At 48.0% G+C, this 57,329-nt stretch carries 58 protein-coding genes and 1 tRNA gene (1 of these 59 running past the window's edge); 45 read left to right on the top strand and 14 right to left on the bottom strand.

The window, feature by feature from the left end:
• Positions 1 to 844, bottom strand: the 5' portion of a protein-coding gene (locus tag SD53_RS05170; RefSeq protein WP_046519155.1) for a LysR family transcriptional regulator. It extends 92 nt beyond the left edge of the window; the window shows 844 of its 936 coding nt (coding positions 1–844); its start codon is at positions 842 to 844; its stop codon lies beyond the left edge, outside the window.
• A gap of 107 nt (positions 845 to 951) precedes the next feature.
• Between SD53_RS05170 and SD53_RS05165 the strand changes: the two genes are divergently transcribed.
• From SD53_RS05165 to SD53_RS05150, 4 genes are all read left to right on the top strand, one after another.
• The gene (locus SD53_RS05165) at positions 952 to 1,707 is read left to right on the top strand and encodes a type 1 glutamine amidotransferase domain-containing protein (protein ID WP_046519154.1); all 756 of its coding nucleotides are present in this window, start codon (positions 952 to 954) and stop codon (positions 1,705 to 1,707) included.
• A gap of 467 nt (positions 1,708 to 2,174) precedes the next feature.
• Complete coding sequence (locus tag SD53_RS05160; RefSeq protein ID WP_046519187.1) at positions 2,175 to 2,585, top strand: substrate-binding domain-containing protein; 411 nt, start codon at positions 2,175 to 2,177, stop codon at positions 2,583 to 2,585.
• Positions 2,545 to 3,759, top strand: coding sequence for a hypothetical protein (locus SD53_RS05155; protein ID WP_046519153.1), 1,215 nt, complete (start codon positions 2,545 to 2,547; stop codon positions 3,757 to 3,759). The genes SD53_RS05160 and SD53_RS05155 overlap by 41 nt, the downstream gene beginning before the upstream one ends.
• A gap of 5 nt (positions 3,760 to 3,764) precedes the next feature.
• On the top strand, positions 3,765 to 6,221 hold the full coding sequence (locus SD53_RS05150; RefSeq protein WP_046519186.1) for a bifunctional diguanylate cyclase/phosphodiesterase: 2,457 nt from the start codon (positions 3,765 to 3,767) through the stop codon (positions 6,219 to 6,221).
• Between the two features lie 89 nt (positions 6,222 to 6,310).
• Here the strand turns inward: SD53_RS05150 and SD53_RS05145 are convergent, their stop codons facing one another.
• The 4 genes from SD53_RS05145 to SD53_RS05130 form a co-directional block, all read right to left on the bottom strand.
• Positions 6,311 to 9,373, bottom strand: a complete 3,063-nt coding sequence (locus SD53_RS05145) for a transglycosylase domain-containing protein (RefSeq protein WP_241481753.1) — start codon at positions 9,371 to 9,373, stop codon at positions 6,311 to 6,313.
• Positions 9,374 to 9,492: 119 nt separating this feature from the next.
• Positions 9,493 to 10,341, bottom strand: coding sequence for a TIGR02285 family protein (locus SD53_RS05140; RefSeq protein WP_052749260.1), 849 nt, complete (start codon positions 10,339 to 10,341; stop codon positions 9,493 to 9,495).
• A 111-nt stretch (positions 10,342 to 10,452) separates the two neighbouring features.
• Entirely contained in the window at positions 10,453 to 10,935 is a 483-nt protein-coding gene (locus SD53_RS05135) for an FKBP-type peptidyl-prolyl cis-trans isomerase (protein WP_046519151.1), read from the bottom strand.
• 147 nt (positions 10,936 to 11,082) lie between these two features.
• The gene (locus tag SD53_RS05130; RefSeq protein ID WP_046519150.1) at positions 11,083 to 11,934 is read right to left on the bottom strand and encodes a M90 family metallopeptidase; all 852 of its coding nucleotides are present in this window, start codon (positions 11,932 to 11,934) and stop codon (positions 11,083 to 11,085) included.
• Between the two features lie 140 nt (positions 11,935 to 12,074).
• Here SD53_RS05130 and upp point away from each other — a divergent pair, with 140 nt between their 5' ends.
• Complete coding sequence (upp, locus tag SD53_RS05125; RefSeq protein ID WP_046519149.1) at positions 12,075 to 12,728, top strand: uracil phosphoribosyltransferase; 654 nt, start codon at positions 12,075 to 12,077, stop codon at positions 12,726 to 12,728.
• 27 nt (positions 12,729 to 12,755) lie between these two features.
• Here upp and torT read toward each other — a convergent pair whose 3' ends face one another.
• Positions 12,756 to 13,691 carry a TMAO reductase system periplasmic protein TorT gene (gene torT / locus SD53_RS05120; RefSeq protein WP_082101780.1) on the bottom strand — a complete coding sequence of 312 codons (936 nt, stop codon included), beginning with the start codon at positions 13,689 to 13,691 and terminating at the stop codon, positions 12,756 to 12,758.
• Between the two features lie 159 nt (positions 13,692 to 13,850).
• Complete coding sequence (locus tag SD53_RS05115) at positions 13,851 to 15,122, bottom strand: DUF3422 family protein (protein ID WP_046519148.1); 1,272 nt, start codon at positions 15,120 to 15,122, stop codon at positions 13,851 to 13,853.
• A gap of 257 nt (positions 15,123 to 15,379) precedes the next feature.
• Here SD53_RS05115 and SD53_RS05110 point away from each other — a divergent pair, with 257 nt between their 5' ends.
• Together SD53_RS05110 and SD53_RS05105 are read left to right on the top strand one after the other, a co-directional pair.
• Positions 15,380 to 16,213, top strand: a complete 834-nt coding sequence (locus SD53_RS05110) for a DNA ligase (RefSeq protein WP_082101779.1) — start codon at positions 15,380 to 15,382, stop codon at positions 16,211 to 16,213.
• 73 nt (positions 16,214 to 16,286) lie between these two features.
• Positions 16,287 to 16,910 carry a LysE family translocator gene (locus SD53_RS05105; RefSeq protein WP_046519182.1) on the top strand — a complete coding sequence of 208 codons (624 nt, stop codon included), beginning with the start codon at positions 16,287 to 16,289 and terminating at the stop codon, positions 16,908 to 16,910.
• An 8-nt stretch (positions 16,911 to 16,918) separates the two neighbouring features.
• Here SD53_RS05105 and SD53_RS05100 read toward each other — a convergent pair whose 3' ends face one another.
• Complete coding sequence (locus SD53_RS05100; protein WP_052749258.1) at positions 16,919 to 18,166, bottom strand: hypothetical protein; 1,248 nt, start codon at positions 18,164 to 18,166, stop codon at positions 16,919 to 16,921.
• A gap of 170 nt (positions 18,167 to 18,336) precedes the next feature.
• Here SD53_RS05100 and SD53_RS05095 point away from each other — a divergent pair, with 170 nt between their 5' ends.
• From SD53_RS05095 to SD53_RS05045, 11 genes are all read left to right on the top strand, one after another.
• On the top strand, positions 18,337 to 18,969 hold the full coding sequence (locus tag SD53_RS05095; RefSeq protein WP_046519147.1) for a methylamine utilization protein: 633 nt from the start codon (positions 18,337 to 18,339) through the stop codon (positions 18,967 to 18,969).
• A gap of 25 nt (positions 18,970 to 18,994) precedes the next feature.
• The gene (gene tpx, locus SD53_RS05090) at positions 18,995 to 19,492 is read left to right on the top strand and encodes a thiol peroxidase (protein ID WP_046519146.1); all 498 of its coding nucleotides are present in this window, start codon (positions 18,995 to 18,997) and stop codon (positions 19,490 to 19,492) included.
• Positions 19,493 to 19,544: 52 nt separating this feature from the next.
• The gene (locus SD53_RS05085; protein WP_052749257.1) at positions 19,545 to 20,282 is read left to right on the top strand and encodes a type 2 periplasmic-binding domain-containing protein; all 738 of its coding nucleotides are present in this window, start codon (positions 19,545 to 19,547) and stop codon (positions 20,280 to 20,282) included.
• Between the two features lie 98 nt (positions 20,283 to 20,380).
• Positions 20,381 to 20,842 (top strand): GNAT family N-acetyltransferase, encoded by a 462-nt coding sequence (locus SD53_RS05080; protein WP_046519145.1) that lies wholly within the window; start codon positions 20,381 to 20,383, stop codon positions 20,840 to 20,842.
• Positions 20,843 to 20,974: 132 nt separating this feature from the next.
• Positions 20,975 to 21,331, top strand: coding sequence for a hypothetical protein (locus SD53_RS18260; RefSeq protein WP_052749256.1), 357 nt, complete (start codon positions 20,975 to 20,977; stop codon positions 21,329 to 21,331).
• A gap of 239 nt (positions 21,332 to 21,570) precedes the next feature.
• On the top strand, positions 21,571 to 22,044 hold the full coding sequence (locus SD53_RS05070) for a VOC family protein (protein WP_052749254.1): 474 nt from the start codon (positions 21,571 to 21,573) through the stop codon (positions 22,042 to 22,044).
• 430 nt (positions 22,045 to 22,474) lie between these two features.
• Complete coding sequence (locus SD53_RS05065; RefSeq protein WP_125060828.1) at positions 22,475 to 23,593, top strand: flavin reductase family protein; 1,119 nt, start codon at positions 22,475 to 22,477, stop codon at positions 23,591 to 23,593.
• 7 nt (positions 23,594 to 23,600) lie between these two features.
• Positions 23,601 to 24,695, top strand: a complete 1,095-nt coding sequence (locus SD53_RS05060; RefSeq protein ID WP_106693131.1) for a fatty acid desaturase family protein — start codon at positions 23,601 to 23,603, stop codon at positions 24,693 to 24,695.
• Positions 24,696 to 24,847: 152 nt separating this feature from the next.
• Entirely contained in the window at positions 24,848 to 25,651 is an 804-nt protein-coding gene (locus SD53_RS05055) for an acyl-CoA thioesterase (RefSeq protein ID WP_046519142.1), read from the top strand.
• A 244-nt stretch (positions 25,652 to 25,895) separates the two neighbouring features.
• Positions 25,896 to 27,272, top strand: a complete 1,377-nt coding sequence (gene dbpA, locus SD53_RS05050; protein ID WP_046519141.1) for an ATP-dependent RNA helicase DbpA — start codon at positions 25,896 to 25,898, stop codon at positions 27,270 to 27,272.
• A 116-nt stretch (positions 27,273 to 27,388) separates the two neighbouring features.
• Positions 27,389 to 28,231, top strand: a complete 843-nt coding sequence (locus SD53_RS05045) for a substrate-binding periplasmic protein (protein ID WP_046519140.1) — start codon at positions 27,389 to 27,391, stop codon at positions 28,229 to 28,231.
• Here the strand turns inward: SD53_RS05045 and mutH are convergent.
• A complete protein-coding gene (gene mutH / locus SD53_RS05040) occupies positions 28,228 to 28,896 on the bottom strand; it encodes a DNA mismatch repair endonuclease MutH (protein ID WP_046519178.1) in 669 nt (222 codons plus the stop codon). The two genes, SD53_RS05045 and mutH, sit on opposite strands and share 4 nt — an antisense overlap.
• 381 nt (positions 28,897 to 29,277) lie before the next feature.
• Between mutH and rppH the strand changes: the two genes are divergently transcribed.
• From rppH to SD53_RS17930, 8 genes are all read left to right on the top strand, one after another.
• A complete protein-coding gene (rppH, locus tag SD53_RS05035; RefSeq protein WP_046519139.1) occupies positions 29,278 to 29,796 on the top strand; it encodes an RNA pyrophosphohydrolase in 519 nt (172 codons plus the stop codon).
• Between the two features lie 2 nt (positions 29,797 to 29,798).
• Positions 29,799 to 32,066 carry a phosphoenolpyruvate--protein phosphotransferase gene (ptsP, locus tag SD53_RS05030; RefSeq protein WP_046519138.1) on the top strand — a complete coding sequence of 756 codons (2,268 nt, stop codon included), beginning with the start codon at positions 29,799 to 29,801 and terminating at the stop codon, positions 32,064 to 32,066.
• A 76-nt stretch (positions 32,067 to 32,142) separates the two neighbouring features.
• A complete protein-coding gene (lgt, locus tag SD53_RS05025; RefSeq protein WP_046519137.1) occupies positions 32,143 to 32,973 on the top strand; it encodes a prolipoprotein diacylglyceryl transferase in 831 nt (276 codons plus the stop codon).
• Positions 32,970 to 33,803: a thymidylate synthase gene (locus SD53_RS05020; RefSeq protein ID WP_046519136.1), complete on the top strand. Its 834-nt coding sequence runs from the start codon at positions 32,970 to 32,972 to the stop codon at positions 33,801 to 33,803. Before lgt ends, SD53_RS05020 begins: the two co-directional genes overlap by 4 nt.
• Positions 33,804 to 33,988: 185 nt before the next feature.
• Complete coding sequence (locus tag SD53_RS05015) at positions 33,989 to 34,408, top strand: FlgO family outer membrane protein (protein WP_052749253.1); 420 nt, start codon at positions 33,989 to 33,991, stop codon at positions 34,406 to 34,408.
• Positions 34,381 to 34,530 (top strand): FlgO family outer membrane protein, encoded by a 150-nt coding sequence (locus SD53_RS18995; protein ID WP_157850008.1) that lies wholly within the window; start codon positions 34,381 to 34,383, stop codon positions 34,528 to 34,530. The genes SD53_RS05015 and SD53_RS18995 overlap by 28 nt, the downstream gene beginning before the upstream one ends.
• Positions 34,531 to 34,533: 3 nt before the next feature.
• On the top strand, positions 34,534 to 35,274 hold the full coding sequence (locus SD53_RS05010) for a FlgO family outer membrane protein (RefSeq protein ID WP_046519135.1): 741 nt from the start codon (positions 34,534 to 34,536) through the stop codon (positions 35,272 to 35,274).
• A gap of 21 nt (positions 35,275 to 35,295) precedes the next feature.
• Positions 35,296 to 36,207, top strand: a complete 912-nt coding sequence (locus SD53_RS17930) for a FlgO family outer membrane protein (protein WP_125060826.1) — start codon at positions 35,296 to 35,298, stop codon at positions 36,205 to 36,207.
• A gap of 35 nt (positions 36,208 to 36,242) precedes the next feature.
• Here the strand turns inward: SD53_RS17930 and SD53_RS05000 are convergent.
• Both SD53_RS05000 and SD53_RS04995 read right to left on the bottom strand, forming a co-directional pair.
• Positions 36,243 to 36,317: transfer RNA gene (locus tag SD53_RS05000), tRNA-Arg, on the bottom strand.
• 99 nt (positions 36,318 to 36,416) lie between these two features.
• A complete protein-coding gene (locus SD53_RS04995; RefSeq protein WP_046519134.1) occupies positions 36,417 to 37,580 on the bottom strand; it encodes a flagellar assembly protein T N-terminal domain-containing protein in 1,164 nt (387 codons plus the stop codon).
• A 155-nt stretch (positions 37,581 to 37,735) separates the two neighbouring features.
• Here SD53_RS04995 and SD53_RS04990 point away from each other — a divergent pair, with 155 nt between their 5' ends.
• Positions 37,736 to 38,191, top strand: a complete 456-nt coding sequence (locus tag SD53_RS04990) for an LPP20 family lipoprotein (RefSeq protein WP_046519133.1) — start codon at positions 37,736 to 37,738, stop codon at positions 38,189 to 38,191.
• Between the two features lie 61 nt (positions 38,192 to 38,252).
• Here SD53_RS04990 and flgN read toward each other — a convergent pair whose 3' ends face one another.
• The 3 genes from flgN to flgA form a co-directional block, all read right to left on the bottom strand.
• Entirely contained in the window at positions 38,253 to 38,687 is a 435-nt protein-coding gene (gene flgN / locus SD53_RS04985; protein WP_046519132.1) for a flagellar export chaperone FlgN, read from the bottom strand.
• Positions 38,684 to 39,025, bottom strand: a complete 342-nt coding sequence (gene flgM / locus SD53_RS04980; protein WP_046519131.1) for a flagellar biosynthesis anti-sigma factor FlgM — start codon at positions 39,023 to 39,025, stop codon at positions 38,684 to 38,686. Before flgM ends, flgN begins: the two co-directional genes overlap by 4 nt.
• Before the next feature lie 76 nt (positions 39,026 to 39,101).
• Positions 39,102 to 39,797: a flagellar basal body P-ring formation chaperone FlgA gene (gene flgA / locus SD53_RS04975; RefSeq protein WP_162198665.1), complete on the bottom strand. Its 696-nt coding sequence runs from the start codon at positions 39,795 to 39,797 to the stop codon at positions 39,102 to 39,104.
• A 152-nt stretch (positions 39,798 to 39,949) separates the two neighbouring features.
• Here flgA and SD53_RS04970 point away from each other — a divergent pair, with 152 nt between their 5' ends.
• From SD53_RS04970 to SD53_RS18855, 18 genes are all read left to right on the top strand, one after another.
• Entirely contained in the window at positions 39,950 to 40,879 is a 930-nt protein-coding gene (locus SD53_RS04970; protein WP_046519129.1) for a chemotaxis protein CheV, read from the top strand.
• 7 nt (positions 40,880 to 40,886) lie between these two features.
• Positions 40,887 to 41,726: a CheR family methyltransferase gene (locus SD53_RS04965; protein WP_206539897.1), complete on the top strand. Its 840-nt coding sequence runs from the start codon at positions 40,887 to 40,889 to the stop codon at positions 41,724 to 41,726.
• Positions 41,727 to 41,788: 62 nt separating this feature from the next.
• Positions 41,789 to 42,190, top strand: a complete 402-nt coding sequence (flgB, locus tag SD53_RS04960) for a flagellar basal body rod protein FlgB (protein ID WP_046519128.1) — start codon at positions 41,789 to 41,791, stop codon at positions 42,188 to 42,190.
• Positions 42,191 to 42,239: 49 nt separating this feature from the next.
• Positions 42,240 to 42,656 (top strand): flagellar basal body rod protein FlgC, encoded by a 417-nt coding sequence (flgC, locus tag SD53_RS04955; RefSeq protein ID WP_046519127.1) that lies wholly within the window; start codon positions 42,240 to 42,242, stop codon positions 42,654 to 42,656.
• Between the two features lie 10 nt (positions 42,657 to 42,666).
• Positions 42,667 to 43,407, top strand: coding sequence for a flagellar hook assembly protein FlgD (locus tag SD53_RS04950; RefSeq protein WP_046519126.1), 741 nt, complete (start codon positions 42,667 to 42,669; stop codon positions 43,405 to 43,407).
• Between the two features lie 20 nt (positions 43,408 to 43,427).
• Complete coding sequence (gene flgE, locus SD53_RS04945; RefSeq protein WP_046519125.1) at positions 43,428 to 44,729, top strand: flagellar hook protein FlgE; 1,302 nt, start codon at positions 43,428 to 43,430, stop codon at positions 44,727 to 44,729.
• A 194-nt stretch (positions 44,730 to 44,923) separates the two neighbouring features.
• Positions 44,924 to 45,256, top strand: coding sequence for a hypothetical protein (locus SD53_RS04940; RefSeq protein WP_125060825.1), 333 nt, complete (start codon positions 44,924 to 44,926; stop codon positions 45,254 to 45,256).
• A 136-nt stretch (positions 45,257 to 45,392) separates the two neighbouring features.
• Positions 45,393 to 46,136, top strand: coding sequence for a flagellar basal body rod protein FlgF (locus tag SD53_RS04935; RefSeq protein ID WP_046519123.1), 744 nt, complete (start codon positions 45,393 to 45,395; stop codon positions 46,134 to 46,136).
• Positions 46,137 to 46,158: 22 nt separating this feature from the next.
• Entirely contained in the window at positions 46,159 to 46,947 is a 789-nt protein-coding gene (flgG, locus tag SD53_RS04930; protein ID WP_046519122.1) for a flagellar basal-body rod protein FlgG, read from the top strand.
• Positions 46,948 to 46,957: 10 nt separating this feature from the next.
• A complete protein-coding gene (gene flgH, locus SD53_RS04925; protein ID WP_046519121.1) occupies positions 46,958 to 47,638 on the top strand; it encodes a flagellar basal body L-ring protein FlgH in 681 nt (226 codons plus the stop codon).
• Positions 47,639 to 47,651: 13 nt separating this feature from the next.
• A complete protein-coding gene (locus SD53_RS04920) occupies positions 47,652 to 48,749 on the top strand; it encodes a flagellar basal body P-ring protein FlgI (protein ID WP_046519120.1) in 1,098 nt (365 codons plus the stop codon).
• A complete protein-coding gene (gene flgJ / locus SD53_RS04915; protein WP_046519119.1) occupies positions 48,750 to 49,757 on the top strand; it encodes a flagellar assembly peptidoglycan hydrolase FlgJ in 1,008 nt (335 codons plus the stop codon).
• 76 nt (positions 49,758 to 49,833) lie between these two features.
• A complete protein-coding gene (gene flgK / locus SD53_RS04910) occupies positions 49,834 to 51,861 on the top strand; it encodes a flagellar hook-associated protein FlgK (protein WP_046519118.1) in 2,028 nt (675 codons plus the stop codon).
• Positions 51,862 to 51,863: 2 nt separating this feature from the next.
• The gene (flgL, locus tag SD53_RS04905) at positions 51,864 to 53,090 is read left to right on the top strand and encodes a flagellar hook-associated protein FlgL (protein ID WP_046519117.1); all 1,227 of its coding nucleotides are present in this window, start codon (positions 51,864 to 51,866) and stop codon (positions 53,088 to 53,090) included.
• Between the two features lie 23 nt (positions 53,091 to 53,113).
• On the top strand, positions 53,114 to 54,661 hold the full coding sequence (locus tag SD53_RS04900; protein WP_046519116.1) for a glycosyltransferase family protein: 1,548 nt from the start codon (positions 53,114 to 53,116) through the stop codon (positions 54,659 to 54,661).
• A gap of 282 nt (positions 54,662 to 54,943) precedes the next feature.
• A complete protein-coding gene (locus SD53_RS04895; protein WP_046519115.1) occupies positions 54,944 to 55,774 on the top strand; it encodes a flagellin N-terminal helical domain-containing protein in 831 nt (276 codons plus the stop codon).
• A 247-nt stretch (positions 55,775 to 56,021) separates the two neighbouring features.
• Positions 56,022 to 56,852: a flagellin N-terminal helical domain-containing protein gene (locus tag SD53_RS04890; protein ID WP_046519114.1), complete on the top strand. Its 831-nt coding sequence runs from the start codon at positions 56,022 to 56,024 to the stop codon at positions 56,850 to 56,852.
• A 238-nt stretch (positions 56,853 to 57,090) separates the two neighbouring features.
• A partial coding sequence (locus SD53_RS18855; RefSeq protein ID WP_046519113.1) for a flagellin N-terminal helical domain-containing protein occupies positions 57,091 to 57,329 on the top strand: 239 nt, incomplete at its 3' end.

The raw sequence follows: 57,329 nt of genomic DNA, 5'->3' as shown, positions 1-57,329 counted from the left end.
TGGAATGCCAGACCTGGCTGATTTGTACTGCAGGCAATCGAACAGGGCAAGCCTTGATCAGTAATTCAGGGTTAGCCTTTTGCGCTATATCTGCCACTGATTTCAAACAGGTCAGCAGCAGGTCGTTGCCCGCTAGCACCTGAGCCGGTGCTAAAAATCCGGAAAGTCCGGCACAAACCTGACGTTTTAAACCTGATTTGGCCAACTCCTGATCCACCAGCCCATCCAGGTCCCCGGTCAAGGTCGTCACTATATGACGAGCCTTGCAATAGTTGTCCAGATTGAGCTGTTGTTGTGCCAGCGGATGTTGGGAACGCAACACCACCACAAAGTCTTCCGTCTGCAGTTTTTGCTGATAAAAACTCTCCGGCAAATCCCGGTAAAAGCCTGCGATCGCCAGATCACAATCGCCACGTTCTAGCTGTTGTTTTGGCAAAGTTCCCTGGGTATGGCGCATCACCAGTTGCACCTGCGGTGCTTGCTCTGTCAGCACAGCGAGTAAATTGGGTAGCAACAAACTTTCAATGTAATCCGTACTATAAATAACCAGTCGGTCTGCCTGAGCTAAAAAGTCAGTCCCGCTCTGATGCTGATAAAACCCCTCCAGCGAGGACACCAGGTGCAGAATATCAGTCGAAATACTGATGGCTTTGGGGGTTGGTGTTAAACCTCTGGCGGCCCGGACAAACAATGGATCAGCAAATTCATGACGTAATTTATTTAGCTTATGACTCAGCGCTGGCTGACTCAGATTCAATCGGGTCGCTGCTGAGCTGACATTCAGCTCTTCATACAGCACTTTAAACAGCAGTAATAAATTCAGATCTTTATTCTTAATATTCATAATTCGAATAACTACTATTAAATCAATTCACTTCTTTGTAGTTTAGCTCTGCTGCACACTAAGTACCATCCAATCGACAACCCAAGTTATAGCAAAGAGGTGAACTTATGAGATTATCAACACGCATGATACAACTGGGACTGGCAGCCGCTCTGGCACTAGGCAGCAGCTTCACTATGGCCGCGGAAAAAGTACTGATAGTGGTCACCAGTCACAGTCAAATGGGCACGACCGGTGAAAAAACCGGTTACTGGATGGGGGAGGTCACACACCCCTATAAAGAACTGGTAGATGCAGGTATTGAGGTGGATATTGCCAGCATTGCGGGTGGCAAAGCTCCTGTGGATGAGCGAAGCCTGGCAGAAGCAGATGCAACCAATCAGTGGTTTATGGCCAACAACCAACACAATACCAAGCTGCAGCAGACGCTGAAACTGGCTGATTTAACTGCCTCAGAGTACAAAGCGGTATTGTTCGCCGGTGGTCATGGCACTATGTGGGATTTTCCGCAAGACAAAGTGTTGCAGCAATTCGCGGCCGATATCTATCAAAACAACGGCATAGTGGCCGCAGTCTGTCACGGTCCAGCCGCTTTATTGAATATCAAACTGGCGGATGGACGCTACCTGATCGCGGGTAAACAAGTCACAGGTTTTACTAACGCTGAGGAGGAGCAGGTGAAACTGACTCAAGTCGTCCCCTTCTCTTTGCAGGACCAATTGGTACAACGTGGTGCTCATTTCAATGCCGCAGCCAACTGGCAAGCCAAAGTCGTGGTGGATCAACGACTGGTGACAGGTCAGAACCCACAATCTGCCGCTGCTGTAGGCCAGGCTATGGTCAGTTTGTTAAAGGCGAAATAACGCTGCAGCCCCGGACTTTGGCAAAGTGCGGCTGCTTGCACAGCCTGGCGAATCGCCTGTGTTCATCAAAGCTTCGCGCTGTTGTCACAGTTTTGTCAACTTAGATCTGCATGCTGGTCGGGCTTAAACTTGTTGCATGCATCACTGTTCCTGGTGATTTCCGGGCCCTTGTAAGGGCCCTTTTTTATTCATTTTATCCTTATGTTCTGCAGCTCAGCGCAGATGCTGTGTAACCTGGGGTATCACTGCTGGTGTCAAAAAAAAGACTGTTTTTTGTCTCATATAAAGGTAAAAAGACGTTGTCTTTATTCTCATTCCACTGAAAACACTACTTTTTTTTCAAGGTTACAATACAATTTCAGGCGCTGCTACTATACTGAGCGCGGATATCCAGCGCCTGCTGTGTGCCCGTTTCAGCAGGCTTTTCGGCTGTTCTGCATTTTTTAGCCCTGAGGATCAACAAAGACGTGAAGATCAAACTTGTTGCTGCTGCTGTGCTTTGGACTGGTTGTGCCTTAGCAACAGAAGTGGTAACTCATCCCGCCGTGCCTATGGACCAGCTAACCGTGACTCAGCTGCGCGGTATCTATTCCATGCGGCAGCAAAACTGGCCCGATGGCACTGCGGTCCGGGTCTTTGTGTTGCCAGCGAAAAACCCGATACATCAGACCTTTACCAAAGAAAAACTACAGATGTTTCCGTACCAATTGGACAGGATCTGGCAAAAAATAACATATTCAGGTTTAGGGGCTGCACCCGTTGTATTGACCTCTGAGCAGCAGATGCGCGAAATGGTAGCTACTACCGAAGGTGCAATCGGTTATATCGAGAATTCAGATGAACTATCCAAGCTTAAAGTCATTCGTGTTACGCAGTAAGCTATGTCTTGTACTGCTGCTGGGCTCTGTCGTACAGGCGCAGGCAGAAGGACTTGCAACAGATAAAGTGCGTTGGCATGGTTTTATTTCACAGGGCCTGATCCAGGCTCCTGAAACCAACTTTGTCAATCTGGATGACAGTATCTCCGCTGAACTGACCGACATTGGCGTCAATATGTCCTGGGCTTTGTCGGATCGTTTACGATTGGCAGGTCAGGTGGTGTATTTGGATGGTGGCCGGCGGTATACCAAAGGGACCCGGCTGGATTACCTGTTTTTAGATTGGACCTTGCACAGCGATTTTGATTGGCGACTGGATATGTTTGTCGGTCGTTTTAAAAATCAGCACTGGCTTTACTCCGCAACCCGCGATGTGCCTTTTACCCGCAATGCGATCGTGTTACCACAATCTGTTTATTTTGATTCCTTCCGTGATATTGCCGTGGGTAGTGACGGTTTGGCTTTTAAAGTGACTCGTACCACCAGCCTGGGTGAAGTGGAACTGAATTGGAGTTGGGGAGCCACCAACTTAAGCAAAGAGCAAAGCCAAATTCTGCTGAGTCAACTGGCGCAAGGGGATGCGGAACAAGACTATGTGCATCAGGCGAGTTTATTCTGGCGTCCGGACCAATCGGCCTGGCAGCTTGGTATCTCGTTGCTCGATTCAGATTTTACCTATGAAAAAGCTGAGCAGGATTATTACAGCGATGGTGCTATGACGGTGCAAAGGGTGATGTTCAATGGCCGGTATGCAGCAGAGTATTGGGAGCTAAGCAGCGAATGGGTGCAGGAACGACTGGATATCCGTGATTTTTATGCTCCGGGTTTTACACGTAACAGTTTTAGTCAGGGCTGGTACCTGCAAGGTCGCTACAATCTGTTACCCAGAACCTGGGCATTGCTGGGCATAGATTTATTTGATTTGGATAAAGACGACCGTAGTGGTCGTCAGTTCTCTGCGAGTACCGGCGGTTTGGTGCCTGCTTATTTTGCTTACCAGGATGATCTGACTTTAGGCTTGACCTATGATTTTAAAGATAATCTTCGTTTAACTATGGAACACCACTGGGTCAAAGGCACCGCCCGTCTCGCCTATCCTGTGATGCCCGATCTGCAATACAACACCTCTGAATACTGGCAAATGTGGGCGATGCAACTGATGTACTGGTTTTAATTTTTATGCGGCCTTTTGTGTTTCGTTTACCCTGGAAAATTTTGCTGGCGACCATCAGCGCTCTGTTGTGTATGACCGTACTGCAAACCAGTCTCGGTCTGATGCGGATGAGCGAAGAATTTGATCGGCAACAGCAAGTCAAACGCGAGTCGGCCAGACAACAGTATTTGCAGCAAAACGCCATTATAGAGCAGCAGTTGAGGGTTTGGCTGGAGAGTTTTTCTGATCTGGTCAAGCTAAGCCAGCAAGCCGATTTTTCCTCTTTTGTGCAGCGTTTGGCCGAACAAAGCGCCAATATGCAATTGCACCTGAATATTGAGCAAATCTGGCTCCATGACAGTTCAATGCAATTGCTGTTCAGTAGCGGTCAGCAAACACCTTATTTTTCAGCCGAACTGGTACAAAAAGTACTGAAACAACAAAGTCCTCTGACGGCCAATTTGTGCGTGCAGTTTTGTGTCAAACAACTGAGTTTACCTGTATTAAATAGCGCAGGCGAAGTGGCGGTGATGACAGTCACCACCACCTTGGTTGATATTTTGTCGGCGTTGCATCAGAGCTTAAACTCAGACGTGGCGCTGATCCGCGCCAGCAGAGCGGCGTCGGGGGCAATCAGGCGTGAGTTAATTTCCAGCTCAAACCCGGAGTTAGTCAAAGCACTGCTGCAAAAAGTCTCTGATCTGGAGGCTGATTTGGCCTTAACCAAAGGGCTGGAGCTGCAATACAACGGGCAGGAGTATCTGATCTCTGCATTTGAAATGCAAAGTAAGGGCATGTACCTGACTGTGGTTGACAACATCAGTGAGTTTGTCGACACCAATAACGGCTATCGTCGTCAGTTGCTGGTGACTTCAGTGATCCTGTTTGGCTGTATGGTGATATTGGTGTATCTGATCATGCGGCGGATCAGTCTGAGGCTAAAAACTTTGACTCAAGCTTTGCCTTTGCTTTCGCAAAAACAATATGCAGGCTTTCGTCAGCAAAGTCATTTTCAGCGCAGCTTATGGCCGGACGAAGTGGATTTATTGCGCCAGGCTGCTGAAGAGCTGAGTGTTGAGCTAGAACAACTGAACCATAAAGTTGAGCAGCATACCCATGAACTTGAAAAAGTGGCGATGTATGATTTGCTGACCACTTTACCAAACCGGAATATGTTGCAGTATCAGTTGGAACGGATGCTCAGCAGTCAAAGCACAGAGAAAAAGTTTCTGGCGGTGCTTTTTGTCGATTTAGATGACTTTAAACGTATTAACGACAGCTTAGGCCATGCCTATGGCGATAAGCTGTTAAAACTGGTGGCGTTAAGGTTGAAAGACTGCTGCAGAGCTAATGATCTGTTATGCCGTTTTGGCGGAGATGAATTTGTTTTTGTGCTGCCACAGTTAACGGATGTCGACACGCCGTTTCATCTGGCCAGCCAAATTCTGCAGCGTATTCAACAGCCTTTGACCATTGATCAGCAAAACTTTGTGATGACCGCCAGCATAGGTTTAACCATGAGTATTGATGGATCGGTGATTTCTGATGATTTAATACGTCAGGCTGATTTGGCCATGCATGAAGTTAAACTCAATGGTGGCAATGGGGCCCAGGCCTATAACCTTGATATGTACCAGCGTGTGCAACAACGGGTGTTACTGGAGCAGGATTTAAAACAAGCGCTGCAACTTAACCAATTCAGTATCAGCTTCCAGCCGCAAATGACGATAGCAACGGGCGCTTTATATGGCTTTGAGGCGTTGATCCGCTGGCGTCATCCGGTGCGGGGTATGGTTCCGCCTGATGAGTTTATCCCTGTACTGGAGCAGTCCAGACAAATAGTGCCCTTGGGTTACTGGATTATTGAGCAGTGCATGCAGCAGTGTCTGAGCTTATTGCACAGCGGTTGGCATCATTTCCGTATAGCTATTAATTTATCGGCTGAGCAGTTTGTTGACCCCGATCTGATCCCAACCTTAAAACGGCTATTGGACAAATATGAGTTGCAGGGGTCCTATTTTGAACTGGAGCTGACAGAGCGCACTTTAGTGCAAAGTATTGAGACTATGCTAACCATCATGCCGCAAATTAAAGCCATGGGTATTCATTTTGCGATTGATGATTTTGGCACAGGTTATTCGTCGTTAAGTTATCTGAAAAAAATGCCGATGGACTGCATTAAAATCGATAAAAGCTTTTTGTCCGGTATGTTGGAGAATGCCGCCGATTTCCAAATCATCGCCTCGACCATAGCTATGGTGCAAAAGCTGCAGTTGCAGGTTGTGGCTGAAGGGGTGGAAACCCGCGAGCAACTGGAGTTGCTGCGCCAACAAGGCTGTGACATCGCTCAGGGGTATCTGATCGCCCGACCCGTGCCACAAGCCGAACTTGCAGGCTTTTTAGAAGAGCATTTCCCGAAAGGAATGTGGCGGGGGCAGAACCTTGGTTCTGCCCCTCATATGAGTGTTGATAGCAAAAGATAACAACGAGCTGTGCTTGCCTCAATCCCTGAGCTATGGCTGGCTGGAATGATGTTTACACTCAGATTACAGCGCCAGAGTTCTGCTCTTGATTAACGACATAGCTGCCCCTGTTGAATATAAGGATTCAGAATAGGGGCCATGCCTTTGAGCACTTGCAGCGGTAAAGCTGAAGTAAAACTAAAATCCTCAGCCTCTTTACCCGGTACAAAAGCCGTCAGCGTACCAAAATGATTATCACCCAGATAAAACACAAAAGTAGCAGTTCGGTTGATAGTGGTCGCCTGTACTGTACGTCCACGGATCACCTGGGTCGCCATCTTGTTGTCACCTGTGCCCGTTTTACCGCCTATGACTAAAGGTGAACCATCTGCCTTGCTGAACGAACCTTGCAAACGACGGGCTGTACCGCCGTCAGCAACCTGCGACAAGGCAAAACGTAAGGCTCTGGCGACTTCAGGTTTCATCACTCTTTTAGCTTCATGTGGCTGATACTTCAGTTTAACCTCATACGGCGTATTGGCAGCAAAATGCAGCTGATCTACCCTGACTGTAGGTAATAACAGGCCATCGTTCTGAATAATACCAATCAGCTCAGCCAAAGAAGCAGGTCTATCTCCTGAGCTTCCCAGTGCCGTACCCAGTGAAGGCACCAAATGGTCAAAAGCGTAGCCCAGCTTTTTCCAGCGCTGATGAATATCAAGAAAGGCTTCGACTTCCAGCATAATCCGGATCCGCGTATCACGGGCACTGCGGTTTGAAGTTTTAAACAACCAACGGTATACCTGCTGGCGCTGCTCTGCTGAAGCCTCCACTGCTTCTTTGAAGGTGGCTTGCGGGTTTTTCTGCATAAAGCTAAGCAACCACAATTCCAGCGGGTGCACCCTGGCTATATAGCCCTGGTCCATCAGGCTGAATTTACCCGGGCCGTATTTGTTGTACAGCTCGTCTATATCTTTAACCGTCAGATTTTCTTCTGGCAGACGCTGCTGCAGAAAAGCACTGAATGTAGCGAAGTCAGAGTCAGGTAATAAATAACGATGCACGGCAGCCAGCCGATCCGGCGTTTGTTTTAAGCCTTCAAAAAAGGTCGTTAGACGGTCTTCCTCGGTTTTCTTCTGGTACTTGCGCCAGAAACGCTGCAGGAAGGCGCTGCCTTCTTTATCCGCAAAACGGCGCAAGTAATCTTCACGACGCGGATCTTTATCATTTTTCAACAGCAGTGATGTACTGCCTGCGGTTTGGTAGCTGCTGCTGTACGCCACAATATCCCGCATCAGACGGACAAAAGGTAGGTTGATCGATTCTTTGAGTGACTCAAGCACAGTCGGAACCCGGCTATCTTCTTTTTTCTGGAAGTTATTAAACACCTGCAAGCCACCACCGGTAAAAAAGCGCTCCGCAGGCGAAGCAGAGTAGGTGCGTTGCAGGGCTGCATCCAGCATTTTTGACAAGTCCCGGTCTGCGGTATGTGCCATGTAAGTGGCAGCCCAGCGTGTGATGTGGTCATTCGGGGCTATCTCAAGATTCAACAGGTTCTCTGGCAGCTCATCGATAAAGGCATCATGTAGCTCAGCCACAATTTCCAGATAGGTTGTCAGGACTCTCAGTTTAGCGGTAGACCCCAGTTCCAGTTTACTGCCTTCGTTTAAGTCAAAAGGCTGGTCTGTATTGTCGGTTTGGACCCGCACCCTGTTGCCACTTGGTGTTTTTTCAAACAGGGTAAAACTATAGGTGACTTTATCTGTGTTATTGGCGCTTAACAGTTTCTCACCCAGAAGTCCGACTTTTTCAGCAACCACAGGGGAAGCCAAACTATTGAGGTAATGACTGACTTTTTGCTGCAGTTCGTGATGCAAGGATACCTTGGCGGTTAAATCCAGTCGGTCCAGATCATACAACTGTTGATTCAGCAAGGTACCGAGACGGCCGCGGGCCACGTTAATGCCTTTGAGGGTTTGAGCATCTTGTTTGATACCCGCAGCTTTACCCCCCTTAAACAACAGACGCTGTGACATGGCCGACTCGGCTAATTCTTTATCTATCACCCCGGCATTAGCCAGTATTCGTAAATGGCTGTTGGTAAGTTCTTCTAAATCATCATGGCCTTGCAGCAGGTAATAAGAAGGGCGGCGCTGGGCTATCATTAATGCCAACACCTGACGTAATGCCAAACCCCGTAAGCTTTTATTTTGCTCTGTAGGTTCTGCATTCAGGACCTGATTAAAACGACCAAAGTCGGTACCAAACCAGGCCCATAATGCATCACCCACGCCATGTACTTCGCCAAAACCGGGGGCTGAGGACAAAGGGACCGAGTTTAAGTAATCCAAAATGATTTCGTGTCGGGTTAACGAGGTATCGGCACCATAGCGGTAAGCCCGCACTGAACCTGAGACCATCTGTAAGAATTTATCAGTAAAACTCTGAGTTAAGCCCTGAGGTGAATGCCGGTATTTTTCAATCTGAGTGGCCAGCGTACTGCCCCCGGCAGACTGACCTTCCAGATTTAACACCTTCGTGACCTGAGACATGGCCGCCATCATAAAACGTGGCCAATCGACAGCAGGGTTTGCCCGGGCTGGCGAAGTTAATAGCTTACGGTTTTCTATAAATAACAGCGTATTACGCACCACGGCAGGTACGTCAGCCGGGTGAGCATAGACCCGCTGCGGATGAGAAAAAGAGAACAATTCCTCATTGCGGCAATCACCAATTAATAAGCCGCCCTGAGCTTTTTCGCGGTAAGGCGGAAAAAAACCAAGCTGGGTATAAAACAGCAACTCAGGTGAAAACGCTGCTTGTTGCTCAATTACAAAATTATTTTGTGTCAGGCGTGGAATAAACTTCGATAACTTCGAATACCCCAGGCGCTGATCAAAAGGCCCAGCAATGGGATAAGACACCTGTTCTGTGGCACCGGACTGGAGCTGGTAGGTCAGTTTTTTGGCATAAAGACTAATTTCTGTCGATTGATAATGGGCAGTATGTAACTCGTAGGCGACCAGCGCTCCACCTGAAAGCACTAACAAGACCAATAACGAGGGGATCAGACTGCGACGAGGCGGTTTCGCTGCAGTGGTCGGCTGCACTGACGGTCTTTCGTCACGGTAGTTATCAAACTGCATTTGATTCAAATCTGGTGGGGATGACAAGTTCTTATCCATGAGTTCAGGCATCTGCCATATCGGGCGATTTTAACTGGTCTAGGTTAGATTTGCAGCTGAATTTTGTTGAACTTTGTTGATCAAACATACTGATTTGTTTCCATTTACTACTTTTTTTCTGGTTTGATCTCTGAATCAGGCGATAAAACCTGCGCAGAGAACCATAATTCAAGACTTTTCCTGAATTGCGGGTCAGTCTTCACTTTGGGCAGGACTGTGTTGATAAGTTCAATCTGCTGTCGCCCCCAGTCGCTGTTACTGCAGCCTATGGCTCCTGCGACAGGTTGAGTTAACTCCGCCAGAGGCACATACACCAGGCCTTTTGCCTGCTCTGGTGCGGTTTTAGTCAGGTAGGTCAGAATAATGTCGTAATCAAGAGTGAAATCAATCCGACCACTTTGGATCATGTTCAGCAACGCGACAGGACCGTCATCACCAGAGCGAACTAAGCTTCTTTCCCGATATGGAGCCAGTACTGACTCCAGCTCACCATACCTGCGACCTGCGGCTAAACCCAGTTTAAAGGTTGGATTGGCCAGTAAATGGGCCAGCACTAGGGGACGACCGAATTGCTCAGAGAAGTGGTTGGCCAGCGCTGTACGGGTAATCACACCTTGTGGCCTGTAGTCATGGGTCGGTTGGCTGAACACTGCCGTTTCCGTAGGTTGGCTGCGGTGGATCATACAAGGAAAGCACAGCGGTTCTTTATTGTTCAGTGCCTGATGGATGCGGGTTTGTGGCATGACCAGGATCTGGTGTTTGAGTTGAGGCAAATGCTGCCGAAGACTGTCTAACAGCTCATCGCAGATGCCCTGATGAGCAAAAGGTCCAGCGGTAATGTGAAAAGGAGGTGCTGTGTTGATTGCCCAGCTTAGCAGAGGTTTGGCTGTATTTGCAGGGACATTGCTGCTTAGCAACAAGGCCACCAGCGCTACCACATATCGCATCTGCAGCATGCCTACGTCTTTTTAACATCTTGTTAATCTAACCAATGCATCGCATAAGGACAAGGTTTAATTCAGTTCAGCCTGCACCGGCTGAACTGAATTTTTCAGTGAAAACTGCGATTAATGGTGGTGATGACCACCAACGCCGTGGGCATGACCATGTTCAAGTTCTTCAGCAGAAGCTGCACGAACATCCATCACTTCAATATCAAAACTTAAGGTTTTACCCGCCAATGGGTGGTTGGTATCCACCTCCGCTTTAAACATTCCTACTTTCACCACAGTGACCTGACGCTGGCCTTGTTCTGTGTTGACCACAGCCACCATACCTGGTTTCCATTTTTTTGCACCCATCAGATGTTTGACCTGAACACTTTGAATTGCATCTTCAGTGCGCTCACCATAGGCATCAGCCGGAGCCAAAGTAATTTGAAATTTATCCCCGGCCTGATGACCTTCCATGGCTTTTTCTAAACCTTCAATCAGGTTGCCATGGCCTTGCAGGTACAAAACCGGGTCCTGACTTCTGGAGTTTTCTAACAGGCCCGTCTCGTCCGATAAGGTGTAGTGGAACTGAACTACAGTGTCTTTGGTAATTTGCATGATCTGTTATCCGCTGCTTGCTGAAAAATGGCCGCTATTATTACGCAACCAGCCGGTGGGGTCGACTTTTTTATGTTGACAGAAAAAGCGGATGCCTAAAGCAGCCGCGATTGCAGGTACGGGCAGCCTGACCGGACTTTCAGAACCTCAGCTACGAACAGGCGGTACAGGATGAGTCTGAGCCCAGCTTAACGGGTCCAATGCGTAAAACGAGCGTAGCTGTTGATACAACGCCGGGTGCTGTGCGGCAAATAACTCGGGCTGTTCAAAAAAGACTTCGGAAATCACCGCAAAAAATTCAGCCGGATTAGTGGCTGCGTAAGCATCAAATAAAGTGGGTAAGCCAAGTGCCAATTGTTGTTGCAATTGCGCATATTCATGGGATAAAACCAAAGCCCACTCCTTATAGGACTCAGCACTGTTCAGCTCCGGTGCCCCCGTTGCCTGACCTTTGAGTTGATCCAATTGATGGGCAAACTCATGGATCACCAGATTATGCCCATCATTGCAAATAGCCGCAGATTTTAAGGTATCCAGCCAGGATAAAATAATCTGACCTGTTTGCCAGGATTCGCCCAACCGTATTTGCGCCATTTCACTGACGATTCCGGCATGATCTGCTTGCTGCGTTGGCACCACAAAAGCGGCGGGGTAAATCAGGATCTGCTTGAGTTTGGGATAATAATGGGCAGGTTTATTTAATAACAATAAACAAGCCTGAGCTGCTATGGTGACCTTCATCTCGTCGGTGACAGTTAAACCAGCACAACCTATAAATTGCTTTTCAGCGACAAACACCAGGATCAGCTTTTTCAGTTGCAACTGCAAGTCGGCGGGCAATGCACGAAAATAAGGCATACGCTGTTTTAAAATTTGCCGCCATGACGACGGAAAAGGCCGTTGCTGAATTTTTTTCCGCCGGTATTGCCGCCAGACTGGTGGCAAAAATATCGCGGCTAACACTGATAAGGTCAGTATGGTTAAGAACACTAGAGGCACTGTAGTTGCTCCACGGGTGGTGTACCAAAGCTGTTATGGCGCCACTGTGAGTAAATTCAAGTCCAGACTGAGCGAACAGGTTGCGTCCTGACGGAAAAAAACTATACCCTTTGCAGATGAACCCATGAAAGAGTCTGCTGATGAATCTGTTTCAACTGAATTTATATCCCGGTTTAGTCCACTCCATTTTATGGCAGCTACGTGATCCGCAGATCCAAAAAGATCGGCTGCGTTTTAAGTTTAACCTCGAGCGGCTGGGATTTTTACTGGCGGCTGAACTGGCTAAAACTTTGCCTGTGCATCAGGTTGAGGTTCACACCGTGCTGGGTTCAACCAAAATAGAGGTACCGACCCAGCCTCCGGTGTTAGTGACGATCTTAAGGGCTGGCCTGGCCTTTTATCAGGGCTTTGCCAATGCTTTTGATCAGGCAGACAGTGGTTTTATCGGGGCTTATCGGGTTGAGGGCGATAGGGCGGAGCAGTTGGAAATCCGGATGAACTATGCGGCTTTGCCTGATTTAACAGGCCGGGATCTGATTTTAATCGACCCTATGCTGGCGACGGGGGGCTCCTTACTGAAGGTCTGGCAACTGATCGCAACTCAGGCCAATCCCCGCTCAGTACATGTGGTGGCAGCTATTGCTGCGCCTGAGGGAGTGGAGGCGTTACGTCAGCATCTGCCCGAACACAGTTATTTATGGTTAGGTGCGCTGGATCAGTATCTAAACGAGCAGGCCTATATAGTACCTGGCCTGGGAGATGCCGGAGATTTATGTTTTGGTCCTAAACTCTGAGCCGGGTGATGGCATAAACCCGCCGTATCAGGGCGTTTTCTCCGCTAATGGTTGACGGATCATCCATTGTTGTTTCGGCGCTATGATTTGCTGTAGGGGCAATTGGTCGATACCTGGTCTGTCTAAAATTTTGATATGTGGACTGACCTGCCTGGCGTAGGGGTGTTTTTCCAAAATCCGTAGCGCTAAATCTATGCTGATCCGGGCCTGGATCACTGGCGAGTCTGTGGCTGCAGCTAATATCTGTCCCTGCTGGATAAGCCTTACCACCTCCGGATTGGCGTGGTAAGCCATCACCTGAGTTTGGCTCAAATTCTCGGCCGCAATGAAGTGCTGAGTCACAGCAGCCGCTACTGCATTGGCCAGGACATAGTGAGGCTGCTGACGGCCAAACAGTTGCCTGACTAAGGTGGCTTGGGAAAAATTATCGGTAGCACCGTAGCCGCCATGCAGCAGCGTCATCCGGCTGCCGGTTAATTGCTGGTGTAAACCCTGCTCAGCATCCTGTACCCAGGCGGCCTGAGCCGGGCCTGGAAACCAGGCAAGCGTAGCGGCTTGATGCTGGCTGTGTTCGAGCAGGTAGCGAATACTGGTTGCCGCCATATCGGCAAAAGAGACGGTAGAGCGGGCTGTGATCGCGTCACTCTTTATGCCATTAATCAAATCAATGACAGGAATACCAGAACTTTTTAACTGTAACACTAAATCATTTAAACCCTCACTGGAGATAGCGCCAATAATCAGCGCGTCCGCTTTATTCGTGACACAGTCGAGCAATTGCCGGCGTTGGCGCGGTAAGTTTTCATAGCCTCCGGCTTCGTAAATACCTAAGTGCGCGCCCTGGCGTTTCGCCTCTTCCGCCAGCCCCCAGGATACACCCCACCAATAATGGTCTTTGCCATGGGGCAACAAAGCACAGAGCCGCCAGACTTGAGTGACTTTCTGCAGCGGCTGATACTGCAGTTTCTTCCCATCAGCTTGTACGTCAACAGGGAATCAATCCTGCTGTGCAGATACCGCACTGCTGATTATCAGACTGATGCTGAAATACAGGTTTTGCATGAAATCTCCTTTTTGACTGATTAAAATTAGAAGAGATTTCAATGATATGCGACCTCTGTGCTAGTGCTGCGCTAACTTTTTTCGCAAGCGCCAAAAATACCACAGCACCATAGCGACAACCAGCGGAATACTGACGGACTCTATGGTTTCGGCCGGCCACTGTGGCAGCCAATGCACTATGGCTTGCTGAGCTTTGGTTAACAGTTGCAGGAAGTAATAGCTGATGGCAACCACAGACAAGCGTTCAACCGCGCTTTGCAGTTTAAGCTGTAGCTGAGCTCTTTTATCCATCGAAGCCAACAGCCGTTGATTTTGCCAGGCCAGTTTAAAGTTAATTTGAGTACGCAGTAGTTCAGTGGAGCGCCCCAAACGCTCTGCCAGTTGCTGCTGGCGTTTCAGCACGGACTGAGCCGTGCGCCAGGCAGGTGTCAGGCGCCGTTCGGTAAAGTGCTGAAGCGACATGAAACCGTCCACTGGTTGTTCATCCAGACTTTTCAGTCTGTCCAGCGTCAGTTGGTAGTAGGCGTTGCTGGCTTGCAACCTACTGCTGTTTTCGGAAATTTGATGTTCGGTCTGGGCGGCCAACTGCATTAACTCATCCAGCAACTGTTCATCATTGCCCTGTTTTTGCTCGATACGCGAGGTAATGACCGCCAGTTGTTGCTCTTGTTGTGGCAATTGATGCAGTGCCAGCTTACAGTAAGGCCAGGCCAGCAGTGCCAGCTTGCGATAATTACCTAAATCAAACAATTGCTGGACCAATGCACCCAAAGCACTGCGGCTTAAGCCATGATCCAGCACTAACATGCGTCCTGCGCCTTCATTGTGTTTACGAAAATCTGTCCAAATTCTGGCTTTGCCGTTAAACACCATACTGCTGATCAAATGTTCGCTGACAAAAAGTGCCGCAGGGTCCTGTTTGGCCAGCTGAGCCGGCTGCACTATGCTCAGTTGCACCACCCGGAACAACTGACCCGGCAGGCTGTTGAACCATTCGTTGTCAGGCACTAAATCCTGTGGGTCACAAAACAAATGGGGGGCGATACCGCTGCGAATGAAGGTGTAAGTAGAGAATTCATTGTGCCTCTCCCAGCGCAGCCAGCTACTGCCCAACTGTAAATTGCAATCTTGCTCATGGGCTTGCAGCTCTTTGCCATATTGCACTGAGAGTTGTTGCATCGCCTGATACTCGGCACTACGTGAGGTGCCGGATAAGGTCAGCACAAACTGACAGAGCTGACAGGGAGAATCCAGCGCCGGGAAAAAGCGTTGCTGTAACTCTTGCTCCAGCAGATCGCGTTGTGGATGCTGGCGTAAATAAAGTTGAACCATAACAGACTCCCAAACTGCATCACAAATAATCCACCTTGTTAAAGCAGTATCTGTACCCACCTGTGACAGTATGATGTCAATTATTTGATTTTATTGGTAAATATAAGATTTTTGCCGTGGTTTTTCTTTGAGGGTCAATAGCTTTATGTGCTGTTCCTGTACAAAAGAGCACTAAAGGAGTGCATCGTTGTTAACACTTTATTTTCAAATAAAGCAGGCTACAGTTAAAACAGGAACACGACAAGGAGGGCAAACCAATGCGAACTTTGTATTTGTCTTTGTGTTGTACCGCTATGCTAACCACTGTACCGGCTTTTGGCCTTGAAACGTTACCCCAGTTGCAACTGGCCCGGAGCTATCAGCAGCAGGATGCTGTAGCTGATTTTTGGATCAGCGAAAAGCTCGATGGGGTAAGGGCCTTCTGGGACGGTAAGCAATTGCGTAGTCGCAGTGGGCAGTGGATCAAGTTGCCAGAGTATTTACTTCGGCAGTTACCAGCGTTTGCCCTTGATGCCGAGCTATGGGCTGGGCGCGGGCAGTTTCAGCAGGTGATGCGGGCCTTAGAGTCAGGTGCCACACAGCAGCATTGGCAAAGGATACGTCTGATGGTCTTTGATGCACCACAACAGCCCGGCACTTTTACCGAACGCTTGCAGTTTTTACAACAGCAATTACCACAGACCGCTTTTGTGCAGTTATTACCCCAACAGCAGTTGCAGGCAAAAGCTCAGCTTGATGAGCTGTTGCAGCGGGTGGTCGCCGGAGGGGGAGAAGGGCTGATGTTGCATCATGCAACTGCACTTTATCAAAGTGGCAGAGTCAGTCACTTACAAAAGCTAAAACTGGTCGAGGATGCGGAGGCCAGGGTGGTAGCACATCTACCAGGTAAAGGGCAGTTTAGCGGTATGCTGGGGGCCTTATTGGTGGAGTTACCTGATGGTCGTCGCTTTAAATTAGGCTCAGGTTTTAGTCTTAACGAGCGGCAGAATCCGCCGCCAATAGGGCGTTTGGTGACTTTTCAGTATCGCGGACTGACCCACAAGGGCACACCTCGTTTTGCAGTATTTGTACGGGAGCGGTCAGAGCCTTAAAAAAGCAGGTCTGTCACTCTTGTGGCTGTCTGCGCAACCAGACAGAATAGCGCTCTTCATTAATGAGGTAGCTATGATCAATCTGGCCTTGATGGGCGCTTTTATTCCGACTTTTTTATTTGTTTCTGTCACACCAGGCATGTGCATGACTCTGGCGATGACGCTTGGTATGACCCAGGGGGTACGCCGCACTTTATGGATGATGTGGGGTGAGATGTTAGGTGTGGCTTTGGTGGCCATACTGGCAGTCTGTGGTGTTGCCACTATGATGTTGCAATTTCCGGTTGTATTTCAGTGGTTTAAAATCGCTGGCGCTTTATTTTTAGCTTATATCGGTTGGCAAATGTGGTGGGCCAAAGGCAAGCTGGCTCTACCTCAGGCTGGTATCAGCCGCGAATTGATGCCACGACGCACCTTGTTTAGCCAGGGCTTTGTCACTGCGGTGGCTAACCCAAAAGGCTGGGCTTTTCATATGGCTTTATTGCCGCCTTTTATCGACAGTCAACTGGCGTTTTGGCCGCAGTTGCTGGTGCTGGTCTGTATTATTCTTGTGCTGGAGTTTCTGTCGATGTTGCTGTATGCCAGTGGTGGTAAAGCGCTGGGCACATTTTTCCAGCAGCAAAACAAAGTGCAGTGGCTCAACCGCATCGCCGCCAGTTTAATGTTTGCGGTGGCGCTGTGGATGCTACTGGAGTAATTCAGCCATTACCAGCGATAGCCAAAAATCAGGCTACTGGAGTGTTGTTTTGCCTCAGCCTGCCAGCCCGGCCATTGAGTCCTGTTGGGTTGAACGCTGCGTACATTGCTATGCTCCAGCGCAAGACTTAGCTGCTCACTTAGCTGATAAGTCCAGTTGATGGCCCAGCTATGACCTTTGCCATTGTTATCATCGGCAGGCGTTTGATCTTTGTCGGTCACTTCAAAATGGTCATAACGGGCGCTAAGACTGTGCTGCTCTTGCTGGTAGTTCAGCATCAGATAATTGCTGCGATAATCGGCCACTACTACTTTTTGTCCCATGGCTGTATCGCCAGTGAGATACTGCGCCAGCAACCGCCACTGATCTGTTAGTTGATGTTGTATGGCCAGGCTCAGAAAACGGCTATCCCAGGCATATTGGCCTTGTTTAAAGGTGGTGGGTTCGCCTCTGTTGTCGTACCAATAAAGCCGGACTTCGGTCTGATCCTGATGTTGCCAGTGCAGCCCTGTGTAATAGCCGGTTTTATGGTCCAGCTCGCGGTTCGGCTCTACCCAGGCCGGTTGCAGTTCCACAGCTCCACCTGCGGCTATGCTGGGGTAATTGGCAAAATCGACCCTCTCCCCTATACCGGTTTGCAGATTATGCAAAGCAAAACCACGCCAGGTTAAGATGGAACCGGCTGGATCATTGCCCTGGAACAAAGCTCCGACCCACTGCAGACTATGGTCGGAATTAAAAAACCGACCGGGACGACTGACCGAGAATTCAACAGCTCTGGTTTTGATTTCTTCAGCTATCCAACTATTGATAGCGGAAAAGGTACTGGTGTAGGGCGATGTCCAGGCCAGATCGGTATTTTCCAGCGACATAGCGGGATAGAACATGCCCATTCTGCCTCGCACTCTGTAGCCCGAATAGGGAAGCGGGTTCCAGCTTAACCAGGCTTCTGTGATGCCTGCACCAGCCTCTGGCGCTCTGTGCCACTGCGCATGCACTGTGGCGGAAAAAGCAGAATTGCCCTCGACCTGAGCAACCAGATACTGTGGTCCGGCACCGGCATCGGTGTGATAACCAAGCTGCCCTGTGCCTTTTTGCCACCACGGAGCTAAATAATGGGCTGTATCGTTTTGTGTATTCAGATAAAATTCGCCGCGACCGCTGAGGCTCCATTGTGCGGAAGCAGAGCTGCTGACACTGAACAACAGCGTGGAGGTCAGGCTGATCAATACAACACTAAGGCGGGGTGGCGACATCCTGTGTTCCTTCTTTTGATTTGCCTTGATAGTAGCAGTTTGCATCAGTCAGTAGAAACCGGCAGATGAGAAAGTTTTTACTGCTTTCTCTGGCAGATGATGACAACAGACCTAAACTGCTTTAGTTTAACCAGACTTTGGCCCTCTGTGGTCTTTGGAGTGATGAGAAAATGAACTTGAAAATCCCTGTTTTGTGTGCGCTCCTTTTACTGGGTTTCAATACTCAGGCCGAAGTCAGACTGACGATCACCGATCAGCAGGGCAAGGCATTGGAAGATACAGTGGTCGAGTTACTTGATCCGGCGAATAAAACCTTTTCAGCAAAAAAAGCTGAAGTGAAACAACAGGATCTGACTTTTATTCCTTTTGTTTCTGCCTACCAAACCGGAACAGAGGTCGACTTTCCGAATATGGATAAAACCCGGCATCATGTGTATTCCTTTTCACCCGCCAAAGTATTTGAATTAAAGCTCTACGCCAATAAACCTGAAGCTCCGGTGCTGTTTGATCAGCCGGGTATTGTCGCTTTAGGTTGTAACATTCACGACTATATGCAGGCTTATATCTATGTTGGTGAAAGCCCATTTTTACAGGTGACAGATAGCCAAGGGCAGGTGATTTTTAATCAGCTTCCGGATGGTAACTACCAGCTAAAACTCTGGCATCCGTGGCAAAACGCCGATTGGGTGACACAACAAGTGCAGATTAAACAAGGTCAGGTGATGAATTATCAACTGGCTATCACAGCTCAGGAAAAACCCCAAAAGCCGAAGAAAGGTTTTGGTGCCTCCTATACTCCCTGATTTTTTAACCTAAAGGAGCCGACTCATGGCCACAGTAACATTAAAAGGTAATCCATTTCAGACAATAGGCGAACTGCCGGCAGTGGGTAGCAAAGCCCCTGATTTCACCTTAACAGGTGCAGGTTTAGCAGACGTGAAACTGGCAGATTTTGCCGGACAGCGTTTGGTGCTGAATATTTTCCCAAGTGTGGACACACCCACTTGCGCTACCTCTGTCCGTACTTTTAACAAAGCCTTGTCAGGTTTAGATAATACCGCTGTGCTGTGTGTTTCTGCAGATCTGCCTTTTGCTCAGGCACGTTTTTGTGGTGCAGAGGGTTTAGAGCAGGTGAAAAACGGTTCCAGTTTCCGCAGCTCATTTGGCAAAGATTATGGGGTGGTATTCACTACAGGTCCTCTGACCGGTTTACTGTCCCGCGCTGTTGTGGTGATTGGCACAGACGGTACTGTGTTGTACACAGAACAAGTGGCTGAAACTGCAGATGAACCTTCGTACCAAGGTGCTTTGGCGGTGTTAGCTTAATAATGTGGAGATCAGAGTCGTGGACTCTGATCTCTGTTTCAAGAGTCCTGTTATGCAACACAGACTGCTTGTCGTTTTGGCTTTGTTTATGCTGCCTGTAGTGCTGGCAGCCCCCACAGCTTCGCCAGAGAAAGTCCTGCGCATGGGCATTCATAATTTTCCGCCAGATTTTGTCGTCAGTGCTGATGGCAAACGTTGTGCCGGCGAAGGTTATGTGTTGGCTCAGCGCATTTTTGCAAAAGCAGGTTTTAAGCTAAAAGCCGTTTGTACCACACCGGCCAGGATGTATTTGTTACTGGATCAAGGCGAGGTGGATTTTAGTATCAATATAAAAACCACAGCGGCGATCAGCAGAAAACACCAGTTTGTTGAACCAGCTTACATGTCGATGCAACTGATGTTGTACAGCCACGCTCCGAGTTCAACTGCACCACAAGACAAAACCATAGCGGCCATCCGCTCTTTTGATTACTTAGGCCAGCGTCAGCAACTCCTGCAACAAGGGTATCAACTGGTGGATATGCCCGACAGCATCAGCGCTATCCAGTTATTTTTGCACCAACGTACTCAGTATTTAATTAGCTATCAGGGACCTTTTGTCGCTTACACCGGACAGCAAGCAACTGATGTTGTCGATGTAAAGCAAAAAAAACTGGCAGAAGTTGATGCCTATTTTGTTGTGTCCGCGGCTTCAGCTTACCAGCAGCGCATTATTGAGGTCGTGCAGCAGTATGCCAGGGCACATAGTTGTAGTTATCTAAAGGGATGTGATACCGCCACTATTCCCTGATATTTTGCGTTTTCCCCTTATGACAGTAAAAAGCGTTGCGTCAGTAGCGCTGTTTTTGTTTGAATAGCAGCCTCTTGTGAACAGCGCAGAATCTTTGTATGCATATCAAAGCTCTTGACCCTTTATCCGCTCCGGCAGCCCATCTGCTGGCTTTATCCGATGTCTATATGGCGTCTTTATACCCTGCTGAAAGTAATCATATGGAAAGCCCCTCAGCCTTGGCTTTGCCTAACGTGTTATTTTTAGGCGCTTATCTGGATGGCAAATTGGCAGGTTGTGGTGCAGTGAAAATACTGCATGATGACGGCAGTTATGGCGAAATTAAGCGGGTTTATGTGCTGGAAGCTTTCAGAGGCCGTGGAGTGTCAAAACAACTGATGCAGGCGCTGGAGACCCATCTTAAACAGCAACAAATTCTGCTGGCCCGGCTTGAAACAGGTATTTCTCAGCCTGAAGCTCTGGGCTTGTATGAAAAGTTAGGGTACCAGTACAGAGCACCTTTTGGCTCTTATCAGTTGGATCCTTTAAGTGTGTTTATGGAAAAACGCCTCGAACTTTAGAGTGTTTGTTCCTGAAATAGTTTTTTGCGCTGGTCAGCAGCGCGTTTTTTAAGCTAAGCTGCTTCTTGTTCCTGATTAGTGTACGCATTGGTCAGGTGTCCTGTTGACGTTAAAAAACAAGGAGTCTGGCCCATGGGTTTTTCTACTCGCCACTTATGGATGGTGCTGGCGGCGTCGCTGTTGGCAGGTTGCAGTACTTTACCTCCGTCCACACCACCAATCACTGGAAGTACAGCAACCTCTGTTCAGGATAAGGCCTGTGTCGGCAAGATTGAAGCCCCTGCCGCGGGTCTGGAAGCCACTTCAGATCCAGAGTTATTAAAATCGGCTTTAGGTGAACCAAACAAAGGTCAACTTTGCATGGGGCAGGTGTTTGTAGCTACAGCACCAGTGACAGTCTACAGAGTCTGGGACCAGGCCAAAAGTTACACTTTATATGGCCGTTGGTGGTCATTTATGCGGCCTGAAGGTCCGACGGAGCAGTACTGAGCGGCCAATGCCATTTGCCCAAACTGGAGCGTGCTCAATCAAATGAGCCCTTGTGCCTTAAAGGTCGGCAGCAAAATTGTGGTAGGGCCTGGTCAGAGTGCGGATTGTGGGGAAGGTCTGGTCTATCCTCAGTCTGCTGTTAATCAGGTTTATATCAATAACGATTCACGTAACAATGTGCTTTGGATCGAAAACTGTGACGCTGGCAGCAACTGGCCACAATAAAGAGGAAACAGAGGATGCATAAAAGTTGCTTAGCCGCTTTTGTTCTGGACAGTCAGGTGGATGATAGTCAGCCAGCTACAGACTTTTGGAGTCAGGCGCTGGGTTATCCACAGTTGCCTTCTGATCCGGAGTGGGCTGAGCGTTATGCTTATCTGGACAACCCAACCTCTGAGCCCAGACTGTTGCTGCAAAAAGTTGAACATCCAAGCCATATTCATCTGGATATCGAAACCGATCATATCCAGGCAGAAGTGGAGCGCTTGTGCAAATTAGGTGCTGTTGTTGTCAAACAAATGCCACGCTGGACTGTGATGAAGGCGAGAGCACCGGTTAGTTTAAGAAGTGAACAGCAGAGCTGCCTGAAAAGGACTCAGTCAAGGCGTGACAGCGAAGGAATAGTGGCGCTCTTTCGAGCTGTTACAACGCTGAATGAGGGCTTTTCAGGCGCTCCCGAAGGGCGAGTCCAGAATTGCCGTATGCGGCGTTAGCTTTTTTTGGTTTAGGCCCACTAAACCTTCAAAAATCTGCCTTGCCTACGGCAATTCTGGTTCTCGCTGCTGCCACTCTTTAAACTGACCGGTGCTCTTTGGCCATAGATTTTGTGTGGTACTGCCGCAGCGCACCGATTTTGCTCAAAGCTCTGATGTAAAGCTCTGGCCTTAGTCTCACTGTGCGATTTCTGTTATCGCCTTTTGTCTGAAGACAAAGGGCTCGTATTCAATTCCTCCGTTTTTTTGAGTTTTTAAATTAAAAACAGATGTTCACTCATTGGTGTTTTTTATTTTAAATTTAACACCTGAATAATTTGTTTTAATTCAATTGCTTAATTTTTTTTCATCTTGTTTTTAAATTCATGAAGTAGCGTTTTACTTATTTTTGGTGTACAACTGTGCGCTGAAATTAAGTGGAAGGACCAGTGTGAATAAAAGTATCTCGTCATGGAGCCAGCGCCTCTACCGTCAATTTAGTTTAATGCTGGCGAATCAACCCAAGCTGGGGTATTACTTAAAGCCCTTGCTGCGCTGGAATAACCCTCAGTTACATCCGGATTATCACAGTGCCCGCGTGATCGATTTTGGTTGGGAAACTGAGCAGATCCTCAGTGTCTGGTTAGAACCCGCTTCATCCTGGTCTGGTTTTATTCCGGGTCAGCACCTGCTGGTCACCCTGCTGCATCGGGGCCGATACATCAGTCGCAGTTTTAGTATCAGTTCGTCCTCTGCGGTATTTGCCCAGCAAAAACAAATCCGTATCAGTTGCAGAATTCAGCCAGAGGGCCAGTTTACCAATGCGCTGGCGACAGCCATTTCCGGGTTGACTCACCTGAGTATCAGCGACGCAATGGGCGATTTTGTGTTTCGCCCTCAGTCAGACAGCACGCCTTACCAGAGCACCGTGATGGTAGCTGCAGGTTCTGGTATTACCCCTCTTTGGTCGATGTTAAGCAGTGTACGTTGCTGGACGTCACCTATTGTGCTGTTTTACTGCGTAAAAGAATCGCGTCAGGCTGCCTTTTTGACCGAGTTAAAATTACTGGCAGCAAAACAGCCTTTGTTCAGATTGCAATTGATTGAGACCGCAGTTTCAGGTCGCCTGGATTTGGTGACAGAGTTAACAACGAATGCTGATTTTTCTCTGAGTCAGGCACAGTACTTTTTATGTGGTCCAGCGGCGATGAGCCGGCAGTATCAGCATGATCTGATACAACAAGGAGTGCCAGCGGCTGCTATTCACACTGAATTGTTTGGACTGGCGCCGCCAGGTTCTGCTGGTCCGGTTAAACAAGCCTTGGTTTTGCAACAGGGCCGGGTCAACAAACTGCAAGCTACTGCTGGAGTATCTTTATTGCAACTTGCGGAGCAGCAGGGCCTGGCACCACGTTTTGGTTGCCGTATTGGTGTTTGTTATCAGTGTGTTTGTCAAAAAAAATCAGGCCAGGTGCTGAATTTGCGTACCGGGCAGATTTCAGGCGATGGCCCTGAACAAATTCAGTTGTGTATTAGTGCTGCACACAGCGATCTGCAGATTGAGTTATAGGATCAAGATGAAACTTACAGAACAACAATTATCCGAACTGGCTGCTGAGCTGGACCAGGTGAAAGCCAATGTGATGAACCAATTGGGTGACAAAGAAGCACGCTACATACGCCGTATGCTGCTGACGCAGCGCTTAAGCGCTATTTCCGGCCGCATTCTGATGGTGTTGGGTTTTGTTACGCCCTGGTTGTGGGTATTCGGTGTTGCTCTGTTGGCACTGGCCAAAATTCTCGACAATATGGAAATAGGTCATAACGTTTTGCATGGCCAGTACGACTGGATGAATGACCCTGTGCTGCACTCAAAACGTTTTGAGTGGGACATTGCCTGTGACGCTGCTTCCTGGCAACGCACCCACAATTTTGAACATCACACTTACACCAATATCATCGGCAAAGACCGTGATTTTGGTTATGGCTTATTGCGCCTGAGTAATGACTTTCGCTGGCGGTTGCGTAACTTATGGCAGTTGGTCACCTATCTGCTGTTAAGCACTTTGTTTCAATGGGGGGTGTCTTACCATGAGCTGGCAGGGGAGCGGGTATTTTTTGGCAAAAAGAAAGCGGGTCGGGTTAACACTGTCAATCACAGCGAGTTGAAAAAAGCCTTTTTTGGTAAAGGTGCCCGTCAGTTGTTTAAAGATTATGTGTTTTTTCCTTTGATTGCCGGGCCTATGTGGTTGTGGGTGTTAGCGGGCAATCTGCTGGCCAATCTGATCCGTAACTTATGGACCTCCACTGTGATTTTTTGTGGTCATTTCACCGCCGATGTTCACACCTTTACCCAAGCGCAATGCGAAGGTGAAAGCCGCGGCCATTGGTATTACCGGCAAATTCTCGGTTCCTCCAACTTTACCGGGCCGCGTTGGTTTCATATTTTGACCGGCCATTTAAGTTGCCAGATTGAGCATCATTTATTTCCGGATATGCCAGCTTTGCATTACCTGACCGTGGCGCCGCAAGTGCAGGCTATTGCGAAAAAATATGGCATTGCTTATAACTGCGGCAGCTTTTTACGCCAATACGCCACAGTAGTGGCGCGGATTATTAGGTATTCTTTTCCCGGTGGTAAAGCCACTACAGCATATACCCTTCGTACTTGAAGCTGCAGCTTTGTTGATGGCGTGCACTCGCCCCAGTCACATAGGTTAACTATGCTCCTGGGGGCTCACTTACTTGTCGCCGCGCTGCAACTCCAATTACATTGGGTATAAAAAGTTGCCTTGTCACCCGATCATAAAATGAGGATTGAGTCATGTTATTTGCCGATGTTTTGCAGCAGTTTAAAGTCGGACAACCGGATGAACTACAGATTGACGTGCCAGAGCAGTGGGGCCAGGGCCGCGCTGTGTTTGGTGGTATGGCGTCTGCTTTGGCTTTGGCGCATTTAATCACAGTACTACCGGCAAATATGCCGCTGCGTTCAGTGTCGGTATCTTTTGTTGCACCTCTGAATGCAGGAGCGGCCACAGTGTCCCGCCGTATTTTGCGTCAGGGCAAGTCGGTCATTCAGGCTATGGTCGAAATTACCCAGCAGGATCAGGTGGCTTTGGTGTTATTGGCAAGCTTTGGTGCTGAGCGGCCATCGGCCTTTCAGATCCTGGCTGAACCGGCACCGGCCTTTGCCGGACAGGCTATGGTATTGCCTAAACAAGGCCCGGCACCAGAATTTACCCGACATTTTGATTACCAGATCTGTCGTGGCGCTATGCCGTTTTCTGGCGGTACAGCGACAGAGTTAGGCGGGCGTATTCGTTTTGCTGAAGGCAAAAGCATAACTGTGGGGGTACTGGAATTATTGGCGCTGGTTGATGCCTGGCCTCCGGTTAGTTTAACTTTACTGAACCAGCCAGCTCCCGCCAGCTCACTCACCTGGACTATCGAGTTTATCCAGCCGCATCAGGCCAGCGGCACAGCAGCGTCAACCACAGACTGGTGGAGTTATCTGGCCAGTATTGAACACGGCGCTGATGGTTATCATCATATCGAAGCCAAGCTATGGCAACCGGACGGCCAGTTAGCCGCCATCAGCCGTCAGACTGTGACTGTCTTTGCCTGAACAGCAAGTGCCCTTACCCAAAGTAATTGATGTTGCAGCGCGACGACAAGTGTGGGAGTCCCCAGGAAGGGTCCTATGTGACTGAGGCGACCTTATTTATAAAAGCAGACAGTCAACAAAGCTGCGGCTTCAAGTACGAAGGGTAAGTTGCTTAAAATTTATACTCGCTGAGTACGGATGCTTCTGTTATAGTGCGCGCCCTTTTTCCTGTGCCAGTGTTTGTGTTCATAGCGAGTACCTATTTTTGAGCAATACCACCTTTACGACCCTGCCGTTAGCAGACCACTTATTACAAAGCCTTGACAGTCTTGGTTACAGTCAGATGACGCCTATTCAGCAGCAGGCTTTACCTGTCTTGCTAGAGGGCAAAGATATTCTGGCCAAAGCCCGCACCGGCAGTGGCAAAACAGTGGCGTTTGCCCTGACTTTATTGCACAAGCTGGCGGTCAAGCGTTTCCGCATCCAATCACTAGTGCTTTGTCCTACCCGTGAACTGGCTGAGCAGGTGGCACAGGAGATCCGTCGTTTAGCCCGCAGTCAGCATAATATCAAAGTGCTGACTCTGGTCGGTGGCGTCTCAATAGGCCCACAAATTGGTTCGTTAGAACATGGCGCTCACATTATTGTCGGCACACCGGGCCGTGTTCTGGAGATGCTCGACCGCAATCTGCTGAACCTGTCTGATGTTGAAACGCTAGTGCTGGACGAAGCCGATCGGATGCTGGATATGGGTTTTGCCGATGATCTGGCTGTGATCCTCAATGCTTTGCCTGCAGATCGCCAAACCTTACTGTTTTCAGCCACTTACCCTGAAAAAGTGAACGATTTAAAACGACACTTAAAAGCGGATGCTGTGCAGGTGTTTGTTGAAGATGCTGAACAAACCGATATAGAGCAAAAGTTTATTGAGGTGGATGCGGGCAACAAAATTACAGCGTTGAAGCAACTCTTATCCTGGCATGGCGCCAAACCTGCGCTGATTTTCTCCAATATGCGTAAAGACACTCAGGATATTTGTGATGAATTATCCGCAGCCGGTTACAGCGTGATGCCTTTGCATGGCGACTTAGAACAGAGGGACCGCGAGCGTGTGCTGATGCAGTTTACCAATCAAAGCTGCCTGATTATGGTCGCCACAGATGTCGCGGCCCGCGGCCTGGATATCAGCGCTTTGCCTTTAGTCATTAACTACGATCTGGCCAATGACCCTGAAGTGCATGTGCACAGAGTAGGGCGCACCGGTCGGGCGGGTAGTGAAGGTTTGGCGTTAACACTGGTCATGCCATCACAAATGGGTCGTCTGGCGGCACTGGAAGATCAGTTGGCTTTAACTGCACAGTGGGCAGAACTCACTGCCTATCCGGCCAAAGACGCCAGACCAGCGCGTGCGCCTATGCGCACTGTGATGATCGATGGTGGTAAAAAAGACAAAGTGCGGCCTGGCGATATAGTAGGAGCTTTAACAGGGGAACTGGGTTTGTCTTTTGAACAAATAGGCAAAATTAATGTACTGCCTATGGTCAGTTTTGTTGCTGTTCGCAATGATGTGGCAAATGCTGCACTAAAACGCTTAAGCGAAGGCAAAATCAAAGGCCGTCAATTCCGCTGCCGTTTTGTTTGAACAGGGTCAGAGTCTTGACTCTGACCTCATTGAAAAAGTATCTGATGTAAGAGGAAAAATTGCCCTGATGCACTAAGCTCAAAGCGGATAGACACTAAAAAATAACGAGGCCGCTTATGAACGTTCACTACCTTCTATGCAGCGCTGTAGTTTGTCTGCTGTTGTCTGGCTGTAAACCTGCTGAAACTCAAAGTCCTGCCGTTCCTCCTGCTGAAGCTGTCACGAAAGTGGCAGAAACCAGCTCTGAACCCAAAGTTGCGCCTTGTCAGCTAAAGCTGGGGTTTGAATCCTGGGAACCTTACCAATATGTTGGGCTTGAACAACAAGCCAGCGGACTGGATATTGAGATCATGCAGGCCGTTGCAGGACGAATGAACTGTACGCTGGTGTTACAACATGGCACCTGGCAAGAGTTATTAGGGCAGTTCAGGCAAGGGCAGTTGGATGTGCTACTGGGAGCATCCAAAACGCCAGCCCGTGAACAATTTGCGTTGTTTTCGGAACCTTACCGTGCCGAACAGTTTCAGTTATTTGTCCGCAAAGATGATGCGGGTAAATTCAACTTTGCTTCAGTTGCAGAAATGGTCGCCGCTAAGCACAAGGTGGGCCTGATCAGCGACTATTATTACGGTGAACAAATTACCGCCTTGTACAGCGATGAGCAGATGCGCCCGCACTTTGTTGAATCGACCATGAGTGAACAAAATATTGCAGTATTACTGGACGAGCAGGTGGATGCCGTATTAGAGGACAGTTTTGTCGGTGCTGCTATTATCCGTCGCAAAGGACTGGAGCAGCAGATTGAGCCGCACAGCATCAAGCTGGAAGAAACCCCTATTTATGTCATGTTCAGTAAATCCACAGTACAGCCGGAGCAGGTCAGCTCTTTTAATCAGGCTTTGCAGCAGCTAAAAGATAGTGGCGATTATCAGCAACTGTTAAGTAAATATCAGGGCTAATCACCAAACTGGCGGGCCAGCAACGATGCGGTAAAACTGGCCTTTAAATAAAATCCTCTGGGCAGCGTTTGAATAGGCTCTCCATCAGCGCCAATAGCAGCAGTTAAAGCTCTGCTATTGGCCGCTTTAGGCCGCAGTTGCAGCACTTTGCCATGTGCTCCCTTAATGCGGTCAATGCCACCTAACACAATCAGCTCCATCAGCTCTTCCCAGTCCTGTTGCAACAGCGCCTGCTGTTGTGCATCAGGACTCCACAAAAAAGCTGTGCCTATCTGGCGCTCTGGTAAAGGGATCCCGCGCTCCGCCAGCACAGGTACAAACAACACCTTACTGAGTTTGCGACAGACCCATGAATCTTGCCAGCGTAAACCTGATACGTCAGTCAAAGGTGCCACACAGACATAGGTGCTCTCCAGCGGTTTACCCAAGCTGTCCACAGGCAGGGTTTTCAGTTCAATGCCTAAATGTGGGAAGTCAGGTTCAGCTTTACTGCCACTGCTGGCACCCAGCACTAACTCCAGTAATTGCCCTACCATACCTTTTTCACGTTGCAGATTGGCGGGCAGTTGCAGTTGCCATTGCTCTGCTAACTGACCTAAGGTTAGCCCGGCGATCCGGCTACAACGTTCAGTTAGTTCTTCGATGTTTTTTGGGGGCAGGCTCATAAATGCATCATCAACAGAGCAAGGATTCAGGTCTTTCAAAACATTACCATTTTTTACTTTTATTTGCTGCTCAAAAAGCAAACAAAGCGAGTTATACACAGTTGTAACACTGCTTAAATAGCAGGCTTTAGTGGCTAACCTTATGTTTTTTATCAGTATTTTTTGACTGTTGTTTGAGTGTTATTCCAGCGTTTAGGAGTTATTCAAGAATAAAAACATCCTTATACACAGCTTTATATACAGAGCCTGTGTAGAAGTTCACAGTGCTCGCTAATTAGTCACCTAAATTGTGGATAACTCTGTAGAAAATACAATTTGCCGAAGTCGTGACTTTATGAAAGAATCGATGAAACAACAGCTGTAACTAAGCTAGAGGTTTTTGTGATCGACGCTGAAGGCTTTAGAGCCAACGTCGGCATTGTAATATACAACCACCAGGGACAGGTGTTTTGGGCAAGGAGATACGGTCAGCATTCCTGGCAGTACCCACAGGGTGGCATTGACGATGGGGAAACCCCAGAGCAGGCCATGTATCGCGAGTTAAACGAAGAAGTTGGTTTACAGCCGCAAGACGTAGAAATTATTGCGGTCACTAAACACTGGCTGAGGTACAAGTTACCCAAGCGTTTAATCCGGCGGGACAGTAATCCGGTGTGTATAGGGCAAAAGCAAAAATGGTTTTTGCTGCGCCTGACCTGTAAGGATGAAGACGTAAATCTGTTAAAAACTTCGCATCCGGAGTTTGATGACTGGCGTTGGGTCAGTTATTGGTATCCGGTGCGTCAGGTCGTTGCCTTTAAGCGGGAAGTGTACCGCAAGGTAATGAAGGAGTTTGCCCCTATTGCATTGCCGTATCTTCGTAGAGATGGAAAAAATGACAAGTTAATCAGAAGGGGTTAAGAATGCTGAGCCAGTTAAGGCGCATAGTGCAGGATGTGGCGCAAGAGCCGGTACTGAATAACGCATTGGCTGGCTTAGTCTCGAATGTAAAAAATGCACTGAAAACAGAATGTTGTTCAGTGTATTTAGCTGACTATGAACAACAGCATTTTATGCTGATGGCTACAGATGGCTTAAATCCTGAAGCCGTCGGTCAGGTGGCTATTGGGTTCTCTGAGGGATTAATTGGTTGGGTTGGGCAACGTGAAGAGCCGATTAACCTGGCTCAGGCTCATCTGCACCCGCGCTTTAAAGTCACTCCAGAAGTGAGTGAAGACCGCTTTTCGGCTTTTTTAGGCTGTCCTATTATTCATCATCGTAAAGTGCTTGGTGTTTTAACCATCCAGCAGGGCGAATCCAGAGTGTTCAGTGAAGACGAAGAGTCTTTTCTGGTGACATTGGGAGTGCAACTGGCTTCTGTGTTAGTCAACGCCGAAATGCGTCAGGCCGCCAGTCAGAATTCAAAACAACAAAAAAATACCGGGCAGCTTCAAGGTTTACCCGGTGCGCCGGGCATCGCAATTGGTGAAGGTTTTGTGCTGGAGCCCTCCAGTGACTTTGATGCGATATCGCTGAAAAAAGTCGACGATCCGGAAAAAGAGCTGTCGCGTTTTTACAAAGCCGTCAAAATTACCAAAGCCGAATTTAACCGTTTAGCCGAAAGGATGGCCGGGCATTTGCCGCCGGATGCTTTGGCGATTTTTGATGTTTACCATCAGTTGTTAGACGCAGCCAGCCTTGGCAACGAAATTGAAAAGCAAATCCACGAAGGCTGGTGTGCCAAAAGCGCATTAAAACGTGTCGTAGAGAAATTTGCCCGCCAGTTTGATGATATGGACGATCCTTATTTACGGGAGCGTGGCACAGATATCCGTGATTTAGGCCAGAGAGTACTGAATCATTTGCTCGATACTGAACAGCGTCATCATAAATTACCGGAAAAAGTCGTGTTAGTGGCCGATAACGTTACCGCCACTATGTTGGCTGAAATTCCGCGGGCTCAACTGGTCGCTATTGTATCCCTGAAAGGCTCAGTCAACTCCCACGCCGCTATTATGGCGCGCGCTTTGGGTATTCCGGCTGTGATGGGGTTGGACGAGTTGCCGCTGTTTCATTGGCAAAGTCAGCGTTTGATTGTCGATGGTTATCGGGGGCAGATATTAGTGGCTCCAGCCGAGCCTATTCTGGCGGAATATCAGGCCCTGATCAGTGAAGATGCCCAGCTCAGTGCCCGTTATCAGTCTGAGATGCATTTAAATGCGCAAAGCGCTTGTGGTGTGCCTTTTAGTTTGATGGTCAATGCGGGTCTGGCGATAGAGCTGGAAAGTGCGCAGCCGTCTTATACAGACGGTATAGGCTTATACCGTACCGAATTCCCTTTTATTATGCGAAACCGCTTCCCCACCGAAGCGGAGCAAATCGAGCTGTACAAAAAAGTGCTGGCTTCACACCCGACCAAAGCCGTGGTGATGCGTACATTGGATGTTGGCGGCGATAAAGCGCTGCCCTATTTCAGTATTATCGAAGAAAACCCCTTTTTAGGCTGGCGCGGTATAAGGTTAACTTTGGATCATCCGGAGATTTTCCTGGTACAAATCCGCGCTATGCTCAAAGCCAATATAGGCCAGGGCAATTTACATATACTACTGCCGATGATCTCGGATTTGGCCGAAGTGGATGAATCACTGCGGTTAATTAAACAAGCCACTTTTGAGCTGACGGATGAATTAGCCGGCACTGAAGTGCAGTTGCCTAAAGCCAAAGTTGGCGTGATGATCGAAGTGCCATCCATTATGTACCAGTTGCCTGAATTAGCGCGTAAAATTGATTTCTGCTCAGTCGGTACTAACGATTTAACTCAGTATTTATTGGCGGTTGATCGCAACAACCCAAGAGTTGCAGGTTTGTATGATGCCATGCATCCGGCGGTACTGCGTGCCTTGCACCAGATGTCCTTGCAGGCGCAGGGCTTGCAGTTGCCTATGAGTATTTGTGGCGAGCTGGCAGGTGAACCTGCTGGTGTATTGATTTTAGCGGCTATGGGGTATGACAAATTCAGTATGAACAGCAGTAACCTGGCGAAAATTAAATGGTTATTGCGCAGAGTTCATCTGTCGGAGCTGCAATTGCTGCTGCCGGAAATTCTGGCCTGCCAGTCACCTAAACAGGTTCGTCTGCAGGTACAACGTTTCCTTGATCAAAAACAGCTGTTGAACCAATTGCGTGCTTAGTTACAATACAGCGCCGTTATGCAGTCTGAACCATGGTTCTGTTCAGGCTGACTTCTAATTTTCTACAGGATAGTTCATGTCGGATTCTTATTTTTTATTCCCGCAAATTGACCCGGTGATCTTCAGCATAGGGCCTGTCGCTGTACGCTGGTACGGTCTGATGTATGTGATTGCCTTTTTACTGGCCAACTGGCTGGCCAACCGGCAAGCCGACAAACCCGGTTCTGGCTGGACCCGGGATCAGGTCAGTGACTTGCTGTTCCTGGGTTTTTTAGGCGTGATTGTCGGTGGCCGTGTCGGTTATGTGCTGTTTTATAGTTTCAATAATTTTATCGCCGATCCGCTGTATTTATTCCGTACCTGGGAAGGCGGTATGTCGTTCCACGGTGGTGTGCTTGGGGTAATGGCTGCGATGGCGTGGTTCGCCTGGCGCAATAAAAAGTCTTATCTGGCACTGGGTGATTTTGTCGTGCCGCTGCTACCTTTGGGTTTAGCTTTTGGTCGTTTAGGTAACTTTATTAACGGTGAGTTGTGGGGGCGTACAACGGACGTGCCATGGGCGGTGTTATTTCCAAACGCTGGCATGTTACCGCGCCATCCGTCTCAGTTATATGAACTGTTAGGTGAAGGTATCATTCTGTTTATTTTATTGCAGTGGTACAAAGGCAAGAATCCACCCGCAGGTAATGTCGCTGGTTTATTCCTGCTGGGGTACGGCACAGCGCGTTTTATTATCGAATTCTTCCGTGAGCCCGATGCACACTTAGGCCTGTTGTCTTTGGGCATGTCGATGGGGCAGTGGCTCTGTGTGCCGATGATAGTTGCAGGCGTAGGGCTGATGAGTTGGGGCTATATTCGTCAGAACAAAAGTCGGAAAAACCCAGTGCAGAAAGAGAGTAAAGCATGAAGCAGTATTTAGACTTGATGCGCCATGTGCTGGAACATGGTCATAAAAAATCAGATCGCACCGGCACAGGTACTCTCAGTGTGTTTGGTTATCAGATGCGTTTTGACTTAAGTCAGGGCTTCCCGCTGGTGACGACTAAAAAGTGTCATCTGCGCTCTATTATTCATGAGCTGTTGTGGTTCCTCAAAGGCGACACCAATATTCAGTATCTGACCGACAATAAAGTCACGATTTGGGATGAATGGGCGACGGAGCAGGGCGATTTAGGCCCGGTTTATGGTGCGCAGTGGCGTAGCTGGCAGACGCCGGATGGCCGGGTGATTGACCAAATCAGTCAGTTGATTCATGACATCAAAACCAACCCTGATTCACGGCGTTTAATTGTCAGCGGCTGGAATCCTGCAGTATTGCCTGATACCCGCTTCAGTCCAAAAGACAACGCGGCTATGGGCAAACAGGCCTTGCCACCTTGCCATACCTTGTTTCAGTTTTATGTGCACGACGGCAGATTATCCTGCCAGTTGTATCAGCGCAGTGCGGACGTTTTCCTTGGGGTGCCATTTAATATCGCAAGTTATGCCCTCCTGACCATGATGGTGGCACAGGTGTGCGATTTAACGCCCGGCGATTTTGTGCATACCTTTGGTGATGCGCATTTGTACAGCAATCACCTGGATCAGGTAAAAGAGCAGCTAAGCCGCACGCCACACCCCTTACCACAGATGAAGCTAAATCCTGCCATTAAAGATATTTTTGGCTTCCGGTTCGAAGATTTTGAGCTGGTCAATTATGTGGCTCATCCGGCGATCAAAGCACCCATCGCCATCTAACACCGAAATCGGGCGCAGCGCACTGGCTGGACTGCGTCCACTTCAAGGTAAAAACCGTCAAAATGATCTGGCACCAATTTTGCTGTAGATCCAACAGAGATCATCAAGCGACAGCGACATCGGGGGCCAGAGTGCGGATAGTCGGATTAATTATCACAGTTCTGCTGTTGTGCAGCTGCAGCTTTTTGCCGCAAGGGCAAGAAGTTGCCGAGCCAGCGGAGCTCTCACAACAAGAGCAGCATCCGCCTTTGTTGTATTACACCGAGCGTTTAGCGGATCAATTATTTTATAAACTGCAGCCGTTGGAATCCGGGGCTATTGCAGTGACCACCTTTACTGACGTGCAACTGATGGCGCCGGACAGCAGCCGACACTCCAGTTACAATGCCTCATTGCAGTTACAGGAGAGTATGCAGACTGTCGCGACGCAATTAGGCTATCAAGTCAGCGAGATCCGCTTAAATGAGGCTGTGCTGGTGCACTCAGGCTTTGAGAACTCATTAGGCCGTGATGTAACTCAGTTAGCTCAGAATCAACAGGCCCGTTATGTGATTACCGGAGATCGACCGAAGGGGAGCTGCATATCACAGTCAATGCCAAATTAATTGACCTGAAAAGCCAGCGCGTACTTGCTGCTGCTTCCAGTGTTATTCCTGTCGCTGTGTTATGGCCCAACGAGCAGTTGCAATTGCGCCATAATAAGTTGTATCGCAATTCGGAGTCCTAAGCCATGACCACATTTCGTCAGCTTGTTGTTGTATGCGCCATAACGACTGGTGCCGCTGGGTGTGCGCCTTTGATTGATACTGATGCTCAGGGCAAGCCGGTTGTACCGGCGAATAAGGTCGAATTGCAACAAGGCCGGGTGACTCACAGCAAGGGCGGCTCTGCCATGGAGCCGGATCAATTGTTTGTCAGTCCATACGACAGTGCAACGGCGCAGCATGCCCGTATGGCCGGAATGAACCCGGCCAGCTACAAACCAGAGCCTGCGGTGACAGTGAATCACTACGTCCAAAGCATGATGCACGATTTAGCCGCTAATCTTGAAGTGTTAAGCACCACTTTTAGTCTTGGCGTCACCAGTTTTGTCTATTTGGACGGTGATTATCAGCAGGGCGATTTGTTAGGGAATCAGCTGTCTGAAGCCTTTATGCATGAAGCCACCCAGTTCGGTATAGCGGTGACAGATTTTAAAACCACAGATTATATCCGGGTCACGCCTACAGGCGATTTTACCTTTAGCCGTGATTTTCTGGAACTGACCCAACAATACCCCATCAGCGTGGTGTTGGGAGGCACTCTGGTTCGTCATCAAAGTGGGGTTTTAGTGAACGCCCGAATGATCAATGTAAACGATAAAAAGGTGTTGGCGACGGCTCAGACCTTTATTCCACAAAACGTGGTGCAGGCTTTAAAGGCTACTCAGAGTGCGCCTCTGCTGCAGCTCAAAGCTGCTGAAACTCCTTAATACCTTAAGATTGGATTTTTTATGAACTCATCGAATGCAGCTATGATCTCTGTATCAACCAAAGTGTTACTGGCCACTGCTGTCCTGTGGTTGACAGGTTGTGCGACTTCCCCGGCGCAGCAAGGTGAAATGGCTGCAAGTCCACCGGCTTCAACTAACAGCACTAGCGCCTCTGAGCAGAGCTCTGCCGAGCCTTCTGTGACCGTAACTGCATCGGGTGAGCTTTGCCGCTGCGAGACCAGTTCGTCCTCTGAAACTGCAGAAACACAAAGTGCGACGATACAAAACAGAGATACCGAATGGTTTGGTTTAACTCAACCTTATCAGGAAGCTGAACCAGCCATGGGTATTGAGCAAAGTTCGCAATTGGACAGTGCCGCAGTGAATAACGGCCAACCTATTCCAGGTTTAGCAATCAAACAAATGAAGCGCAGAACTTTGCCATCTGAATTGGCGGCGGCAGGTGCGCAGCCAGAGTCCTATCAAAGCGCTGCTGTATTTCAGCAAAGTCGTAAATCTTTGAGTGACTATGTGGCTCAGTTGGCTTTTAAACTGGCAGGCAATCAACAATTACAAGGTGTGAAGGTCGGAGTGGCAAGTTTTGTGCTTTTTGACTCTCAGCTTGAGCAAACCAGTGCAATAGGCAATCAACTGGCTGAAGAGTTGAGTACTGTGTTGCCCGGCTATGGAGCTGCGGTCATTGAATACAAGCTCACTAAACATATTACCGTAGGGCCAACGGGGGATTTGTCTTTATCCCGCACTACATCAAAGCTCAGAAATCCCCAGGGGATGGACTATGTGTTGACCGGCACTATGACGCCAACACGCCGTGGTTTACAAATTACCAGCAGAGTCGTGTCGACCAGAGATAACGTGGTGATTAGCTCTGCCAGCACCTTGATCCCTGCTTTGGTTTTACAACAACTGTAACCTGCTAAAGGTCACAACACGGCGCAGTGGCTCAATGGCCGCCCCAACAGGAATCGAACCTGTAACTGCCCCTTAGGAGGGGGCCGTTATATCCATTTAACTATGAGGCGAATTGTTGCAGGTGTTAAACTAGCACAGTGGATGAATGCTGTGAACTGCAGTTGAATCAACAGGTTCTTTATTAAACAATCTTGCGTGTTTTTCTGCGGTTACTGCTGTTCCTTGTCATTGATTAAGGTGGCAGCGTCGCCTACCTGAACATTCGCCAACAGCTCCATATTGATACTTTCTGCCCAGGCATTTTTATGATTCAGCTCTGTGATCTTTACTTTCAGCTCGCTGACTGTCAGTTGATCCTGCAATTGGCCAAAACTGTCTTTGTGCTGACGGCGAAACAAAATGGTCAGCTCGTCTCCGAGTTTTAAACCTTGTCTACTGCCAAGATTAAGCAAGACTTTATGTTGTTGTACCAGGGTAATATCCGCCAGTATAGTTTCACAGCGCAACGCTTCTTCCACATCTTGAGCTGCAGCATTTAATACCCGCTCTATGGATTTACCGTAGTCAGTTTGCCAGAAACGCTGGGTTTTTGGGCTGATCACTGTTGTGCTGTTAAAGCCCCAAACGGCAGAGGTCTGATATTTTTGGCTAAATAACACTTTCTGCTCCTGAATATCCGACAGTTCCAGTTGCAGCTGATAAAAACGTTCTCTGTCCTGATCGGACCAAAACGACCAATTGGTACCGACACGCTCGCCCAGCGAGACATCGCCAAGACTGGCTTTGAGCAAGTAACGGCCACCGTAATTACGCTGTAAAGCACCACGGTCGGCATAACTCAACTCTTGTTGCCGGATGGACTGAGGCAATAACTTAATCAGACTTGAGCCTGAAGACTCTTCCAGTTTCTGGATAAACACAGTGGTACTGGCCTCATCCAGCTCGTAGAGCTGTCCTACGATGGCTTGTTCTCTGTTTTCGATAAAAAACGGGCTGACCAACAATTCTTTCTTTAATTGCAGATTGGCACATTGGTTTTGATCCGGATAGATATCAGCCCGGATCGTGACGTTGATATAACCATTTTCTTCTGTCTCAGAGACGATCTGGACATTGTGTACCTCGCCCTGAGTTTGTAAAAACATCGATTCCTGAGTCAATAAACCGTCGGTGACCTGCTGCACTGTGCGGATCGACGCTCCTGAATACAACAGGGCTTTACGCACCGCATCTTCAGTGGCCGCAGCTCTGGCTGCTGCAGAGTCGCCAGAGCGCAACACAGCCTGGCCCGTAGCCTCATACCAATCTGCATTGGCATAGCTGCAATACAGCGGCAGCGCCAACAGTGACAGGCGAAACGCAGTTAGACGCATGACAAACCCTCTATAACTTGATTAACACTACAGTAGCAAAAGCTATGCCTGAATTTAAGAATCAAACCAAAAACAAAAAATAAAGAACAGGCACGAATTGTGCATTATCTGTGGTCAGTACTGAGTTGAAGCTAAATGGGCAGAGGCACGCCATTATGAACAAATTGACCATCAGCGCCTTGTTGCTGACTTTATTACCCGGCTGCAGTCTGGTGGCAGACCGTCATGTGGAATGGGAGACGGTAGAGCCACAGCGTTTTCCGATATTAAAAGCGGTAGGCTATGCTCCGCTGAGCCAACAACCGGGCGCCACCGAACAAGAGCGTATGCTGATGGCGATGAAAGCCTCCAAACTGGAGGCTTACAGAGAACTGGCGGAGCAGGTTTATGGCCAAAGAATTGACGCTAAGGCAAATATGCAGCAGATGATGGTGGGGAATGATCAATTAACCTCATCGGTCAGCGGTATTATCCGGGGGGCCCGTGTGGTGAAAGCTTATCCGGTTGGGGATGTTTATGCGACAGAGTTAGAGCTGGACTTTAAACAAGTCTATGATTTGTATTTAAATAGTCAGCCAACCCGTCGGATAAAAAATGTGAAGTACTACTGATAGCATAAAGCTGAGAACTAAAGAAACCGTCATTAGACGGTTTTTTTGTTGAAGAAATAGCTCAGGCTTTTATACCTGGGCCTTTATCGACCTGGGCTGCTTTGCCTTTACTGGTGTAGGTTAAACCTGCACGACCACGGCTTTGCAGCAGTTCAGTTTTAAAGCGCTCAATGACCAACTGGCTTTGCTCTACACTTTGGCTATTGACCTGATTCTGGAATTTGCACTGAGCCAGTTTCTCTTCAAGACGTTGCAAATGTGCTTTAAACCAGTCCTGTTGTTTGGCTGCGTCAAGTTCAGGTGATGCGGTTAACTGCTCATCTGTTGCCTGAACCAAATCAAGAATTTGAATTTTTTCGTCGGTATTGGTTTTTAATGTTTCAACATCACGGGTCCGGATGGCGTCCAGTTCCCTGTGAAGCAACAAAAGCAGCACATCCAGGTGCTGCTCTTGCTCGTTTAATAAAGTGAGGATAGAAGAGTAGGCGTTACTCATTTTTTACCAAAAAACTCGCCTTCAAACTGGACGATACGACGAGCCAGTTGTTCCACATTCACTTTATATTTGCCTTCAGAGATCTCTTGTTTGATCTTATCCACTTTTTCCTGATCAATACCTGAGCTCGCTTTGGCCTTTTCCTGCGCCTTGTTAAATTGCTGAGCTTGAGATGTCAGTGAAACTGAATCTTGTTTTTGTGCCGCAACACCTGTTGTGCTTTGCTGCTGAACCGCCTGCTGCTGTGCAACTTGCTGTTTTTGAATATTTTGCTGTTCGGCCTTGTCCGTCTTCACTTGTGGGGTGACTGGCTGGCCAGTGTTTACATTAATCGCCATTTTTCTATCCTCTGCATCCGGTTTCGGATCTCTTACTTTGTATAACGGCATCGACTGATAAAACTTTAGGCATTATTTAAAATTTTATTGCAACTTTTTTCACTGCTACCACTTCAGCAACAACGATACGGTTGGATTGCCTGTTGCTGACGCGGATCTGGTCACCTAAAATGCCATCCATTTGTGCTATGCCTGCAGTTTTCACTTCCAGGCCGTTATTCAAACCACTAATTGTAACTATATCGCCCTTACATACAAGACAAAGATCCTGCAATGTCACCACTTGCCCTGCCGACAGGCTTCTTTTTACTCTGGCCCCCAGCACTGAAACCGGGCTTTGAACCAAAGAACCCCGGGCAAGACGCAAATCTGCCTGTCCAGTTGTCAACATATCGGCAGTGATTAAGCTGCCTGAAGGAATATTTCTCAAACTAAGCACTGCGTCCGTCTGTTGAGAAAACCGCACAGAAACAAAGAGCTGCCAGGGTTGTGGACTTTGACAACGAATATGTACTGTTGCCTGATTGTTTACCGGTCCTGCGAAGTTAAAGAGCAGAGGCTGATCGCACTCTTTGCTGGCGAGTCGCTGATCCAATGGGGCTATTTGACTCTGAGTCCCGTCTGGTACTTCGTCTTGCTGTTTTAGCCAATCTGCCGTGGCAGCAGTCAATTGAGCTGGGCTAAAACTTGCTGCCTGTAACGAAAAAACCGTGAAAAAAGTGCTGGCTATCAAAGTACTACACAACGGGTATTTCAAAAATTTATCGTACATTTTCATATGGTTTCAGCTATGCTTTATCGGCAAAGGGTTATAACATACTTAAGTATGTCAATTTTCAGTCATTTTTCATTCTAGAGTGACCAAAGCAAGAATCGTTCCCGATTTTTCAGGTTCACCCATTCGATCAGGCAAGGGAGTCTTCTATGGCGGGTATTCTTGATTCAGTCAATCAGCGCACTCAGTTAGTGGGGCAGAATAGACTGGAGCTTTTACTCTTCCGCCTGCAGGGTCGTCAACGTTTTGGCATCAACGTGTTTAAAGTGCGTGAAGTGCTGCAATGCCCGCCTTTAACTGCGATTCCAAAACGCAACAAGTATGTCAGAGGCATAGCCCATATTCGCGGCCAAACCATTTCAGTGATTGATTTAAGTCTGGCCACAGGCGGTCGTGCAATCGAAAATACCAAAGATTGTTTTATTATCATTGCTGAATACAATCGCTCTGTGCAGGGGTTTTTAGTGCAGTCGGTTGAGCGTATTATCAATATCAATTGGGCCTCTATTATGCCGCCGCCAAAAGGTACGGGTGGTAAACAGAGTTACCTGACGGCTATTACCGAAATAGATAAAGAGCTGGTTGAGATTATTGATGTCGAGAAAATTCTGGAAGAGATTTCTCCATCTCCAACCACCATCAGCAGTGCCGTTTCAACGTCCAGTATCAGTGAAGATTTAGGCGACAGACTGATCCTGATCGCGGACGATTCTGCCGTTGCCCGTAATCAGGTAAAACGCGCACTGGAAGGGTTAGGGGTGCAGATGCATCTGGTCAATAATGGCCGCGAGGCATTAAATTACTTGCAGGAAACTGCCGCCGCTTGCCAAAATTCAGTGACTGATAAAGTAGGCTTGCTGATTTCTGATATCGAAATGCCTGAGATGGATGGTTACACCCTGACCGCTGAAATTCGTCTTGATCCAAAATTGAAACCACTGCATGTCATCCTGCATACCTCCTTAAGTGGTGTGTTTAACCAGCAGATGGTGCAGAAAGTGGGGGCAGATGACTTTATAGCGAAATTTAACCCGGATGAACTAGCCGAATCCGTGCGCAAATGGTTGCATACTGATTAGAGGTTTTATGTTAGTGGCAAACAAAGAGCTGCAGGAAAGTGAGTATCGACTGTTTCGGGATTTTCTCGAACAACAGTGTGGTATTGTGCTGGGTGACAACAAACAATATCTGGTCAAAAGTCGTCTGGCGCCTTTGATGCAGCGGTTTGGCCTGTCTTCACTGTCTGAATTACTCAACAAAACCTTAAGCCCCTTTGAGCGGCAATTGCGTTCCGCTGTAATTGACGCTATGACCACCAACGAAACACTGTGGTTTCGCGACAATTATCCTTACGAGCTGTTAAAGAAACAAATATTGCCTGAGTTTGAAAAAGACCATAAAACCGTCAAGATTTGGTCAGCGGCAAGCTCTTCCGGCCAGGAACCTTATTCAATCGCTATGACCGGACTGGAATACCAGCAAAGCCGGCCTTCTGCTTTTCCTTTGGGATTACAAATTTTGGGTACGGATATATCCAATGCAATGCTAGAACATTGCCAGCGTGCTGAATATGACGGTTTAGCCTTATCACGTGGTTTGTCGCCTGAGCGGCGGAGTAAATTTTTTGACGATTCCGGAAACGGCATGATGCGGCTAAAAGATGCCGTGCGTAAAAATGTTTCTTTCCGTCATTTAAACCTGCTCGATAGTTATACCTTGTTGGGTAAGTTCGATATTATTTTCTGTCGCAATGTACTGATTTACTTTTCTCCTGAAGTGAAAATGAAGATCATTAAACAGTTCGCACAAGCCTTGAACCCGCGTGGTTACTTGTTTCTTGGTGCTTCAGAGTCTCTCTCCAGCCTGAACAACGACTTTGATATGTTGCGTTGTAACCCAGGTATTGTCTACCGCAAAAAAGTCTGACTTAAAATTCTGGCCTGAGTTTTGCTTAGTATTTGTCATCTCTGAACAACAGGATGGCAACAATGGCAATCAGCTTTGAAAAAGCATTTGGGCTGCATCCAGATGCACTACTGATCCGTGATAAACGCTCTCAGGTTCTGGCCGAAAATATCGCAAATGCCGATACTCCAGGCTACAAGGCCAAAGACATGGATTTTCAAACCGCATTAGCGGGTGCTCAGTCGCGTCAGTCCGGCTCGCTTGGCCGGACTGACCCTAAGCATTTTGAAATTTCGACAGCCCGCCATGCTGATTCTCAATATCGTATTCCTAATCAACCTGATACAGGGGATGGCAACACCGTGGATATCCATGAAGAGCGGAATGCTTTTACCCGCAACAGCATGGAGTATCAAACCACGCTGAACTTTCTGAACAGTCGTATAAGCGGCCTGAAAAAAGCCATTGGCGGAGGTACTCAATAATGAGCCAGCCTAGCTTTTTTGATATCGCCAGTAATGGAGCATGTCATTCATGAGTCTTTATAACGTTTTTGATATTGCTGGCAGTGGTATGTCAGCGCAACAAGTGCGGTTGAACACAACAGCAAGCAATATGGCGAATGCCAACAGTGTCAGCAGCAGCATTGATCAAACCTACCGGGCCCGTCACCCAGTGTTTGCCACAGCGCTGGAACAAGCCCAGCAGGGACAGGAAGGCGCCAAGGTTCAGGTGTTAGGTATTGTTGAATCGGATGCTCCGCTGAATGTTGAGTATGCGCCTCACCATCCTTTGTCGGACGAAAAAGGCTACATCTACAAGCCTAATGTCAACATCATGGAAGAGATGGCTAACATGATTTCCGCCTCACGCTCTTACGAGACTAATGTGCAAGTAGCTGATGCGGCGAAGCAAATGGTCAGCCGTACATTGATGTTAGGCCAACGCTAAGGAGTAGGTGATGAGTAAGGTAGATACTACAACCAACCCGCTGGATGGCATGTATTGGGGAGATAAACCCACTACAGCAGAAAACAACAACGGCGCTTTAACTCAATCTGATTTTTTTGCGCTGTTAACTCAGCAGTTGGCATATCAGGACCCGACTAAACCGGTCGAGAATGATCAAATGATTGCTCAGATGACCAATTTTACTATGGCGGACGGTATTTCTTCGCTGAACAACAACTTTAAAGACTTTGCCACCACCATGAATTCCAGTCAGGCACTGCAGGCTTCTTCGCTGGTAGGGCAGTATGTGTTAGTGAAGTCGGATGATATGGTATTTGACGGTGAAAACGCTGTCGTTGCCAGTGCAAATTTCCCTGATGATGCGACCAATGTCAAAGTGCAGATTAAAAACGCGGACGGTGTTGTGGTGCGCTCTGTCACCATAGACAAAGCCGACGCAGGTCGTTTGCAATTGCCTTGGGATGGCACCACGGATACGCAGGCATTGAATGAAGATGGCACTCCAAAAGTAGATAAAGATGGCAAACCAGTGATGGAAATTGCTCCTAAAGGTGTTTACACCATCGCTGTTGAAGGCTCCATCGCAGGCAAAAACGAAGCCATAGTCACGTCTGTCTATGCCCCGGTGACCAGTATTACGTTAGGCAACGGCACTACGCAGGGTCTGTTATTGAATGTGTATGGCCAAGGCCAGAAAAAACTGTCTGATATTGAAGAAATTGCGACCTAATTAACGAATTGAGGTGATCTATGAGTTTTAATATAGCGTTAAGCGGCCTGGCTGCGGCTCAAAAAGATATTGATACTACGGCAAATAACATTGCTAACGTCAATACCACGGGCTTTAAAGAATCCCGTGCTGAATTTGCGGATGTGTATGCAGCTTCGGTGTTCAGTTCAAATAAAACCAAAGTAGGGGATGGTGTCACCACCTCTAAAGTGGCACAGCAGTTTTCTCAGGGCTCGTTAAAATTTACTAATAACTCGCTGGATCTGGCTATTACTGGGGATGGCTTCTTCGCTGTCGCGCCGGAGATCGGTAACCGTGATTATTCCTACACCAGAGCTGGGGCTTTTAAGTTAGATAAAAATAACTTTATCTCCGATAACAACGGCGGTTTTTTACAAGGTTTCCCGGTCAACCCGGCCACAGGTGAAACCACCTCTGTCAGTTTAAGTACAACGTCGCCAATCCAAATTCCTAATACAGCAGGTGCACCAAGAGCCACACAAAACGTGTTTCTGACCATGAACCTGGACTCGCGGCAACAACCTAAGGCAATCCCTTTACCGGCTTTTGATGCAACCAACTCAGCCACTTATAACAACCAGACATCGACCACTATCTATGACAGTCTGGGTGAGCCACATATTTTATCTATCTACTTCCGCCGAACCGACCCTGTCACCGATAACGACTGGGAAGTGTATGCCGTGCTGGATGACAATACCGGCACACCTTTTACGTTGCCTGCCGCTACGCCTGTACTGGATTTCGACTTAAACGGTAATCCTACGACCACTCCTATGCCTTCATTGGTGATGCCAAAGGCTACCCTGGATGGTTTACTGGCCAACGGCGCGCAGTTTACCACGGACGTTTCCATTAACTTTACCGATCCTGCGGGCACAAAAAATCCAACTCAGTACTCCTCTAAGTTCGAGTTAGGTAGTTTAGACGGTGACGGTACTACAGTTGGCCGGTTAACCAGTGTGGATATTGATGCTTCAGGTAAAGTAATGGCGTCCTACTCCAACGGCGACCAAACCTATTTGGCTCAGGTTGCTATGGTGAAATTTGCCAATCCACAAGGTTTAACTCAGTCTGGCAACACCTCATGGCGTCAAAGTTTGATGTCGGGTGAGGCTTTGGCGGGTGAAGCGAACTCCGGTACTTTTGGTGCGATAAACTCATCGGCACTGGAAAGTTCCAACGTCAATCTGACCAACGAGCTGGTGGATTTAATCGCGGCCCAGCGTAACTTCCAGGCCAACTCCAGGGCGCTTGAAGTGAACAGTACCTTACAAAACACTGTACTGCAGATCCGATAATAGCTGCTGGCTAAGGCCCAAAGTAGGTCTGCTTTGGGCTTTTTTATTGGTCAGAATTTATCGCTGCTTTGCAACAACTAAGCGCTGCCAAGCTGCTCTGATGGTGGAATATGCTGCTGTATTCGAAGTTGAAAACAACGACTTTGTTCGCTCTTTTTGCTGCATTTCATAGCTTTGCTGCAGAGCAGGAGCTTTTGATCACAACTGATTTTTTGCTCAAAGCCGGCGCAGCGCAGAGCCGCATTTTTACTATCAATAAACCAGCGCATGTGGACCATTTGGTGATGGTGGGTTTTAATCCGGTGAAAGCCCTGGCGATCGATTGCCAGTTGTCTCTCTACACATCTGCAGGGGCTCGGCTGGGGAGTTACAACTGTGGTGAGCGCCAGAGTTATCAGGTGAAGTTGCCAGCACCTGCTGCGACTCAATTTGAAGCCCGGATCGAGGTATCGAACAATAACTTCACCGCGGCAACCACGTCATTTTCTGTGATCAACAGATTCAAATTTGTTTCAGCCACACGCTGAGCATCGGCGAAGTGGCAATCAGTTTTCTCGTTTAAATACAACCAGATAGCTCCGGTATTATTCCCCTTGTTGATTGCTTAACACTTATTGGCATTAGTCTTGCTTTACTTAACTTATCTGAAGTGGAGGCCGGACTATGGACCATTTACTCTATATCGCCATGAGCGGTGCCAAAGAAAACATGCATGGCATCAGCATCAAAGCGAATAACCTTGCAAATAGCGCTACGACGGGCTTTAAAGCTGATTTAGAGCAGGCGCGTGCTATGCAGGCTTTTGGTGAGGGGCTGCCTACCCGGGTGTTTTCATTGACTGAACGCCCAGGTCAAAATTTTGACGATGGCTCCGTAATTATTACAGAGCGTGAGCTGGACGTTGCAGTACAAGGTAAAGGCTGGTTATCAGTCCAGGATGCCGAAGGCAATGAGGCCTACACCAGAGCGGGTAATTTGCAGCTAAGTCCGACGGGCGTTTTACAAACCGCCTCAGGCTTGAATGTGATAGGGGAAGAGGGACCCATTCAACTGCCTTTGCCTATAGCAAAAATGGAAATTGGTGGTGACGGTACCATTAGTATCCGGCCTCAGGGCGCGCCCGCCAATGTGATGCAGCCAGTTGGCCGGCTGAAGCTGGTCAAACCTGAATTTCAGGATATAGAAAAAGGCACAGACGGTTTATTCCGTCGTAAAGATGGTGAAGTCGCAGAATTAGATGCAACGGTCAGAGTGCTCAGTGGTGCCGTGGAAGGCAGTAATGTCAATGCGGTGGGGGAGATGACCCAGATGATCAGTTTACAGCGTCAGTTTGAAGTTCAGGTCAAAATGATGAAAACCGCCGAAGAGATTGATCGGCAACACAACCAAATTATGAGAGTAGTCTAAGGCTTAAGCCTGGGAGGTTAGCATGCATCCAGCTTTATGGATCAGTAAAACCGGTTTGGACGCGAAACAGCGTGATATTTCGGTGATTTCAAATAACCTGGCCAACGCCAGTACGGTAGGCTTTAAGAAAAGTCGGGCGATATTTGAAGACTTGTTGTATCAAAACATTAATCAGCCCGGTGGTCGTTCTTCACAGAATTCAGAGTTGCCCAACGGTTTGATGTTAGGCGCTGGTACCAAAGTGGTGGCGACTCAGAAAAGCTTTACCCAGGGCAATATGATCACCACAGAAGGCAGTCTGGATGTGATGATCCAGGGCCATGGTTTCTTTGAAGTGCTGATGCCGGACGGTACTATTTCCTACAGTCGTAATGGTCAATTTACCACAGACAGCGAAGGCAACCTGGTGACTTCAGGGGCTGGTTACCAAATTCAGCCCAACATAGTGATCCCCGAGGATGCGCAAAGCATCACTATCTCTCAGGATGGCGAGGTGTCAGTGCGTTTACCTGGCCAGGTAGATCAGGCGGTTCTTGGGCAGTTAACCGTGACTAACTTTGTGAATCCGGCTGGTTTAGAGCCAGTGGGTCAGAACTTATTCACCGCAACCGCGGCCAGTGGTGATCCAGTGCAGGGTATTCCGGGTCTGGAAGGCCGGGGTATTTTGGTTCAAGGCGCATTGGAAACTTCAAACGTCAATGTCACCGAAGAGCTGGTCAGCCTGATTGAAAGTCAGCGCGTGTATGAAATGAACTCTAAAGTCATCTCCACTGTGGATCAGATGCTGGGTACTGCGATTCAGCAGTTGTAGGAGTAAGTGGATGAACAAGTTAATTCTGCTGGTACTGACACTGCAACTTTGCGTCGGCTGCGCTGGCGGCTTCAATGAGCCTATGCCAGATGATCCGAACTTTGCACCTTTACCGCCTGAGCCACAGGCTGTGCCGCTGTCTAACAATGGTTCGTTATTTGCGCAGGGCTTGTCAAACGGTTTGTATTCGGATAACAAAGCCCGTCGTCCGGGTGACATCATTACCGTGGTGTTAAAAGAGAATACTCAGGCATCCAAAACGGCTAAAACTGAGTTCGGCAAAGACAGCTCTGCCAGTTTCGACCCTATGGTGGGTTTAGCTGGCCGTGATGTCAGTGTGCTTGGTAATACGCTGCAATTTGGTGCCAATTCTACGTCGGACTTTAAAGGCGACTCCAAAGCGGATCAGAGCAATAGTTTAGTCGGCGATATATCGGTCAATGTGTTGCGCGTGATGGCGAACGGCAATCTGGTGATCCGGGGCGAAAAATGGTTAACCCTGAATACCGGCAAAGAATTTATCCGTTTAACAGGCGTCATTCGCTCTGAAGACATTGATGCAAGAAATACAGTGGAGTCGACCAAAATTGCCAACGCCCGCATTGAATACAGCGGTACAGGGGCGACTCATGGTGGACAGGGCCCTGGCTGGTTAACCCGATTCTTCAATGGCGTGTTATGGCCATTTTAATACAGGTGACATGATGAAACTTCTCCAAAGCCTTTTTATCCTTCTGCTGTCTGGCGCTTTGTGTTTCCCGGCTTCTGCGGCCCGGATCAAAGATTTAACCAGTGTACAGGGGGTTCGCAGTAACCAATTGGTCGGCTATGGTTTGGTGGTCGGGTTACCTGGCACGGGTGAGCAAAGTCCTTTTACTGAACAAAGCTTCAGAACCATGCTGAACAATTTTGGTATCAATATGCCGGCGGGGATGAAATCGCAGATTAAAAACGTGGCGGCTGTGGCTGTGCATGCGGAGTTACCTGCGTTTAGTAAACCTGGCCAGACTATTGATATTACCGTGTCGTCTGTGGGCAGTGCAAAAGGCTTACGTGGCGGCACCTTGTTACAAACTTTCCTCAAAGGTTTGGACGGCAATGTGTATGCCGTTGCGCAAGGCTCGTTGATTGTCAGTGGCTTAGGTGCTGAAGGTGCGGATGGTTCGCGAATTCTGGTGAACACCCCTACTGTGGGTCGTATTCCCAATGGTGCGACAGTCGAGCGGGAAGTGCCTTCTCCTTTTGCTGATGGTGACTTTATCATTTTCAATTTAAACAGCGCAGATTTTACTACCGCCAAAACTTTGGCTGAAACCATCAACAATTTTATTGGTCCCGGCACTGCACAGTCGTTGGACGCTTCGTCGGTTCAGGTACGGGCCCCCCGGGATATTGACCAGCGCGTGTCGTATTTATCGACGCTGGAAAATTTAACTCTGGAGCCGGCCAGTCAGTCCGCTAAAATTATTATCAACTCCAGAACAGGCACTATAGTGATAGGAAAAGATGTGCGACTGTTTCCTGCGGCTGTGACTCATGGTGGGTTGACTGTGACTATTGCAGAGAATCCAACGGTAGTGCAGCCTAACGTTTTGGCGGGTGGTGAGACTGCAGTGGAGCAAAACAGTATTATCGATGTGCGGCCTGATCAATCCCGCATGTTTAAGTTTGATCCCGGCACCACATTGGATGATTTAGTCAGTACTATCAATGCCGTTGGCGCAGCGCCCGGAGATTTGATGGCCATTTTAGAAGCCTTAAAAGAAGCGGGTGCTATTCATGGCGAGCTTGTGGTGATCTAAATGAGCAAAGTTGAGAACAAGGTCAATTATCATGACTTAACAAGCCTGGCCCAGCTCAAACACAGCTCAGGCGGTGATGATGATGCGGCGCTGAAACAAGCGGCTAAGCAATTCGAATCTATTTTTATGGGGATGTTGCTCAGCAGCATGCGCAAAGCCAATGAGGTATTCGAAGATGACGGCGTTCTCAATAGCAATGCAACAAAGTTTTATAAGGATATGTACGACAAGCAGCTGTCCACTGAACTGTCAGAAAAAGGTAGTTTAGGGCTGGCTGATTTGTTGGTACAACAACTCAAACCGACAAAAGGCAAAACCACGGCTGCATCTCTGCTCAAAGTGCCTACTGAAGCGGCACCTGCACCGGATAAAAAAGCGGGTCTGGGCATAGAGACTCAGCCAGTTGCGCCAGCTAAAAAATCGGATGACGTTACAGCACCTGTTGTGACGGATGTGCCAGAGGTGGTGACTGAAACTTTGGCTTCTGAGTCCGAGCCGAAAAATGAAGACTGGACTTTTGAAAGTCCGGGCGAATTTATCCACAAACTGCTGCCAGCAGCCAAACAAGCTGCGCAGAAATTGGGGTTAGAACCCTTAGCCTTATTAGCTCAGGCTGCGCTTGAGACGGGCTGGGGGCAGCGTACCTTCAAAACGGCGGAAGGCAATAACAGCTTTAATTTTTTTGGCATTAAGGCACACAATAGCTGGCAGGGCGATGTGGCTGTGGTGGATACGCTGGAGTATCGTCAGGGCGTGGCACAAAAAGAAAAAGCCAAGTTCCGAGCCTACGAGTCGCCCGAGCATAGTTTGGGCGATTATGTCGATTTTATTAAATCGAACCCTCGTTATCAGCAGGCCGTGGCGATGGCAGACAACCCCAAAGCCTATTTTCAGCAACTACAGGCCGCAGGCTATGCCACAGATCCAAACTACGCTCAGAAAATTTTGGCTGTATTTAACAGTGAAACGTTCAAACAGGCACGAAACCTGCTTAGCAATACAGAGTAGAGACGAAAAGTTGAAGGTGGAGCCGGCTTTGCCGATCCACGAAGCGAAGATGCATGACGCATCACTGGAGATGTAGATGTCGGATAATTTACTTCGGATTGGAACCTCGGCCATACTGGCAAGTACAGCCTTGCTTTCAACCACAAGTAATAACATCGCTAACCTCAATACACCAGGTTACACCAGGCAGCGGACTGAGTTTGAATCGAATATACTTGGCCTGGGGGTTGGACGCGGCACGACAGAACGTCTGGTGAACGATTTTGCGCTGAAACAAATGTGGCGCGACACCTCCTCCGTCAGTTATGCCAATCAATATTTATCTGAAGCGAGCCGGGTGGATACTCTGATGTCAGATCAATCCAACAGCATCTCTACTGGCATGTCGTCTTTTTTCAGTCAGTTACAAACCGCTATTAATGACCCGACAAACGCCGCTTCCCGTCAGTTGGTGATGGGAGGCGCTCAGACGCTATTAAATAAATTCAATACGTTATCTACTCAGATGACAGCGCAGAATAAGTATTTGAGCCAGCAACTGGAAACCGATGCGGCAGATGCTAATGAGCAAATTGGCGTGATAGCACGCCTGAATCAGGAAATTCTGGCCTACGGCAATAATCCGGCTAAACCACCTCCGCTGGATTTGCTCGATAAAAGGGATCAGGCCATTAAAGAATTGTCCGCTTTGGTGGATATCAATGTGCTTGATGCCGAGAATGGGGATAAACAAGTTTTTCTTGGCAGCGGTCAGTCTTTGGTGCTGGAGAACGGCAAGTTTAATTTGTTTACTGTAGCAGGGGAGCCGGACCCCAATCGCAAAACCCTGCAACTGAAAGCTGGCACCAATCAGAATGTAGTGATTAATGTCGCTGAAACTGATTTAGGCGGGAAAATAGGCGCATCGCTCGAGTTTCGTACTAAAGTGCTGGACCCGGCTCAAAGAGAGTTGGGACAACTGGCGCTGGCTTTTACCGATGCGATGAACAGCCAAAATCGGTTAGGCATGGATGCAGACGGTAACTTAGGCGGGGATCTGTTCAGATTACCCAGCTTTAACGCCTTACCTTTTAGCGGCAATACTGGCTCAGGTGCTATTACTGCCTCTGTGGCGGCAGGGCAAGGCAAAAATATTCCGGCCAATGATCTGCGTATCACTTTTACAGCCGCTGATGCCTTTACGGTCGAAGCCCTGGATGCGTCCGGTAACGTGATCCCCGGTACCGCAATCAGCCGCACTGGTGTGACTTTTCCTGTAACTGTAACCTCTGATGATAGCAACGACTTCTTTGGCTTAAGCATTACCTTAACCAACGGTGCTCCGGCTTTTGCCGCCGGTGATAAGTTTGACTTAAAGCCTTTGAGTATTGCAGCGCAAAATATCAGTCTGGCGACCAGTCGCCCCGAAGCTATCGCTCTGGCCTCTCCACTGAAAGGCGAAAAAACGCTGACGAATCTGGGCAATGCAGAAATTGATAAACTGACCATCAGCAGCGTAGGTCAGACCGGCAACAGATTATCTCAGCCTGCCAACTTCACCGATGGGCCTATTTCCATCACTTATCTGGGCAATAACGAGTTTCGGATCGAAGACTCGGGGGCTCCGCCCGTCAGTGAAACTGTGACCTTTGCCGGTGCTGATTACCAGAACCTGTTGGGGGCATCCGTCAATTTTACCAACGCCGGATTCGATTTTTCTGTTAAAGGTGTGCCACAAGTGGGCGATACATTCAGTATCAGCTATAACACTGGTGGTTTTGAAGACAACAGAAATGGTCTGTTACTGGGCAATTTGCAGAATGCAGATATGGTGCGTATTAATGCGGCAACTACAGTGAATGCCGATAAATACCAAACCTTTACTCAGGCCTATTCAGAACTGGTAGGCACTGTGGGTACACAAACCAGTCAGGCCCGTGTTGCGGCTGCATCTTCTAAATCACTGTTAGAGCAAACAACGGCATGGCATGAATCTTTATCTGGCGTCAGTCTGGATGAGGAAGCGGCTGATCTGGTCAGGTTTCAGCAAACCTATGCAGCAGCGGCCAAAATATTGTCAACGTCACAAACCATTTTTGACACGCTGTTGCAAGCGGCGAGGTAATAATGCGTACCACTTTTAATATGAAGTATGCCCAGAGTCTGGATTCGATCTTAGGGACTCAGGATAAGTTACAAAAAGCCAGTCTGATGCTGAATAACCAGACCAAGATTTTGACGGCTGCCGACGACCCATCCGGCGCTTCCCGTGCTATTGGTCTGGAAGCCAATATTCAGCAAACCAATCAGTATCAAACTAACAATACAGCGGCGCGGAACAGCCTGGAGTTGCAGGAGACAGTGCATGACAGTATCCGTAATGCGATGGACAGAGCCCGGGTTCTGACCTTGTCTTTGGGTAACGGCACTTATGATGAAAATGATCGTAAAGCGATTGGCGAGCAATTAGGCAATATCCGTGATGAGCTGTTTGATTTAATGAATCGCCGCGACGAGTTGGGGGGATATTTGTTTTCTGGTTTTCAGGATCAGACCCAGCCCTACAGCTTCAATACTGCAACAGGCAAATATGAATTTAACGGTGACGAAGGGCAAAAAACTATTCAGCTTTCGTTATCTATCTCCATCGCGGCCAATGACAGTGGCCGTAACATTTTTGACAGCGTCGACAAGAGATTTCAGACCACAGCACCGACAGTAGGTGCACCAGTGACCGCAGCCAAAGTCACAGTGGCGAATCAAAGCGTATTTGATAACTTTTATAAGCAAAACTACGACGGCTTAACGGCTGGCAATAACGATTACACTGTGGTCTTTTCGGCACCGTCTAACTATGAGATTCAGCGCAACGGCGCATCTCAGGTTCCTGCTGTCACCGGCACTTATACCGCGGGACAGCCGATTAATTACAATGGATTGAGTATTGATGTGACAGGCGCAGCGCCTGGCGGTACCGTGGATTTTAGCCTGCAGCCGCCGGAAAAAACCAACATTCTTAATTCTTTAACGGACTTAATTAATGGTATTAACGCCGGGGACAGTGGCGATGCGTTAAACGAACGTATTTTGGATGCGACAGTAGAAATTGATAACGCCTCGGCAAAAGTAGATTCAGCCATGTCCTCAATAGGCGGACGCTTGAATGTGATAGAGAGTATTTTTGGCAGCAACGAAGATGTTTTAATTGCCACTAAATCTCACAAAGCTGATGTAGTTGAACTGGATTACAGCACAGGCATTACTGAACTGGTGAAGCAGGAAACTGCATTACAGGCCGTGCAGGCGACCTTTGGCAGAGTCACTGGTTTGAGCTTGTTTGACTATATTAACTAATGTTTTCTGGCAGGAAGCCTTCTATGTCTGTACAAGAACTTGTCCGTTTTGATCTGCTGTATTTGCAAGCGAATGACTGGCCGGTGAATGAATTTCACCATTGGGACACCAGCAATTTTTTACCTCTGGATACTACAACCAAACTTAGTCTTTTACAGCGGTTCAAGCCGGACTCTGTGCCGTTACTATTGTGGCGTACAATGCAGTTATTGTTGCTTGGCGAGCGAGATGTCGATACCCAGCAGTTAATCCGTCATTTCAACACTTTGTCTTTTTTGCAGCAAAATCTGCTGTATAGCCAACTGATGCGGGCTAATTTTGTGGGTCAGTCTTTGGCTTTTGATCATGCCATTTTGTACCAGATCATGATTAAAAATTTTTGCCGGCAAAGTGCTGAGTTTTGCCATGTTAGCCCGTTAATAGGCCAGGGTAATGAAGAGATTGTGATACTGCTGACCAATCAGTTTGTTACATCCCAGCATGGGCCCACTCTGACTGTTCTCAATTATGCCAGTGCGCTCAAAGCTATGGGAAAACATCCTGTCGTCATTTGTTGTACCAGCGTGGCGAAGTCAGCACATTATCTTTATCCACTACCGGCGCCCCTGTTTTTTGGCACGGTTCGTAATGAGTATTTTCAGGACAATATGTTGTTTGATCTGGATACGGGTAAACATCAGCCTGGTCATGGTGGCTCCGCGGTGAAATGCTGGGATCAACATTTTGATTTTATGCAACTGACGCCTATGGATGATGCTGAGCATCTGGTGGATTTAGTCAATGTGATTAACCAGATCAACCCACGTTTTATTATCGGTGTCGGCGGACTAAATCCGGTGCTGGAGTTTATCGCTCAAAACCGCCCCGTGCTGAATGTGCCCTGCGTGACTTCGCTGGTGACCCCTTTGTATGCAGTCCCGGTATTACATCGTGATTTGACAGAAAAAGATCAAAAACGAATCGAGTCGCTTGCGATCAGTCATCCGGTGCTGACCAGTCGTTTGCCTTTCAGGCTACGTAAGTTTGATTGTGTCAAAAGCTCCAAAGTGACAGACAAAGTTATTCAATTCGCTATTGTCGGTTACCGGCTTGAACAGGAAATACGGCCAGACTTTATCGACACTCTGCTTGCTATCAAAAACCGTTTTCCACAGTCTGGCTTTGTAATTATTGGGCCTGATGCCATCGAAAGTTTTCCTGAATTGCTGCAGTCCTGCAGCTACTTCAGCGGCAGAGTCAGCAATGCAATAGATTTGATCGCTCATTGCCACTTTATGCTAAATCCAAAACGTCAGGGCGGCGGCACATCTGCGATTGAAGCTTTAAGCCTGGGCATTCCGGTACTGACTGAAGCCTATGGCGATGTCTACCAGTATATAGGGGATGATTTTGTGTTTTCATCCGATCAGGAGCGACTGGAGTTTATTCAGCGTTATCTGACGGACTCTGAATTTGAAACTGCTTATATCTGGACCTGCCTGGAAACTGCAGCAAAAGCCACAGACTCATCGGCCATAGTTCAGCAACTCCTGCTCGATTACGACAGTTATATCTACCAACTCCAGCACTAACAGAGAAACCGGGGCAGAGTAACATGCACGCCATTTTTACTCCGCTCCGAACTTTTTTGCCTAAAAATCCATAAAATTACCAGATTGACTAAAGTTTTGAAGTTGAATGCCGATACTATAGTTAGCTACAAAAATACCCGCCGCCTAACAATCTTAGTTGTTGAATTTATTCAATAAAATTAAAGAAAATCCTAAAGAAAAACCTCCTGACGCCGATACAGTAATTAAGCAGGGAACAATAAAATAATTACTCTGCATACATAAAAACTCAGGAGATATATCATGGCTTTATTTGTTAATACTAACGTTTCGGCGTTAAATGCCCAAAGGCAACTTATTAATTCAGGCAAAGGCTTAGATACAGCGTTTCAACGTTTATCATCAGGCTTTCGTATCAATAGTGCTGCAGATGATGCTGCAGGCTTACAAATCAGTAACCGCTTAACCAGTCAGATTAATGGTCTGGATCAAGCAATAAGAAATGCAAATGATGGTATTTCATTAGCTCAGGTTGCCGAAGGTGCCATGGATGAAATCACCAACGCCTTACAACGTATTCGTGTACTGGCGGTACAGTCTCAAAACGGTATTAACAGTTCTGCTGACCGTATTGCTCTACAAAAAGAAGTATCAGCATTAAAAGCTGAAATCAGCCGTATCGCAGTAACAACCCAATTTGGTGGCGTGAAATTACTGGATGGCAAATATTCATCAACTTTCCTGGTAGGTGCTAACGCCGGTCAGACCATCAGTGTCAATATATCCAGAACCGGCGGTGGTTTCGGCTCTTCAGGTTTAGGTATTGCAGGCTTAAGTATCAGTAGCTTAGCTGGTGCATCCAGAGCATTAGCCAGTATCGATAGTGCGATTAACGTGATTGACTCGAAAAGAGCAGACTTGGGTGCGATTCAAAACCGTTTCCAGTCAACAATCCGTAACTTAAGCAACATCGTTGAAAACATTTCAGCAGCACGTAGTCGGATCAAAGATACCGACTTTGCAAAAGAGACGGCTGATTTAACGCGCGCTCAGATTTTGCAGCAGGCCAGTACCACTATTCTGTCCCAGGCGAATCAGAGACCTCAGGCAGCATTGTCTTTATTACAAGGTTAATTATTTAGCAACAACTACTACATATTGAATCGATCTTTTGTACGACTCCTGAGCTTTATGCTCTTTGGCCATACGGCGTTGCTGTATGGCCTTTTTTATTTGTTCCCTATAGTGGAATGTTTTAATTTTATTTGGAATAAATTTCTAAAGAAATAATATTGTTAGCCGATACAGTATTTGAGTGGATTAGATTAAATATAAAATGACGTATCCGCTTTTAATTCAATAAACGCTCAGGAGAAAAGATATGGCGTTATTTGTAAATACTAACGTTTCGGCGCTGAATGCGCAGAGACAACTTATCAACTCAGGTAAAACCCTGGATACATCATTTCAGCGTCTTTCATCTGGTTTTCGCATCAATAGTGCAGCAGATGACGCGGCTGGTTTGCAGATCAGCAACCGCCTGACCGCCCAGATACAGGGTCTGGATCAGGCCATCAGAAACGCCAATGACGGCATTTCGTTATCCCAGGTGGCAGAAGGGGCCATGGATGAGATTACCAATGCGTTACAGCGCATCCGGGTTTTAGCGGTGCAATCGCAGAACGGTATTAACAGTTCGGCCGATCGTGTGGCACTGCAAAAAGAAGTGTCGGCGTTAAAGACTGAAATCAGTCGTATCGCGACAACCACCCAGTTCGGTGGTGTGAAATTACTTGATGGGAAATATTCATCGACTTTCCTGGTGGGGGCCAATGCGGGTCAGACCATCAGTGTGAATATCTCCCGGACCGGTGGTGGATTTGGTTCATCAGGATTGGGGATTGCTGGCTTAAGCATCAGTAGCCTGGCTGGCGCATCCAGAGCTCTTGCTCAAATCGACAGTGCAATCAACGTCATCGACTCCAAGCGAGCCGACCTGGGTGCGATTCAAAACCGCTTCCAGTCCACGATACGCAACTTGTCGAACATAGTGGAAAACATCTCGGCAGCACGTAGCCGGATTAAAGATACAGATTTCGCGAAAGAGACAGCGGAACTGACCAGATCGCAGATTTTGCAACAGGCCAGTACCACCATCTTATCGCAGGCCAATCAGAGACCACAGTCAGCGTTGTCACTGTTACAGGGTTAACAGCCTAAACAGCAGCTTTAAGTTCAGCGACTGAGTCTTCCCAAGCCCGTTGATGCGACAGAGGCAGCAAGGGCGGTGGGGATAAAACGAATAGCACTGGTTCAGGAAGGCATTGGGCGCCTGAACCGTACGACCAACTTTATGGCACTGCTCTGACGCACCTATAGCGAGGAGCTCCTGCCAAAGGAAAAAAGGAAAGGCTTTATGGCTACTTATTTACTAACCGGAGGATGACACCATGTCATTATATGTCAATACCAACGTATCAGCGATCAATGCACAACGTCAGTTAATTACTTCTGGCACTTCATTGGATACGGCGTTTAAACGTTTATCGTCAGGTTTCCGTATCAACAGCGCTGCTGACGATGCGGCAGGCTACAACTTCAATAACTTATATGGTTTTGGTCGGGTAGACGCTGGTGCAGCTGTTGCTATGGCTAAAAACTACACTGTGAACTTAGGTGAAGAAGTTAG

Origin of the sequence: Rheinheimera mesophila (genome assembly GCF_000986865.1) — a bacterium.
Lineage (GTDB): Bacteria > Pseudomonadota > Gammaproteobacteria > Enterobacterales > Alteromonadaceae > Pararheinheimera > Pararheinheimera mesophila.
The sequence above is the reverse complement of the archived record's forward strand: the minus strand, read 5'-3'. Positions and strand labels throughout refer to the sequence as shown.

Coding starts and splice junctions, on each gene's coding strand:
- flgN (WP_046519132.1), bottom strand. CDS start 38,687: ATGAGTAACGCCTACTCTTCTATCCTCACTTTATTAAACGAGCAAGAG.
- flgH (WP_046519121.1), top strand. CDS start 46,958: ATGAACAAGTTAATTCTGCTGGTACTGACACTGCAACTTTGCGTCGGC.
- flgC (WP_046519127.1), top strand. CDS start 42,240: ATGAGTCTTTATAACGTTTTTGATATTGCTGGCAGTGGTATGTCAGCG.
- lgt (WP_046519137.1), top strand. CDS start 32,143: ATGTCGGATTCTTATTTTTTATTCCCGCAAATTGACCCGGTGATCTTC.
- ptsP (WP_046519138.1), top strand. CDS start 29,799: ATGCTGAGCCAGTTAAGGCGCATAGTGCAGGATGTGGCGCAAGAGCCG.
- SD53_RS05055 (WP_046519142.1), top strand. CDS start 24,848: ATGTTATTTGCCGATGTTTTGCAGCAGTTTAAAGTCGGACAACCGGAT.
- SD53_RS05045 (WP_046519140.1), top strand. CDS start 27,389: ATGAACGTTCACTACCTTCTATGCAGCGCTGTAGTTTGTCTGCTGTTG.
- SD53_RS04995 (WP_046519134.1), bottom strand. CDS start 37,580: ATGCGTCTAACTGCGTTTCGCCTGTCACTGTTGGCGCTGCCGCTGTAT.
- SD53_RS05150 (WP_046519186.1), top strand. CDS start 3,765: ATGCGGCCTTTTGTGTTTCGTTTACCCTGGAAAATTTTGCTGGCGACC.
- tpx (WP_046519146.1), top strand. CDS start 18,995: ATGGCCACAGTAACATTAAAAGGTAATCCATTTCAGACAATAGGCGAA.
- flgG (WP_046519122.1), top strand. CDS start 46,159: ATGCATCCAGCTTTATGGATCAGTAAAACCGGTTTGGACGCGAAACAG.
- SD53_RS05085 (WP_052749257.1), top strand. CDS start 19,545: ATGCAACACAGACTGCTTGTCGTTTTGGCTTTGTTTATGCTGCCTGTA.
- SD53_RS04920 (WP_046519120.1), top strand. CDS start 47,652: ATGAAACTTCTCCAAAGCCTTTTTATCCTTCTGCTGTCTGGCGCTTTG.
- mutH (WP_046519178.1), bottom strand. CDS start 28,896: ATGAGCCTGCCCCCAAAAAACATCGAAGAACTAACTGAACGTTGTAGC.
- SD53_RS04950 (WP_046519126.1), top strand. CDS start 42,667: ATGAGTAAGGTAGATACTACAACCAACCCGCTGGATGGCATGTATTGG.
- SD53_RS04890 (WP_046519114.1), top strand. CDS start 56,022: ATGGCGTTATTTGTAAATACTAACGTTTCGGCGCTGAATGCGCAGAGA.
- flgL (WP_046519117.1), top strand. CDS start 51,864: ATGCGTACCACTTTTAATATGAAGTATGCCCAGAGTCTGGATTCGATC.
- SD53_RS05155 (WP_046519153.1), top strand. CDS start 2,545: ATGAACTATCCAAGCTTAAAGTCATTCGTGTTACGCAGTAAGCTATGT.
- SD53_RS04900 (WP_046519116.1), top strand. CDS start 53,114: ATGTCTGTACAAGAACTTGTCCGTTTTGATCTGCTGTATTTGCAAGCG.
- SD53_RS05135 (WP_046519151.1), bottom strand. CDS start 10,935: ATGCAAATTACCAAAGACACTGTAGTTCAGTTCCACTACACCTTATCG.
- SD53_RS05010 (WP_046519135.1), top strand. CDS start 34,534: ATGACCACATTTCGTCAGCTTGTTGTTGTATGCGCCATAACGACTGGT.
- SD53_RS05070 (WP_052749254.1), top strand. CDS start 21,571: ATGCATAAAAGTTGCTTAGCCGCTTTTGTTCTGGACAGTCAGGTGGAT.
- SD53_RS05140 (WP_052749260.1), bottom strand. CDS start 10,341: ATGCTGCAGATGCGATATGTGGTAGCGCTGGTGGCCTTGTTGCTAAGC.
- SD53_RS04990 (WP_046519133.1), top strand. CDS start 37,736: ATGAACAAATTGACCATCAGCGCCTTGTTGCTGACTTTATTACCCGGC.
- SD53_RS05105 (WP_046519182.1), top strand. CDS start 16,287: ATGATCAATCTGGCCTTGATGGGCGCTTTTATTCCGACTTTTTTATTT.
- SD53_RS05115 (WP_046519148.1), bottom strand. CDS start 15,122: ATGGTTCAACTTTATTTACGCCAGCATCCACAACGCGATCTGCTGGAG.
- flgE (WP_046519125.1), top strand. CDS start 43,428: ATGAGTTTTAATATAGCGTTAAGCGGCCTGGCTGCGGCTCAAAAAGAT.
- SD53_RS05095 (WP_046519147.1), top strand. CDS start 18,337: ATGAACTTGAAAATCCCTGTTTTGTGTGCGCTCCTTTTACTGGGTTTC.
- SD53_RS04965 (WP_206539897.1), top strand. CDS start 40,887: ATGTTAGTGGCAAACAAAGAGCTGCAGGAAAGTGAGTATCGACTGTTT.
- SD53_RS05100 (WP_052749258.1), bottom strand. CDS start 18,166: ATGTCGCCACCCCGCCTTAGTGTTGTATTGATCAGCCTGACCTCCACG.
- flgB (WP_046519128.1), top strand. CDS start 41,789: ATGGCAATCAGCTTTGAAAAAGCATTTGGGCTGCATCCAGATGCACTA.
- SD53_RS04970 (WP_046519129.1), top strand. CDS start 39,950: ATGGCGGGTATTCTTGATTCAGTCAATCAGCGCACTCAGTTAGTGGGG.
- SD53_RS04895 (WP_046519115.1), top strand. CDS start 54,944: ATGGCTTTATTTGTTAATACTAACGTTTCGGCGTTAAATGCCCAAAGG.
- SD53_RS05165 (WP_046519154.1), top strand. CDS start 952: ATGAGATTATCAACACGCATGATACAACTGGGACTGGCAGCCGCTCTG.
- SD53_RS04935 (WP_046519123.1), top strand. CDS start 45,393: ATGGACCATTTACTCTATATCGCCATGAGCGGTGCCAAAGAAAACATG.
- flgJ (WP_046519119.1), top strand. CDS start 48,750: ATGAGCAAAGTTGAGAACAAGGTCAATTATCATGACTTAACAAGCCTG.
- SD53_RS17930 (WP_125060826.1), top strand. CDS start 35,296: ATGAACTCATCGAATGCAGCTATGATCTCTGTATCAACCAAAGTGTTA.
- flgM (WP_046519131.1), bottom strand. CDS start 39,025: ATGGCGATTAATGTAAACACTGGCCAGCCAGTCACCCCACAAGTGAAG.
- SD53_RS05110 (WP_082101779.1), top strand. CDS start 15,380: ATGCGAACTTTGTATTTGTCTTTGTGTTGTACCGCTATGCTAACCACT.
- SD53_RS05060 (WP_106693131.1), top strand. CDS start 23,601: ATGAAACTTACAGAACAACAATTATCCGAACTGGCTGCTGAGCTGGAC.
- SD53_RS05020 (WP_046519136.1), top strand. CDS start 32,970: ATGAAGCAGTATTTAGACTTGATGCGCCATGTGCTGGAACATGGTCAT.
- flgK (WP_046519118.1), top strand. CDS start 49,834: ATGTCGGATAATTTACTTCGGATTGGAACCTCGGCCATACTGGCAAGT.
- flgA (WP_162198665.1), bottom strand. CDS start 39,797: ATGTACGATAAATTTTTGAAATACCCGTTGTGTAGTACTTTGATAGCC.
- SD53_RS05080 (WP_046519145.1), top strand. CDS start 20,381: ATGCATATCAAAGCTCTTGACCCTTTATCCGCTCCGGCAGCCCATCTG.
- upp (WP_046519149.1), top strand. CDS start 12,075: ATGAATCTGTTTCAACTGAATTTATATCCCGGTTTAGTCCACTCCATT.
- SD53_RS18260 (WP_052749256.1), top strand. CDS start 20,975: ATGGGTTTTTCTACTCGCCACTTATGGATGGTGCTGGCGGCGTCGCTG.